Source organism: Streptomyces sp. NPDC053750, from assembly GCF_044544295.1.
Lineage (GTDB): Bacteria > Actinomycetota > Actinomycetes > Streptomycetales > Streptomycetaceae > Streptomyces.
Map to the genome: position 1 here is coordinate 651,579 of NZ_JBITXB010000003.1, position 57,671 is coordinate 709,249.

The 57,671-nt window shown below is 69.7% G+C and carries 45 protein-coding genes (1 of these 45 only partly in view); 15 read left to right on the forward strand and 30 right to left on the reverse strand.

Going from position 1 to position 57,671, the window contains the following annotated elements:
- A protein-coding gene (locus ACIGO6_RS12300) for a Gfo/Idh/MocA family protein (RefSeq protein ID WP_399874756.1) crosses the window boundary here: on the reverse strand, positions 1-551 show its 5' portion. It extends 517 nt beyond the left edge of the window; the window shows 551 of its 1,068 coding nt (coding positions 1-551); it begins with the start codon at positions 549-551; its stop codon lies off the left edge, out of view.
- 136 nt (positions 552-687) lie between these two features.
- Between ACIGO6_RS12300 and ACIGO6_RS12305 the strand changes: the two genes are divergently transcribed.
- The 3 genes from ACIGO6_RS12305 (at position 688) to ACIGO6_RS12315 (ending at position 4,953) form a co-directional block, all read left to right on the forward strand.
- The gene (locus ACIGO6_RS12305) at positions 688-1,959 is read left to right on the forward strand and encodes an ROK family protein (protein WP_399874758.1); all 1,272 of its coding nucleotides are present in this window, start codon (positions 688-690) and stop codon (positions 1,957-1,959) included.
- Between the two features lie 293 nt (positions 1,960-2,252).
- A complete protein-coding gene (locus tag ACIGO6_RS12310) occupies positions 2,253-3,596 on the forward strand; it encodes an MFS transporter (RefSeq protein ID WP_399874760.1) in 1,344 nt (447 codons plus the stop codon).
- A gap of 64 nt (positions 3,597-3,660) precedes the next feature.
- On the forward strand, positions 3,661-4,953 hold the full coding sequence (locus ACIGO6_RS12315; protein WP_399874762.1) for a DUF6379 domain-containing protein: 1,293 nt from the start codon (positions 3,661-3,663) through the stop codon (positions 4,951-4,953).
- Positions 4,954-5,358: 405 nt separating this feature from the next.
- On the opposite strand, the gene ACIGO6_RS12320 is transcribed toward ACIGO6_RS12315, so the two are convergent.
- The 3 genes from ACIGO6_RS12320 to ACIGO6_RS12330 form a co-directional block, all read right to left on the reverse strand.
- Complete coding sequence (locus ACIGO6_RS12320) at positions 5,359-6,585, reverse strand: MFS transporter (protein ID WP_399874764.1); 1,227 nt, start codon at positions 6,583-6,585, stop codon at positions 5,359-5,361.
- Between the two features lie 127 nt (positions 6,586-6,712).
- Positions 6,713-7,309 carry a TetR/AcrR family transcriptional regulator gene (locus ACIGO6_RS12325; RefSeq protein WP_399874766.1) on the reverse strand — a complete coding sequence of 199 codons (597 nt, stop codon included), beginning with the start codon at positions 7,307-7,309 and terminating at the stop codon, positions 6,713-6,715.
- A 124-nt stretch (positions 7,310-7,433) separates the two neighbouring features.
- Positions 7,434-8,324, reverse strand: a complete 891-nt coding sequence (locus tag ACIGO6_RS12330) for an MBL fold metallo-hydrolase (RefSeq protein ID WP_399874767.1) — start codon at positions 8,322-8,324, stop codon at positions 7,434-7,436.
- Between the two features lie 59 nt (positions 8,325-8,383).
- Here ACIGO6_RS12330 and ACIGO6_RS12335 point away from each other — a divergent pair, with 59 nt between their 5' ends.
- Complete coding sequence (locus ACIGO6_RS12335) at positions 8,384-8,902, forward strand: GNAT family N-acetyltransferase (RefSeq protein ID WP_399874906.1); 519 nt, start codon at positions 8,384-8,386, stop codon at positions 8,900-8,902.
- 36 nt (positions 8,903-8,938) lie between these two features.
- Here the strand turns inward: ACIGO6_RS12335 and ACIGO6_RS12340 are convergent, their stop codons facing one another.
- Positions 8,939-9,808, reverse strand: coding sequence for a helix-turn-helix domain-containing protein (locus ACIGO6_RS12340; protein WP_399874769.1), 870 nt, complete (start codon positions 9,806-9,808; stop codon positions 8,939-8,941).
- 226 nt (positions 9,809-10,034) lie between these two features.
- Here ACIGO6_RS12340 and ACIGO6_RS12345 point away from each other — a divergent pair, with 226 nt between their 5' ends.
- The 4 genes from ACIGO6_RS12345 to ACIGO6_RS12360 all read left to right on the forward strand — a co-directional run bounded on the left by ACIGO6_RS12345 (position 10,035) and on the right by ACIGO6_RS12360 (position 14,478).
- On the forward strand, positions 10,035-10,952 hold the full coding sequence (locus ACIGO6_RS12345; RefSeq protein WP_399874771.1) for an alpha/beta hydrolase: 918 nt from the start codon (positions 10,035-10,037) through the stop codon (positions 10,950-10,952).
- Between the two features lie 402 nt (positions 10,953-11,354).
- Complete coding sequence (locus tag ACIGO6_RS12350; RefSeq protein WP_399874773.1) at positions 11,355-11,906, forward strand: PadR family transcriptional regulator; 552 nt, start codon at positions 11,355-11,357, stop codon at positions 11,904-11,906.
- Complete coding sequence (locus ACIGO6_RS12355; RefSeq protein WP_399874775.1) at positions 11,903-12,697, forward strand: ABC transporter ATP-binding protein; 795 nt, start codon at positions 11,903-11,905, stop codon at positions 12,695-12,697. The genes ACIGO6_RS12350 and ACIGO6_RS12355 overlap by 4 nt, the downstream gene beginning before the upstream one ends.
- Before the next feature lie 2 nt (positions 12,698-12,699).
- Positions 12,700-14,478, forward strand: coding sequence for an FtsX-like permease family protein (locus ACIGO6_RS12360; protein WP_399874777.1), 1,779 nt, complete (start codon positions 12,700-12,702; stop codon positions 14,476-14,478).
- Positions 14,479-14,500: 22 nt separating this feature from the next.
- Here ACIGO6_RS12360 and ACIGO6_RS12365 read toward each other — a convergent pair whose 3' ends face one another.
- The 3 genes from ACIGO6_RS12365 to aztA form a co-directional block, all read right to left on the reverse strand.
- Positions 14,501-15,253: a TIGR03943 family putative permease subunit gene (locus ACIGO6_RS12365; RefSeq protein WP_399874778.1), complete on the reverse strand. Its 753-nt coding sequence runs from the start codon at positions 15,251-15,253 to the stop codon at positions 14,501-14,503.
- Entirely contained in the window at positions 15,250-16,275 is a 1,026-nt protein-coding gene (locus ACIGO6_RS12370) for a permease (protein ID WP_399874780.1), read from the reverse strand. Before ACIGO6_RS12370 ends, ACIGO6_RS12365 begins: the two co-directional genes overlap by 4 nt.
- Positions 16,276-16,421: 146 nt before the next feature.
- Complete coding sequence (gene aztA / locus ACIGO6_RS12375) at positions 16,422-17,165, reverse strand: zinc ABC transporter ATP-binding protein AztA (protein WP_399874782.1); 744 nt, start codon at positions 17,163-17,165, stop codon at positions 16,422-16,424.
- Positions 17,166-17,179: 14 nt separating this feature from the next.
- Between aztA and aztB the strand changes: the two genes are divergently transcribed.
- The 4 genes from aztB (at position 17,180) to aztD (ending at position 21,572) form a co-directional block, all read left to right on the forward strand.
- On the forward strand, positions 17,180-18,076 hold the full coding sequence (gene aztB / locus ACIGO6_RS12380; RefSeq protein WP_399874784.1) for a zinc ABC transporter permease AztB: 897 nt from the start codon (positions 17,180-17,182) through the stop codon (positions 18,074-18,076).
- Between the two features lie 10 nt (positions 18,077-18,086).
- Entirely contained in the window at positions 18,087-19,325 is a 1,239-nt protein-coding gene (locus tag ACIGO6_RS12385) for a hypothetical protein (RefSeq protein WP_399874786.1), read from the forward strand.
- Entirely contained in the window at positions 19,322-20,281 is a 960-nt protein-coding gene (gene aztC, locus ACIGO6_RS12390; RefSeq protein WP_399874788.1) for a zinc ABC transporter substrate-binding protein AztC, read from the forward strand. The genes ACIGO6_RS12385 and aztC overlap by 4 nt, the downstream gene beginning before the upstream one ends.
- An 88-nt stretch (positions 20,282-20,369) precedes the next feature.
- Complete coding sequence (gene aztD, locus ACIGO6_RS12395) at positions 20,370-21,572, forward strand: zinc metallochaperone AztD (RefSeq protein ID WP_399874789.1); 1,203 nt, start codon at positions 20,370-20,372, stop codon at positions 21,570-21,572.
- A 418-nt stretch (positions 21,573-21,990) separates the two neighbouring features.
- Here aztD and ACIGO6_RS12400 read toward each other — a convergent pair whose 3' ends face one another.
- From ACIGO6_RS12400 to ACIGO6_RS12415, 4 genes are all read right to left on the reverse strand, one after another.
- Complete coding sequence (locus tag ACIGO6_RS12400) at positions 21,991-23,547, reverse strand: hypothetical protein (protein WP_399874791.1); 1,557 nt, start codon at positions 23,545-23,547, stop codon at positions 21,991-21,993.
- Positions 23,548-24,055: 508 nt separating this feature from the next.
- Positions 24,056-25,420 (reverse strand): NAD(P)/FAD-dependent oxidoreductase, encoded by a 1,365-nt coding sequence (locus tag ACIGO6_RS12405; protein ID WP_399874793.1) that lies wholly within the window; start codon positions 25,418-25,420, stop codon positions 24,056-24,058.
- Between the two features lie 387 nt (positions 25,421-25,807).
- Positions 25,808-27,205: a flavin monoamine oxidase family protein gene (locus ACIGO6_RS12410; protein WP_399874795.1), complete on the reverse strand. Its 1,398-nt coding sequence runs from the start codon at positions 27,203-27,205 to the stop codon at positions 25,808-25,810.
- A gap of 458 nt (positions 27,206-27,663) precedes the next feature.
- Entirely contained in the window at positions 27,664-28,725 is a 1,062-nt protein-coding gene (locus ACIGO6_RS12415; RefSeq protein ID WP_399874797.1) for a zinc-binding dehydrogenase, read from the reverse strand.
- 251 nt (positions 28,726-28,976) lie between these two features.
- On the opposite strand from ACIGO6_RS12415, the gene ACIGO6_RS12420 reads away from it, so the two are divergent.
- Complete coding sequence (locus tag ACIGO6_RS12420) at positions 28,977-32,192, forward strand: bifunctional cytochrome P450/NADPH--P450 reductase (RefSeq protein ID WP_399874798.1); 3,216 nt, start codon at positions 28,977-28,979, stop codon at positions 32,190-32,192.
- A gap of 70 nt (positions 32,193-32,262) precedes the next feature.
- Here the strand turns inward: ACIGO6_RS12420 and ACIGO6_RS12425 are convergent, their stop codons facing one another.
- Positions 32,263-32,889, reverse strand: coding sequence for a TetR/AcrR family transcriptional regulator (locus tag ACIGO6_RS12425; protein WP_399874800.1), 627 nt, complete (start codon positions 32,887-32,889; stop codon positions 32,263-32,265).
- A gap of 86 nt (positions 32,890-32,975) precedes the next feature.
- Entirely contained in the window at positions 32,976-35,189 is a 2,214-nt protein-coding gene (locus ACIGO6_RS12430) for a SpoIIE family protein phosphatase (RefSeq protein ID WP_399874802.1), read from the reverse strand.
- 262 nt (positions 35,190-35,451) lie between these two features.
- Here ACIGO6_RS12430 and ACIGO6_RS12435 point away from each other — a divergent pair, with 262 nt between their 5' ends.
- Positions 35,452-36,777, forward strand: a complete 1,326-nt coding sequence (locus ACIGO6_RS12435) for a diacylglycerol/lipid kinase family protein (RefSeq protein ID WP_399874804.1) — start codon at positions 35,452-35,454, stop codon at positions 36,775-36,777.
- Positions 36,778-36,906: 129 nt separating this feature from the next.
- Here the strand turns inward: ACIGO6_RS12435 and ACIGO6_RS12440 are convergent, their stop codons facing one another.
- The 15 genes from ACIGO6_RS12440 to ACIGO6_RS12510 form a co-directional block, all read right to left on the reverse strand.
- Entirely contained in the window at positions 36,907-37,773 is an 867-nt protein-coding gene (locus tag ACIGO6_RS12440) for a phytanoyl-CoA dioxygenase family protein (protein WP_399874806.1), read from the reverse strand.
- A 177-nt stretch (positions 37,774-37,950) separates the two neighbouring features.
- Complete coding sequence (locus tag ACIGO6_RS12445) at positions 37,951-39,558, reverse strand: transporter (protein WP_399874807.1); 1,608 nt, start codon at positions 39,556-39,558, stop codon at positions 37,951-37,953.
- On the reverse strand, positions 39,555-39,788 hold the full coding sequence (locus ACIGO6_RS12450) for a hypothetical protein (protein WP_399874809.1): 234 nt from the start codon (positions 39,786-39,788) through the stop codon (positions 39,555-39,557). The genes ACIGO6_RS12445 and ACIGO6_RS12450 overlap by 4 nt, the downstream gene beginning before the upstream one ends.
- Before the next feature lie 154 nt (positions 39,789-39,942).
- The gene (locus ACIGO6_RS12455) at positions 39,943-41,043 is read right to left on the reverse strand and encodes a phosphotransferase family protein (protein ID WP_399874811.1); all 1,101 of its coding nucleotides are present in this window, start codon (positions 41,041-41,043) and stop codon (positions 39,943-39,945) included.
- On the reverse strand, positions 41,043-42,281 hold the full coding sequence (locus ACIGO6_RS12460) for an acyl-CoA dehydrogenase family protein (protein ID WP_399874813.1): 1,239 nt from the start codon (positions 42,279-42,281) through the stop codon (positions 41,043-41,045). The genes ACIGO6_RS12455 and ACIGO6_RS12460 overlap by 1 nt, the downstream gene beginning before the upstream one ends.
- A gap of 29 nt (positions 42,282-42,310) precedes the next feature.
- Positions 42,311-43,093, reverse strand: coding sequence for an SDR family oxidoreductase (locus tag ACIGO6_RS12465; RefSeq protein ID WP_399874814.1), 783 nt, complete (start codon positions 43,091-43,093; stop codon positions 42,311-42,313).
- Between the two features lie 3 nt (positions 43,094-43,096).
- Positions 43,097-44,776, reverse strand: a complete 1,680-nt coding sequence (locus ACIGO6_RS12470) for a class I adenylate-forming enzyme family protein (RefSeq protein WP_399874816.1) — start codon at positions 44,774-44,776, stop codon at positions 43,097-43,099.
- A 42-nt stretch (positions 44,777-44,818) separates the two neighbouring features.
- Positions 44,819-46,375, reverse strand: coding sequence for a long-chain fatty acid--CoA ligase (locus ACIGO6_RS12475; RefSeq protein ID WP_399874817.1), 1,557 nt, complete (start codon positions 46,373-46,375; stop codon positions 44,819-44,821).
- Between the two features lie 93 nt (positions 46,376-46,468).
- Complete coding sequence (locus ACIGO6_RS12480; RefSeq protein WP_399874818.1) at positions 46,469-47,725, reverse strand: aspartate aminotransferase family protein; 1,257 nt, start codon at positions 47,723-47,725, stop codon at positions 46,469-46,471.
- 17 nt (positions 47,726-47,742) lie between these two features.
- Positions 47,743-48,858 carry a Zn-dependent alcohol dehydrogenase gene (locus ACIGO6_RS12485; RefSeq protein WP_399874820.1) on the reverse strand — a complete coding sequence of 372 codons (1,116 nt, stop codon included), beginning with the start codon at positions 48,856-48,858 and terminating at the stop codon, positions 47,743-47,745.
- 29 nt (positions 48,859-48,887) lie between these two features.
- Positions 48,888-50,246 carry an NAD-dependent succinate-semialdehyde dehydrogenase gene (locus ACIGO6_RS12490; protein WP_399874821.1) on the reverse strand — a complete coding sequence of 453 codons (1,359 nt, stop codon included), beginning with the start codon at positions 50,244-50,246 and terminating at the stop codon, positions 48,888-48,890.
- A gap of 26 nt (positions 50,247-50,272) precedes the next feature.
- On the reverse strand, positions 50,273-50,977 hold the full coding sequence (locus ACIGO6_RS12495; protein ID WP_399874823.1) for a transporter: 705 nt from the start codon (positions 50,975-50,977) through the stop codon (positions 50,273-50,275).
- On the reverse strand, positions 50,974-52,368 hold the full coding sequence (locus ACIGO6_RS12500; protein ID WP_399874825.1) for a flavin monoamine oxidase family protein: 1,395 nt from the start codon (positions 52,366-52,368) through the stop codon (positions 50,974-50,976). Before ACIGO6_RS12500 ends, ACIGO6_RS12495 begins: the two co-directional genes overlap by 4 nt.
- Positions 52,352-53,287 (reverse strand): alpha/beta fold hydrolase, encoded by a 936-nt coding sequence (locus ACIGO6_RS12505; protein ID WP_399874826.1) that lies wholly within the window; start codon positions 53,285-53,287, stop codon positions 52,352-52,354. The genes ACIGO6_RS12500 and ACIGO6_RS12505 overlap by 17 nt, the downstream gene beginning before the upstream one ends.
- Positions 53,280-54,815 carry a flavin-containing monooxygenase gene (locus ACIGO6_RS12510; RefSeq protein ID WP_399874827.1) on the reverse strand — a complete coding sequence of 512 codons (1,536 nt, stop codon included), beginning with the start codon at positions 54,813-54,815 and terminating at the stop codon, positions 53,280-53,282. The genes ACIGO6_RS12505 and ACIGO6_RS12510 overlap by 8 nt, the downstream gene beginning before the upstream one ends.
- A 610-nt stretch (positions 54,816-55,425) precedes the next feature.
- On the opposite strand from ACIGO6_RS12510, the gene ACIGO6_RS12515 reads away from it, so the two are divergent.
- Entirely contained in the window at positions 55,426-56,874 is a 1,449-nt protein-coding gene (locus tag ACIGO6_RS12515; protein WP_399874829.1) for an APC family permease, read from the forward strand.
- Here the strand turns inward: ACIGO6_RS12515 and ACIGO6_RS12520 are convergent.
- On the reverse strand, positions 56,871-57,476 hold the full coding sequence (locus ACIGO6_RS12520; RefSeq protein ID WP_399874831.1) for a helix-turn-helix domain-containing protein: 606 nt from the start codon (positions 57,474-57,476) through the stop codon (positions 56,871-56,873). The genes ACIGO6_RS12515 and ACIGO6_RS12520 overlap by 4 nt on opposite strands.
- Positions 57,477-57,671: the final 195 nt, after the last annotated feature.

Here is a 57,671-nt window from a genome sequence, read left to right on the forward strand (position 1 = left end):
CACCAGTGGATGCCGATGTCACCGAAGGCCCGGCTGCCGCCGCCGCGCCCTGCGTCCACCCGCCAGTTGTCGGTTTCCGCGTCGGCGAGCCAGTCCTGGAGGTAGGAGCCGTGCAGCAGCCACGGCCCGCGGGCGTCGGCCGCGATCAGCGAGCGTGCCAGCCGTACGGAGGCGTAGAAGCGGTAGACGAAGGGCACGGTGGCCACGCGGCCCGTCCGCGCCGCGAGATGCGCGAGGTCGTCCGCCTCCTTCACCGAGACCGCCAGCGGCTTCTCGCAGACCACGTGCTTGCCGGCCTCCAGTGCCCGCCGGGCCATGTCGTGGTGCAGATGGTTGGGCGTGCAGATGTGGACGACGTCCACGTCCGAGGCCAGTACGTCCTCGAAGGCGGCCGGCGCGGCACCGGGGACGGCTTCGGCCAGCTCCCGGGCGCGGGCGGGCGAGCTGCCGGCGACCAGGCGCGCCCGGCCCCTCGCCGCCGTGACGGCACGGGCGTGGACGGACCCCATGAAGCCCGTGCCCACGATCGCGGCCTGTACCTGCTGCGTCATGGCAGCCTCCGGCTTCTCCTGCGATGAGTATCTGTATGCGTAGTGATGCGCATGGACGGACAGCACTATTGCACGTCGCAAGCAAAAGTCGTCAAGAGTGTGCTCCGTCACGGCAGAAGTGCGGAATGATGTCGGCATGTCACGCCGCCCCCCGACCGCCGTCGACCAGTACGAGGCCCTCGCCACCGTCCTGCGCCTGGTGCGCCGCAACCGGGCCCGGACCCGCCCGGAACTGGGTGCCGCCGCCCTGCTGGGGCGCACCGTCATCTCCCAGCGGGTGGAGGAGGCCATGGAACTGGGCCTCCTGGAGGACGCCGACACCGGCCCGTCGAGCGGCGGCCGGGCGCCCAGGCGACTGCGGTTCCGCTCCGAGGAAGGGCTGGTGCTGTCGGCGGTGCTCGGGGTGGCGGCGCTCGACGTGGCGGTGACCGATCTCGACGCCGGCGTGCTGCAACACCGGCACCTGGAGTGGCCCGTCGCGCGCGGCCCCGAGGAGACGCTCGAATTCCTCGACGGCCAGTTCGCGGGCCTGCTCGAGAAGCGCGACGCGGCCCGCCTGTGGGCCGTGGTGATCGGGATCCCCGGGCCGGTGGAGTTCGCGACGGGGCGTCCCTCCCAGCCGCCGATCATGCCCGGCTGGGACGGCTACGACCTGCGCGGACGCCTCCAGGACCGCTACGGCGTGCCGGCCTGGGTCGACAACGACGCCAACCTGCTGGCCCTCGGCGAGGCCTGGACCACGGGACTCGACGACGACCGGCACATGATCTACGTGAAGGCCGGCACCGGCATCGGCGCGGGCATCGTCGGCGGGGGGCGGATCCACCGAGGCAGCAAGGGCTCCGCCGGCGACATCGGGCACGCGCGCGTACTGGAGGACAGCTCCGTGATGTGCCGGTGCGGGCGGACCGGCTGCCTGGAGGCGCTCGCGGGCGGCTGGGCACTGGCCCGGGACGCGGTCACCGCCGTCCACGAGGGGCGCAGTCGCTTCCTGGCCGACATCCACCGGGCCACCGGGGAGATCACGCCCGCCGACATCGGGCTCGGTGTCGCGGCCGGGGACCCGTGGTGCCTGACCGCGGTGGCGCGGGCCGGTGAGCGCATCGGCAGCCTGATGGCCGCCCTGGTGAACTTCTACAACCCCGACTGCCTGGTCTTCGGCGGCGGCGCGGTCACCGGCGCGGACACCTTCCTGCGCGTCGTCGACCACACGGTGCGCAGCCGGGCCCTGCCCCTGGCCTCGGCGGACCTGAGCATCCGAGCCTCCGCCGCGGGCGACACCGGCGGCGTCATGGGCGGCGCCCAGCTCGCCGTCGAGGCCCTCCTGTCGGCGGACGCGCTCGCGGCCTGGGCGCCGTACGGAAAGCCGTCGGCGGTGGAGCCCGCCCGGCTCGTGGGCGGAGCCTGACGCACACTCGGCCTCCCCCGCCCGGGTCCACGGGCGCCGGGCCACGCGTGCAGGCACACGGAGGCCGGCACACGGATGCCGGTTGACGGATACCGACGGGGTGACGCATCCGTATGCCGATCTCGCGCACAGGCTCCCCCTGAAACCATTGACTTATGTCTGGCGCGTGCATAAGTTCCCACGGCAGTGAGCGGACTCAGGACGACGTCCGCCGCAGTCACCGGCAGCCGCCCTCCCGCTCCGCCTCTCGCGCGTCGCGGCGGCCCGCCCCTGCCTCCCGAAGGGACTCGACGATGAGTGCCGTGCCCTCACCCGCCACCGGCGTGGCCGCCCCGTCCTCCGCCGAGCCGCGTCCACTGACCAGGTCCGCCCAGTTCGGCTACGGGCTCGGCGACCTGGCGTCCAACCTGACCTGGACCACGCTGACGGCGTTCCTGCTGTTCTTCTACACCGATGTCGCCGCCCTGACCGCCGCCACCGCCGGCACCATCCTGCTGATCGGCCGGATCGCGGACGCCGTCATCGACCCGGTCGTCGGCCTGGCCGTCGACCGCACCCGCACCCGCTTCGGCCGCGCCCGCCCCTACCTCATCTTCGCCGCGCCCGTCCTCGGCCTCGCCTTCGCCCTGGCCTTCACCTCGCCCGGCACCGGCACCACGGCGGTGATCTGGGCCGCGGTCACCTTCGTCGTCGTCGGCGTGTGCCACTCGCTCGTCAACGTCCCCTACGGCGCGATGCTGCCCATGCTCACCGACGACACCGACACCCGCCTGAAGATGAGCGGCTACCGGTTCGTCGGCGCCTCGCTCGGCCTGATCACCGTCTCCCTCGCCGTCATGCCGCTCGCCGAAGCCCTCGGCGGCGCCGACCGGGCCCGAGGCTTCACCGGCATGGCGATCGTCCTCGGCGCGGCCGGCACCCTGCTCTACTGGATCGTCGCCCTGCTGTGCCGGGAACGCCCCGCCCCGCCGGCCGCCCGCGAGGCCACCTCCCTGCGCGCCCTCGCCTCCCTGTCCCGCAACCGCCACTGGCTCGGGGTGAGCGCCGCCTCCCTGGCCGCCTTCGTCCGGCTGGGCATCATCACCGCCGGCGCCGTCTACTACGCCCGCGACGTCCTGAACGACACCTGGGCCACGAGCTACATCCTGCTCGCCTTCTCCGCCTCCGCGCTGGCCGGCTCCCTCGTCACGCCCTGGTGTCTGCGCCGTACCGGAAAGCGCCGTGGCATCGTCATCGGCCTCGTCGCGACGGCCGCCCTGTACGTCCTCCTCTTCTTCCTGGACGGACAGCCGGCCGCGTTCATCGCCGTGTTCCTCCTCGCCAACCTGCTCGGCGGCTTCGGCTTCGTCGCCGCGCCGGCGCTCGTCTCGGACACCGTCGACCACCACGAGACCCTCACCGGCCGCCGCGACGAGGGCCTGCTCTACGCCGGCTACAGCTTCGCCACCAAGGTGGGCACCGCGCTCGGCGGCTCCCTCTTCGCCTGGGCGCTCGCCTGGGGCGGCTATCGCGCCGACCACGTCTCCGCCGGTGCGAGCCGCGCCATCGAGTGGGCCTTCGTCGGCCTCCCGGCCGTGCTCTGCCTGGTCCAGGCGGCCTGCATGCGCCTGTACGACCTGGAGCGGCACCCCGCCTGACCGCGGCGCCGACGCCGGGCCACCCCCTCCACGCACTCCCCGCACCGAACAACGAAGGACGACCATGCTCGAACGCCCGATCATCCAGCAGCGAGGCTTCCGCAACACGACCGACGACACCGGCGCCACGGGCTTCCAGCTCCAACTGCGCAACCCCAACTACCGCGGCATCGCCGGCAGCCTCGTCGACGGCGCCGACGTGGTGGTCGACGGCCACTCCTTCCCCCGTCAGGAGCAGCGCTGGACGCTGCAGGGCCGCACCTTCTCCCTCGACGAACTCCGCGCCTCCACGGACGTACGGTGGCAGCTCGACGAGCCCGCCACGCTCTTCGTCCCCCACCCCGGCGGCCTGAGCGCGGGCGTCCATCGCATCGAGGTCGCCGTCCACCTGCGCAGGCCCTACATCCCGGAGATCGCCGGACCGTCGGTGTTCCGCTCCACCGCCGCGGCCACGATCGTGCCCGACGGCACCGCGACCCACGGTCTGCGCCACGGCGTCTCCCTCTACAGCTACTCCGGCGACCTCTACACCTCGATGACCCTCGAGGACGCCATGGCCGACATCGCCGACCTCGGCGCCACCGGCATCGAGATCCTCGGCGAAGGCAACATCCCCGGCTACCCGCACCCCGACCCGGCCTGGATCGACACCTGGCACCGGCTGCTGGACCGGTACGGACTCACCCCGACGAACTACGGCTCCTGGGTCGACACCGCCATGTGGCGCGACCGCGACCTCACCGTCGAGGAAGGCAGGGCCCAGCTCGCACGCGACCTGCGCCTGGCCAAGCTGCTCGGCTTCACGTCGATCCGCCCCAAGTTCGGCGTCGTCACCCCGGAACTCGACCCGCACCCGATCTGGCAGCCCGCCGTCGAACGCGTCCTCGACCTCGCCACCGACCTCGACATCGTCATCTGCCCGGAGATCCACAGCCCCACCCCGATCAAGCACCCGGTCACCCAGGCATACCTCGACTTCATCGACCGGACGGGCAGCGACCACTTCAAGCTCCTCGTCGACACCGGCATCTTCCAGACGGCACCGGTCGACGACGGCCACGAGGGCTTCGAGGGCAAGAAGCGCCCCGCGTTCCTGGAACCCCTGGCCGTTCCCCTGTCCGACCTGGCCGACGTACTGCCGCACGTGCACTTCGTCCAGGCGAAGTTCTTCGAGATCGACGACCGGCTCACGGACCTGCACATCCCCTGGCCGGAGATCATCGCCACGCTGAGCACGGCCGGCTGGCAGGGCTGGCTGTCGAGCGAGTACGAGGGCCGCCGCGAGCCGTACCGGGGCCGCGACCAGGTCCGCCGCCAGCACGCCCTGCTGCGGACCCTGAGCGCGGACCTCGACTGACGGCCGGGTCCTGTACGCCCCTCACGTGAGCGACGTACTGGTTACCGGTGCAGGCTGCCCTGTGCACAGGGCGGTGCGTGTGGCGGGACGGTACGAGTCGCTCTCGGCGGTGCGGATCGGTACCACGCTCGACGAGGACGTCGCGAGCGCGGAACTGATCCGGGAGGTCGCCGGGCTGGTGGGAGGCGCGGCGGCCGTGCTGAGCCTCGGCGAGGCCGACCCGCGGTACGAGTCCGTCGCCGGAAACCCTGCGGTGCTGCCGGCGCACAGGCGCTCCTCCCCACCCCGGCGATGTGATGCCGCGCCGGTGACGAACCCGCCTTCGCTGCCGACGAGTTCATGCTTCTCTCCTCAACCCTGTGTCGCCGCTCGGGTTCGCGTCGCCCACCGCGGGTTGCCCTGGAGTCAGACCTGCTCGGTCTGCTTGGCGGGCGCACCGCCGTCCGGTGCGGCGGCCACCGGGGCGCGGTCCGGCACCGTCGTCGAGCCGGCGGTGGCCGAGCGGCGGCCGAGGTCGGGCAGGACGGTGGCCAGGCCGATGACCGCCATGACCGCGCCGAGCCAGAGCGGTGCGCGCAGGCCCCAGGCGTCGATCACCACGGCGCCGACGGAGGAGCCGAGGATGACGCCGAGGGTGATGAAGGACGAGTGCACCGTGTTGACCAGCGGGCCGGCGTTGCCGGTGCGCTGGACGCGGGTCACCATGGCCGGGTTCATGGTGACGCCGACCAGGCCGATGCCCATCATGCAGATGATCGCCGGCGCGGGCAGGCCGGCCAGGAGGGCGAAGCCGGTCAGGAACACCGCGTTGAGGACGAGGCCGACGGTGAGTACCGGGACGGTGTGCCGGTCGGCGAAGCGGCCGACGACGTTGTTGCCGAGGACGGTGGCGGCGCCGTAGGCGATCAGCAGCAGGGGAACGGTGCCGGTGGAGAAGCCGGTGACGTCGGTGAGGATGGGGTTGAAGTAGCTGAAGGCGGAGAAGGTGGCGCCGATGATGAGCGTGCTGCCGGACAGCACCAGCCACATCTTGGGCTTCTTGAAGACGCCGACCTCCTGGCGGAAGCCGCCGCCGCCCTCCGCGCGGTCGATGCGGGGCACGCCGAACAGGGTGGCGACGGCGGCGATCACGGTGATCAGGGTGATGGTCCAGAACGCCGCGCGCCAGCCGAAGCGCTCGCCGACGAGGGTGGAGACGGGCAGGCCGAGCAGGGTGCCGAGCATGAGGCCGTTCATCGCCACGGCGATCGCGCGCCCGCGGACCTCGGGGCGGGTGATCTGGACGCACAGGGAGATGCCCACGCCGAAGAAGGCCTGGGAGGCGATGCCGGTGATGATCCGCGCGGCCATCATCGTGCCGTAGCCGGTCGCGGTGGCGGCCAGCACGTTGCCGGCCAGGAAGACGGCGAACAGCACCATCAGTGCCGTACGCGGCGGGAACTTCATGAGGGCCATGGTCAGGAACGGGCCGCCGGCCGCCATGGCCACCGCGAACGCGGTGATCAGGTAACCGATCTGAGGGATGGTCGCTTCCAGTCCTTCGGCCATCTGCGGCATCAGCCCGGCGACCACGAACTCACTGGTCACCATGGCGAAGATGCCGAGCGCCAGGACGTATACGGCACGAGGCACGGTTCGGTCTCCTTCGGGGGGCGCGCGGCCCGGCGGTGTCCCGCGGGGCGGCGTCTCGTCAGGTTATGTATAGGTCAGTACAAAACTTGCCCATGCGTGGGCCGGGCCCGGGGGGCGGTGTGCGCCGTCAGTCGGTGAGCGCGTCCATGGTGATCTCGGCGATCGACTCCAGTGCGGCCCGGTCGGCACCGCCCTGGCTGGAGACGCGTATGCCGCCGATCGTCGCGTTGATGAAGCGGGCCAGTGCTCCGGGGTCGCGGGACGAGGTGATGCTGCCGTCCCGCCGGCCCTCCTCGAACACGGTGCGGAGCGCCGCCAGTCGGCGGGTGGTGTCGCGTTCCAGCATGTCGGCCGCACGGGCGTCCCGGGCGACCAGCTCGACCGTGGTGTTCACGGTCAGGCAGCCGCGGCCGCGTCCGTCCGCCCGGTGTTCCGTCTCGCCGTCGATCACCATGGTGAACAGGGTGCGGATGCGGTCGGCGGCGCTGAGCCGCACGTCCTCCAGGACGGCCAGCTGGGGGGTCGTCATGGAGTCGATGTAGCGGGCCAGTGCACGCTCGAAGAGGTCGTGCTTGCTCTTGAAGGTGTTGTAGATGCTGCTGCGCCCCAGTCCGGTGGCGTCGCACAGGTCCTGTGTGGAGGTGGCTTCGTAGCCCTTCTCCCAGAACGTGTGCATCGCCGCGTCCAGGGCCCGTTCCTCGTCGAAGGTCCTCGGTCGGGCCATGACCCGAGCGTAGCAGGTTTTGGATCGACCCATCCAATAGTGGTGTCACTACCCGACCTCGGCGACGGCACGGTGAGGGAGGGATGGACACCCTGCACCCGCGCATCCTCGAAGAGCGGTTCGTCTACATCGCGCGGAACCTCCCCTGTTCGACCTCCGTGACCCGTCCCGTGTCTATCAGCCGTCCCAGGTGCTGCACCGCGGTCCGTCGCTCGACGGGCTCCACGTGCGGGCCCTCGACGTGCGGGCGGTAGACCAGCCGGTGCTCGGCGATCTCCTCGACGGTCCGCGGCTCGTCGAGATACGCCAGGAGGCTCGCGTCCCGTCGTTCCACCACCCCGACGAAGGCGTCGAGCCGCCTGCGGAACTCCCCGGCGCCCTCGATCACACCCTTCTGATGGGCCGTGCCGTACCAGCGGACACCGATCTCCCGGCATCGGCGCATCGAAGCCTCGAAGGCCGTGAGACTGCTGCCGACGTCTCCGTAGTACGGACCGAACGAGGTCAGGTCGATGTCCGCCACGTAGAGGAAGCCGTCCGGCTCGATCAGGAAGCCGCAGTGGCCCGCCGTGTGGCCCGGAAGGTGGACGACGGTCACGGTGCGGCCACCGAGGTCGAACACCGCGCCGTCCTCGAACCCCGTGGCGTCGGGCCGATCCCGCACGTGGAACTGGTCGCGCAGCATCGCGTCGGTACGCTCGGCGGCGTCCGGGGGGAGGCCGTAGCCTTCGACCATGACCTCGCGTGACCGCAGCGCGGCCAGGTCCTTCTCGTGGACGCGGACGGGGACGTTGTATTCGGCGAGACCTGCGACGTGGTCCTCGTGCGCGTGGCTCACGAGGACCAGGTCCGCAGGGGGTGCCGCTCCGACGAGCGACAGCGACGGATCGACGACCAGCGTTTCGGCGGTGCCGCGCACGAGCACGGAGTTGGCGTAGGGGTAGGCGCCCAGGTCGGCGCCGACCAGCACGGTGACTCCGCCGTACTGCTGTTCCGTGAGTTCGGTGGTGGGCAAGGCCGGCTCTCCTTCGTGGTGTTGTGGTCGGGCTGATCATTGCGCTGTGCCCGGTCGGTATGGATGCTGGCAGGTCGGAGGTACTTCCATTGACCAGGATTGCGCTGACACTGTCCGTGCGGGATCTGAGGCACGCCGATCTGGGGTCGTGCACGTGGGCAGGGTCCGACCATCATCTCGTCGGCGTGGCCCGGCAGTTGGAGCGTGCCCGGGCGGGCGACGTCGACTACCTGGCGGTCTGCACTCCCGCAGACATTCCGATCGCGAAGGGCGGTGTCGACTACCGGGCCAAGGAAGGCGCCGGCACCCTGTGGCAACTGGCCGTCCACCCCGCACTGCAATCGTGCGGGATCGGAACGGTCCTGGTCGAAGCGGCAGAACAGCGGATCAGGGCCCGCGGCCTGCGGTGGGCAGAGCTGGGCGTGGAGGAGCGCAACCCACGCGCCCGCGCCCTCTACGAACGGCTGGGCTACCTCGCATACGACCGCCGGCCCGACTCGTGGGACGAGCAAACCCCGGACGGAACGCTGCGCCGTTACGAAACCATGTGCACGTTGATGCGGAAGCACTTGCCGTAGAGGACTCTCGTGGCCGTCCGGCCGCGGCGGCAGCCGCTACTGGTCCGCTTCCGGGCGGTCGGCGGTTGCCGCGGTCGGTGGGGCCAGGAGGCGAAGGCGGTCGTGACTGGGCGTGCCGGGCCCGGCGGTCAGGGTGATGAGCTGCTGGTCGGGATCGTCGGTGGAGACGAGGAAGGACCAGTCGAGGGTGAGCGGGCCGACGACCGGATGGTTCAGCACTTTCGTGCCTGATTTCTGCGCGGCCACCCTGTGGGTTCCCCACCAGCGCCGGAAGCGGGGGTCCTGGAGCGACAATTCGCCCACGAGTTCGGCGAGTCGTGGATCCTTCGGATCGCGGACGGCCTCCATCCGCAGTTGCGCCAGGGTCATCTGTGCCGCCCACTCCCAGTCCGCGTACAGCGCTCTGATGGCCGGCTCGCGGAAGACCAGCCGTACGAAGTTGCGATGCTTCGCCGGGATCTGCGCGAAGTCGGTGAACAGGGAGGCCGCCATGGCGTTCCAGGCGAGGATGTCCGTGCGCCGGCCAAGGACGACGGCGGGCGTGGTGGAGAGGTCGTCCAGCAGGCGCCGCAGTTGCGGCTGGACCTTCTGCGTGGTGCGCCGGCGCGGCCGGGCGGCGTCCCGGCCGGACAGTTCGAACATGTAGGCACGCTCGCCGTCGTCGAGACGCAGGACACGCGCGAGGGTGTCCAGCACCGGTTCGGAGGCCTGGCGGCGGCCCTGTTCCAGGCGCGTGTAGTAGTCGGGGCTGATCGACGCCAGCAACGCCACCTCTTCGCGACGCAGACCTTTGACCCTGCGCCTGCCGGTCGCGTCAGGCAGCCCCGCCTCGACCGGGCTCAGCTCTGCGCGCCGCGCCTTCAGGAAGGCGCCCAGTTCGCTGTCGTGGGCGTTGCTGCTGTTCATGGGTACGAGTGTTACAGCCCGCCGGTCCTGTGACAGTGGGCCTGGCCTGTCCCAGGACAGCGGTGTCCGGGGACAGAAGTAGCCCCTTACCCGTCTGTGTGCCGCATGTGAGTGTCGGGGACGTGACCGGTGGACGGGCCGCCCACGGGGACGAAGGCCCCTCACGGAGGCGCCGTGCCGACCGCAGTGACATCCCCCTTCCCGCCCGCACCAGGAGACACGCACCGTGAAGACCAGCGTTACCTTCCCCAGCAACGGTCTCGCCCTCGCCGGGATTCTCTTCACCCCCGGCCAACGGGTCGACGCCCGGCTGCCGGCCGTCGTCATCTCCCACCCGGGAGGCGGCGTGAAGGAACAGAGCCCGAGTGTCTACGCCGAGCGTCTGGCCCGGGAAGGATTCGCCGCGCTCGTCTTCGACGCCGCCCACCAGGGCGAGAGCGAGGGCGAGCCGCGAGGGCTGGAGAACCCCTTCCAGCGGGCCGAGGACATCAAGTCCGCCGTGACCTACCTGACCACCCGCGCCGACGTCGCCCCGGACCGGATCGGCGCCCTGGGCATCTGCGCGTCCGGAGGCTACGTCCCGTACGCCGCCCAGACCGACCACCGCATCAAGGCCGTCGCCACGGTCAGTGCCGCGGACATGGGCTCCGTGATCCGTGAGGGGCTGGGCCGCACCCAGGACCCGGCGATCCTCACGGCCCTGCTCGACCGGGCCGCGGCAGCGCGCACCGCCGAGGCACGCGGCGCGGCTCCGGAGCTGGTGGCGTGGATCCCCGACAACGCCGAGGAACTCCTGGAGACTGCCACCCGGCAGTTCCGGGAGACGTTCGAGTTCTATCGCACCGCGCGTGGACACCACCCCCGTGCGGTCCAGGGATGGGTGCTGCGCAGCGTCGACCAGCTCGCCCAGTACGACTCGTACGCGATGATCCGGCTCATCGCGCCCCGCCCCCTGCTGATGCTCGTCGGTTCCGAGGCGGAGACCGCCTACTTCAGCCGGGAAGCGATCGAGCAGGCGGCCGAGCCCAAGGAACTGTTCGTCATCGACGGTGCCACGCACATCGACCTGTACGACAGGGACGAACACGTCACACCTGCCGTCACCAAGCTCACCGAGTTCTTCGGCAGGCACCTGGCCGGGTGACCCGCCGTCACCGTTGGTGGCGGAGCTGGAAGGGCGCGTTCGTACCGGTCGTGCCAAGCCGTGAGTGTGAAGAACAGCGCGACGGCGGCCAAGAGCAGTTGGACCGCACCTGCGAACGGATGGGCCGAGTATATGAGCAGCACGATCAGGCTCATGCAGCCACCTGCGAACCCGTCGCCTCGCGAGATCGAGTGCTTCCCGGGGGCGGTCGTCGTTCCCCGGCAAGCGCGGTGCACCAGTACTCCGGTCGAAGGGCATGGTCACACGCTGGAACGTGACGTCGTGCACCGCAGCACGGTTCGCCGGGCCGAGACCGACTCGTGGCCGAGCCGAGTCGGCTTGACGCCGCTTTTGCCTAACCGCTATCTATTGGGGTCTCGCGAAGGAGGGGGAGGGCAGTCCGTGCAGGACGTGGTGCTGGCGCTTCTGGTCAAGGGACCGTCGCACGGGTACGACCTGCGCGGGCGGTTGCTCACCGCGCTCGGACCACTCGGCGAGACGCTCAACGCCGGGCAGGTGTACGTCACGCTCTCCCGGCTCGAGAAGACAGGTCTGGTCGTACGGGAACGCGAGGACGCGTCCGCGCGCGGTCCGCGGCGCAAGGTGTACGCGCTGACCGGAGCCGGACGGGAACGGGTGGCCGGATGGCTGGCCGAGCCCGCCGGGCCCCGGGCGGACGTGGCGGAGTTCCATCTGAAGCTGGTGGCCGCCGCCGAGTCGGGCATGGCGGAGCCGCTCGCGCTCGTCGACGCCCGGCGCCGCGAACTGAGGCACAGCCTCGCCGAGGTCCAGCACGCCGTTCTCACCCATGACGCGGACTCGGAGGCCGGGCTGCTCCTGGAAGGCGTAGCACTCCGACTGCAGGCCGATCTGCGCTGGTTGGAGGCGTGCGAGCGGACCTGGTCCGCCCGCGCCCCGTACGGGAAAGACGGAAAAGGCGGAGGGAACGGATGAGGTCACGAGGCGGTCGGCGCGGCAGGGAGCTGTCCCGGCGCGGCGACCTGGCGGAGGTGGCGGCGGGTCCGGTGCTGCGCGCCGTCGGCCTGTCGCGGGTCTACGTGCAGGGCGACAGCACAGTTCTGGCCGTCGACAGGGTCGACCTCGACGTCCCCTCCGGACAGACGCTGGCCGTGACCGGCCCCAGCGGCTGCGGCAAGTCGACGCTGCTGCACCTGCTGGGCGGCCTCGACCGGCCCGACGAGGGTGAGGTGTGGCTCGGCAAGCAGCGCATCGACCTGCTCGGCGAACGCGCGCTCGCCCGGCTGCGGCGCCGCGCCGTCGGCTTCGTGCACCAGGACTTCCACCTGATGGACGAGCTGACCGCGGCCGAGAACGTCGAGTTGCCCGCGCTGCTCGCCGGGGACCCGCCGCGCACCGCCCGCCGTCGTGCCGCCGCGCTTCTCGACCGGGTCGGGCTCGCGGACCGGGGCCGGCACCTGCCGTCCAAGCTGTCCGGCGGGCAGCGGCAGCGGGTCGCCATCGCCCGCGCCCTGGTCAACGAGCCGCTCGTGGTCCTCGCCGACGAGCCCACCGGGAACCTCGACACCGACGCGACCCATGACGTCCTCCGTCTCTTCGCCGACCTGCGGGCCACCGGACAGACCCTCGTACTCGTCACCCACGACGAACGCGTCGCCGCCACCGCGGACCGGGTCCTCTCCCTCCGTGACGGAGCAACGGCCGGGGACACACCCCTGGCCGCCGGTGGCTCAGGACTCGGCGCGCTCCTCGGCTGGGAGGAGTGACCGTGGGCCGTCTGCTGCTGATCTGGCGGCTCGTCGCACGGGACCTGATGCGCCGCCCCGCCGAGGCCGTCGTGTTCCTGGCCGCCGTCACCGCCGCCACCGCGTCGCTGACCCTGGGGATGGCCACCGACAACGCCGTGGCCGCCGGATACCTGAAGACCCGCGAGGCCACCGCGGGACCCGACATCGTGGCCGTTACCACCGACCCGGACCCCGCCGCGCTGGCCCGGCGCATCGCACGAGCCCCCGGCGCGGACACGGTCGCCGACCCGGTCCCCGGGTTCTCCACCACGGTCCGCGCCCACGGACGGACGGAGAACACCGCGGTCGAGGGACGCGAGCGCACCGCGTCCGCCGTGGACCGGCCGCTCGTGACCTCCGGCACATGGGTACGCGACGGCGGCGCGGTCGTCGAACGCGGCTTCGCCCAGGCACTCGGCGTGCGGGTCGGAGACCGGGTCACCATCGGCGGGCGCGACTACCCGGTCGTCGGTACGGCCATCAGCGCGGCCACCGCCGTCTACCCGTGGGGCAACTGGGCCTCGGGCCCGGGGCCTTCCGACCTCGGCGGCCGCATCTGGCTCACCACCGACGACGCCCGCGCCGCAGCAGGCGACGAGTCACTGCTGTACCTGCTGAACATCAAGCTGTCCGACCCGGACGCGACGCGCACCTGGACGAAAACCGTCCTCACCGACGACATCCGGGGCCAGGCATGGGTCAACACCCATCCCTGGCAGAGCTTCCTCGACGGGGACACCCGGCTGCTGAGGTCCGCCCAGCCCGCCCTGGTCATCGGCGGGGGCCTGCTCGCGGCGGCCGCGCTCGTCACCCTCGCGTCGCTCGCCGCCGTACGCGCCCCGCGGGACCACCGGCGCGCGGGTCTCTTCAAGGCGGTCGGCGCCACGCCCCGTACGGTGGCCGCACTGCTGCTCGCGCAGTACCTGCTCCTCACCGTGGTGGCGGCCGCCGCCGGAGTCACCGTGGGATGCCTGACCGCGCCCGCACTGGCCAACCCCAGTGCCGGGCTGCTCAACACGGTCGGCCCGCCGACCACCGACATCGTCGTGGCCGTCACCCTGCTCGCCGTACTGGTGGCCCTGATCGGCACGCTCGGCCCCGTCGTGCGCACCGTGCGCTCCAGCACCGTCGACGCCCTGGCCGACCCGGCGCACCTGATCGCACGCCGTCCTCGGCTGACCGCCATGACGGCCCATCTGCCGACGGCGCTCCTGATCGGGGTGCGTCTGATCGCCCGTCGCCCCGGTCGCGCGGTCCTGAGCGCCGTGGGCACGGCCGCCACCACGGTCATGGTGACCGCGGCCCTCACCTTCCGGGTGTCGCTCGAAGCGGAAACCGCTCAGGGAACGTCCACGTTCGAGGACATCCGCAACGCCGTGACAGGCCAGGTGATGCTCGGTGTCACGGTCGCCCTCGTGGCGCTGTCCGTGCTCAACACCGTCTTGGTCAGCTGGAGCACCGCGGTGCAGGCACGACGCGCCCTGGCCGTCACCCGCACCCTGGGCGCCACCCCCGGCCAGGTCGTCGCGGCGCTCTGCACGGCGCAACTGCTGCCCGCGGTGGGTGGGATCGCGGTGGGGATTCCGACCGGCCTCGGCTTGTTCGCGCTGTTCAGCGCGGTCGTGGTGATACCCCCGGCTAGCTGGCTCGCGGCCGCGGTCCCGGCCGTACTCCTTGCCGTAGCGGCCCTGGCCGCCCTGCCGGCCTGGCTGCACACCCGCAGCCCCGCCGCGCGCGTCCTCAACGCCGGACCCGCCTGACGGACTGGGCGGCGCTCGGCTCTCAGCGTTCCTCGTAGGGGTCGGACGGCTCGGCGATGGCACGGACCGTCGTGGCCTTCAGCACCGGAGGCCAGGCCGCGGCCGAGCCGAGCGCTCCCCGGGGGATCCAGGTCCCCGTCACCGTCACCCACGTGTCGGCCTCCGGTGCCCCCGCGCCGCGGATCTCCGCCTTGACCGCCGTCGCGTCGGCCGCGCAGCACGCCACTCGCAGCCGGGTGACGTACCAGGTGCCGCCGTCGCCCGACGTGACGAAGCCGGTCAGACGCACCGTGCGGCCCTTCAGCGAGTACCCGCTGTCGTAGGCGGCGCGGGAGCCGAACTCGGCCAGACTCAGCTCCACCGGATCGCCCGTGGGCAGGGCGGGGAACGTGCCGACGTACTCCTCGGCGCGCCGGGCTTCTTCCCGGGCCGCGCTGTACGAACCGAGCGCCGGGGGCGGGAAGCAGAGCAGGGCGAGGGCGGGGAGAGCGAGCAGCCAGGCGACGCGCGGACCGGCCGCGTGGGAGTGACCGTGGTCCGATGCGCCCTGAGCGGGGTGACCGCGCCCGCCGGAGCCGGAAGTGTCCTGGCGCGCCGCTCGTGCGGTCTGTGCGCCCCGCAGCAGACCGAGCAGGCTCAGCACGGCGCCGGAGACGATCAAATAGGGGCGCAGTCCTGCCTGGACGTACCGGAGGTAAAGATCGCTGAACAGCGAGATGCGCAGCACTGCGACGCCGACCAGCAGCAACAGCACGGCGGGACCGTACTTTCTCACAGCAGCCACCACCCCACGAGCACACTGCTCACCACTGCGGTCACCCAGGTGACGGAGGAGAACCGGAGCGCGAACTCCCGCCCGAACGTGCCTGCCTGAAGCGCGAACAGCTTGAGGTCGACCATCGGGCCGACCACCATGAACGCCAGCTGGGCCACTGGTCCGAACCCGCTGAGCGACGCGGCGACGAAGGCGTCCGCCTCGCTGCACACGCACAGAACCACGGCGAGCAGCGCAAGGAGCAGTACCGACACCCAGGGGGATGCGGTGAAGACGTCCAGCAGCGCTCGCGGCACAGCGATGTTGAAGGTCGCTGCCGCGGCCGCCCCCAGCACCAGGAAGCCCCCGGCGTGCAGGAAGTCGTGCTGCAGCCCCGCCACGAAGGCACCCGCGCGTGAGGTGCCGGACGCGGCCGCCGGCCTCGTCGGCAGCCGAAGCCACTCCGTGCGACCGAAGCGCGCCCACAGCCAGCCCATGGCCACGGCGGTGGCGAGCGAGGCGGTGAACCGGGCCACCACCATCATCGGTTGGCCGGGGAACGCGAGTGACGTGGCGATGAGCACGACGGGATTGATGGCGGGCGCGGAGAGCAGGAACGCGAGCGCGGCCGCCGGGGCCACCCCGCGCCGCATCAGACTGCCGGCCACCGGCACGGACGCGCACTCGCACCCCGGCAGCACCACGCCGGCCGCGCCCGCCACCGGTACCGCGAGAGCCGGACTGCGCGGCAGCAGGCGGGTGAAGGCCCGCTCGGGCACGAGCGCGCCGACGGTCGCGGAGACCAACGCACCGAGCAGGAGGAACGGCACCCCCTGGACGACCACGGCGGTGAACACGGTCCACCAGGCCGCGACGGGCGGTGTGTAGAGGTCGAGCGCGAGCATCGGCCCGAGCACCCCGGCGACCGTGACGATCGTGAGGAGCGCGAAACCGCCCAGCAGGACCTGCACACCGGTCCGCACGGTCAGGCTCACGGCGTCAGCGAGTCTGCCCTGCCTCCCCGTGTACTTCTGATCGCTCACGTCACTCGTTTCACCGTTTGTATCCACTGTTCCTGGTCAGCCCGTGGCCGTCGGCGCGGTCTTCACACGGTGCCGGGCCCGCCCAGCTTAATGAGGCAGCTTGTGCCCCCCCTTGGGCGGAGCTGGCGAGTTCCTGTGAATCCCGCCTACGCCGGCTGCCAGATCCGGGACAGGGCCGTCGGGGTGAGTACGTGCTCGGGAGGGCCCTGCCCGACCAGCCGTCCGTCGCCGAGGAGCAGGCAGGCGTCGGCCGAGCGGGCGGCCGCCAGGTCGTGGGTGGCCTGGACGACGGTCGTGCCGTCGGCGACCAGCTCCGTCAACAGCGCCGTGATCCGTTCCCGGGCTTCGGGGTCGAGCCCGGTGGTCGGCTCGTCCAGGAGCAGCAGGTCGGACTGCTGGGCGAGGCCCTGGGCGATCAGGACGCGCTGACGTTGCCCACCGGACAACTCGCCGAGCTGGCGGTCGGCGAGGTCGGCGACGCCCAGTCGTTCCATGGCGGAGTCGACCGCGGTCCGGTCCTGCCGGGTCGGTCGCCGCCACAGCCCCCGCTCTCCCCAGCGACCCATCTCCACGGTCTGCCGTGCCGTGAGGGGGAGTGCGTCGCCGACGGCGCCGCGCTGCGGGACGAAGGCCGGCGGGCGCCCCTCCGCGTACCAGAGCTGTCCGGACGTGGCGTCGATCACGCCGGCGAGGACGCCGAGCAGGGTGGACTTCCCGCTGCCGTTCGGACCGACGAGCGCCGTCTTCGCCAAGGCCGGTATGTGGGCGCTGAGTTGACGGAGTACTGGGCGGCCGGGGTAGCCCGCGTCCAGGTCGCTGAACCGGATGCGCTCATTCCTTGGCTCGTCGCCGGGCGGCGTTGCTGAGGGTTTATTGAACATGATTGTCATTGTAGGGTCTTCGTATGGAGTGGTTGACGGCCCCTTTCGAGGTGGCCTTTGTGCAGCGGGCCCTGTGGGCCGGGATCCTGGTGTCGGCGATATGTGCCCTCGCGGGGACGTGGGTGGTGCTGAGGGGAATGGCCTTCCTCGGTGACGCCATGTCCCACGGCCTCCTGCCCGGCGTCGCGGTCGCCGCGCTGCTCGGGGGGAACCTGCTGGTGGGTGCGGTGGTGAGTGCGGCCGTCATGGCGGCCGGTGTCACCGCCCTCGGCCGTACTCCGAGGCTGTCCCAGGACACCGGTATCGGCCTGCTCTTCGTCGGCATGCTGTCGCTGGGCGTCATCATCGTGTCGCGCTCGCAGTCGTTCGCCGTGGACCTCACCGGGTTCCTCTTCGGTGACGTCCTCGCCGTACGAGAGAGCGACCTGGTCCTCCTCGGGGCGGCGCTGCTGCTGGCGCTGGCCGTCTCCGTGCTCGGTCACCGTGCCTTCCTGGCCCTCGCGTTCGACGAGCGCAAGGCCCGGACGCTCGGTCTGCGCCCCCGACTGGCGCACGCCGTGCTGCTCGGTCTGCTGGCGCTGGCCATCGTCGCCTCCTTCCACATCGTGGGCACGCTGCTCGTCCTCGGCCTGCTCATCGCCCCGCCGGCGGCGGCCCTGCCCTGGGCGCGCAGCGTCCGCGGCGTCATGCTCCTCGCCGCGGCCCTCGGCGCGACCGCCACCTTCGGCGGCCTGCTGCTCTCCTGGCACCTGAGCACCGCGGCCGGCGCGACCGTCTCGGCCCTCGCGGTCAGCCTCTTCTTCCTGTCCCACCTGGCGTCCGGGTGCCGGCACCGGCGTCGTGCACGCCGCGCCGGTCTCCCCGCCCGTGCCGCCCCGTTCACCGTGAACGCCCCCACGACCCGACCGAACGAAACCTGAGGCGATCTCCTTGTTCGTCCGAAGAAACGTCACATCCCTGGTGCCGGCGCTCCTGTCCGTGGCCCTGCTGACCGCGGGTTGCGCGGGCCGGGACGACGCCAAGTCCAGCCCGAAGAGCCCTTCTTCCTCCGCCACCCCCCATGGCTACGTCGAGGGAGCCACCGAGGCCGCCGAGCAGCAGTCCCGGCTCCTTCTCAGCGACCCCGGCACCGGCGACACCCGCGTGCTGGACCTGATCACCGGCAGACTCCACGACACCGCGCGCAAGGCCGGCGTCACCGAACTCACCACCGACGGCCGTTTCGGCTACTTCCACGGCGCGGAGGGCACCCCCGTGCTCGACAGCGGCGCCTGGACGGTCGACCACGGAGACCACGTGCACTACTACAGCGCGAAGATCAAGGAGGTGGGCGAACTCCCGGGCGGCTCCGGCACGAGCATCCGCAGCGACGCGGGCGTAACGGTGGTCACGGCAGCGGACGGCAAGGCGGGCGTCTACTCCCGTGCCGATCTGGAGAAGGGTGCCCTCGGTGCCCCCGATCAGCTCCCGGGCACCTACGCCGGGCCCGTCGTGCCGTACGCGGAACACCTGATCACCCTCACGCGCGACGGTGACGCCCACGCGAAGGTCGCCGTGCTCGACCGGTCCGGCAAGCGCGTCGCCACTCCGGAGTCCGCGTGCGAGGACCCGAGGGGCGACGCGGTCACCCGGCGAGGGGTCGTCCTCGGCTGCGCCGACGGCGCCCTGCTCGTCCACGAGGACGGCGGCACCTTCACCGCCGAGAAGATCCCGTTCGGCGAGGACGTGCCGAAGGCGGCGCGGGCCACGGAATTCCGGCACCGTCCGGGCAGCACCACGCTCACCGCACCCGCGGGGAAGGACGCCGTCTGGGTCCTGGACGTCACCGAGCGCGCCTGGAAACGGGTGGAGACCGGCCCCGTGGTCGCCGCCAACACCGCCGGTGAAGGCTCCCCGCTCGTTGTCCTGGAGACCGACGGAGCCCTGCACGGCTACGACGTGTCGACCGGCAAGGAGACCACGGTCACCGAACGTCTGCTCAAGGACGTCCCCAGGGCCGCCACCGGCGAAGCCGCGGCACCGGTGATCGAGGTCGACCGGAGCCGCGCCTACCTCAACGACCCCGCGGGCAAGCGCGTGTACGAGATCGACTACAACGACGACCTCCGTGTCGCCCGCACCTTCGACCTCGACATCCGGCCGTCCCTGATGGTGGAGACGGGCCGATGAGCGTACGTGTGGGGGCCGCGCGGGTGCGCGCCCTGCTGCTGACCCTGGTCACCTTCTTCTTCGTCGCAGGTACGGCGACCGGCTGCGCGGGCGGCGACGAGCGGCCCCGGGTCGTCGTGACGACCAACATCCTCGGCGACATCACCCGGGAGATCGTCGGCGACGAGGCGGACGTCAGCGTCCTGATGAAGCCCAACGCCGACCCGCACTCCTTCGGCCTGTCGGCCGTACAGGCCGCCGAGCTGGAGAACGCGGACCTGGTCGTCTACAACGGCCTGGGCCTGGAGGAGAACGTCCTGCGGCACGTGGAGGCGGCCCGCACATCGGGAGTGGCCACCTTCGCGGCCGGCGAGGCGGCCGATCCCCTCACCTTCCACGCCGGTGAGGAGGGCGGTCCCGACGGCGAGGCCGGCGAGCCCGACCCGCACTTCTGGACCGACCCCGACCGCGTGCGCAAGGCGGCCGGCCTGATCACCGACCAGGTCGTGGAACACGTCGACGGCGTGAACGAGAAGGCCGTCCGCGACAACGCCGCCCACTACGACGGACAACTCGCCGAACTGACCACGTGGATGGAGAAGTCCTTCGCGACCATCCCCGAGGACCGCCGTGCCCTGGTGACCAACCACCACGTCTTCGGCTACCTCGCCGACCGCTTCGGCTTCCGCGTGATCGGCGCGGTCGTCCCCAGCGGCACGACACTCGCCTCGCCCAGCTCCTCGGACCTGCGCTCCCTCACCCGGGCCATGGAGAAGGCCGGGGTGCGCACCGTCTTCGCCGACTCCTCCCAGCCCACCCGGCTCGCCGAGGTCCTGCGCCGGGAGATGGGCGGTGACGTGGACGTCGTCTCGCTGTACTCCGAGTCGCTGACCGAGAAGGGCAAGGGCGCCGGCACCTACCTGGACATGATGCGCGCCAACACCTCGGCCATGGCCGAGGGACTCACCGGTGACTGACCGGCTTCCCCCGAGGGCCGGCGCACCGGCCGCCGGCCCCTCCACCCCACAACCCCGTGCCCTCAGGGCCGGAAAGGACATCCACACCATGAACAGGTCGACACGCGCCAGAATGCTCACGGGCACGGCCCTCGCCCTGACGGCGTCCATGACACTGACCGCCTGCGGCGGCAGCGACGGCGCCTCGTCCGACGCCGAGCCGAAGAAGCAGACGAAGAGCAGTGAGGCCACCGCGCTGCAGAACCCGCTGGTCGCCTCGTACGACGGGGGACTGTACGTCCTCGACGGAGAGACCCTGAAGCCGGCGAAGACCGTCGAGCTGCCCGGTTTCAACCGGGTCAACCCGGCGGGCGACGAGGACCACGTCATCGTCTCCACCGACAGCGGCTTCCGCGTGTTCGACGCGGCCCAAGGGACCTTCACGGGCGCCGAGTTCAAGGGTGCCAAGCCCGGCCACGTCGTGCGGCACGGCGGCAGGACGATCCTGTTCACCGACGGCACGGGTGAGGTGAACGTCTTCGACCCCGCGGACCTGGCCGGCGGGAAGCAGCCGGAGGGCCGCAGCTACACCTCCGCCGAGCCCCACCACGGCGTCGCCATCGAACTGGCCGACGGCGAACTCGTCACCACCCTGGGCACCGAGGAGAAGCGCACCGGCGCCCTCGTCCTCGACAAGGACAACAAGGAGATCGCCCGCGCCGAGAACTGCCCGGGCGTGCACGGCGAGGCCGCCGCCCAGGGCGACGTCGTCGGTCTCGGCTGCGAGGACGGCGTCCTGCTCTACAAGGACGGCAAGTTCACCAAGGTCGACGCTCCCGACGACTACGCCCGCACCGGCAACCAGGCCGGCAGCGACGTCTCCCCGATCCTCCTGGGCGACTACAAGACCGACCCCGAGGCGGAACTGGAACGGCCCACCCGCATATCGCTGATCGACACCCGCACGGCGAAGATGAAGCTGGTCGACCTCGGCACCAGCTACTCCTTCCGCTCGCTCGCCCGTGGCCCGCACGGCGAAGCACTCGTGCTCGGCACCAACGGTGTCCTCCACGTCATCGACCCGGAGACCGGCAAGGTGGAGAAGAAGATCCAAGCGGTCGGCGACTGGACGGAGCCCCTGGACTGGCAGCAGCCCAGGCCCACCCTCTTCGTCCGCGACCACACGGCGTACGTCTCCGAACCGGGCAAGCGCCAACTGCACGCCTTCGACCTGGAATCGGGCGAGAAGCTGACGTCCGTGACGCTGCCCGAGGCCACCAACGAACTGTCCGGAACGGTAGCCGGTCACTGACCGGTCCCGCTCCCGGCACTCCCTGAGCAGCGCCCGCCGCCCCTGGGCCGGCGGGCGCTCCGGCGGCGTGGTCCGCCCGGCGTTCGACCACGCCGGCCCCGACCTCCGTGCGGAGGCCGCAGGCGAGGGGAGTCGGGTGAGCAGCGCGTGGTCCTCGCCGTCGTCGGCGTCCTAGCTCTCGACAAGGCGAGGACGGGGGCGTACTCCAGTTGCCTGGCGCAGGGTGTCGCCGACCGTGTGCTGGTCGCCGGCTAACGCATCTCAGGCTTCTTCTGAACCCTGCTCTCAACGCCGACGCAGGGACAGGCCGGGGAACAGGACGGCTGCGCGCGGAGCGGATCAGCAGTCGGGAGCGCTTCCCCAGTGTGGCAAGGTGACGGCCCTCAGGAGGATCCGAGGGCCGTCGGCCAACCGGGCGTCAGAACAAGGTGACGTCGCTCCAGGCCGGGGAATTCAGCGCCTCAGGGGATCCCAGGCTGCCGTCCGGCGCTGCCGGATGCAGTGCGAGTTCCCCTGCCCCGTCGCCGGTCACCACGTCACCGGTTCCGTCGGCGTTCACGTCACCGACGACGGCCAGCTGGGGACGGTGTGCTGCTGCCCAGCCGGCCGCGGCGACCGTCGTCGGTGTGCCCAGGTCCCACATCTGGCTGGTGCCGTAGTCGAGGGGGAAGAGCTGCAATGTCCCCTGCTCCGCGTCTCGGGCCCAGAAGGAGGGCGCACCTGATTCCGAGGGCGTGTCCGAGAAGTGCACCGACGTCGAACTCCAGCCGCTCGTGCCCAGGACGGACGGCTCACCGACCCATAGCCCTTCCTGCAACTGCAGTTCGAAAAGCAGAAGTCGGTCGGATTCCACGGCCAGCAGCATGGGACTGGAGTCTTCAGTCCGGTTCAACGCGATCCTGGTGACGTGGGACCAGTCGTAGCCAGTGATCTCCGCTGGCGCGCCGAACCCACCGAGACCGTCACCGGGGTAGGCGAACAGCTTGCCGTCCTGGAGGGCCACGATGTCGTTGCGGACATCATTGGCCTCTTGGGGACCGTACCGGTTCAGGAGCCAGCCGGCCCTTGCCACCGTGGCGTGCGACCAGTCTCTTCCGTCAGCCACCTGGGAGGCAGCGAAACCCCCACCCTCGACGCCCGGTGACAGGACGAGCTTGCCGTCTTCGCCGACACCGAGCAGGTCCGGGTGGCCGTCGCTGTTGTAGTCGCCGAACCGCTCGATGAAGGGGTACTGGACCCAGTACTCGGCATAGACGCGATCGGAGATGTTGCCTGCTCTGTCCGCCGTCCGGGCCGAGATGCTCGCCGGGCCCGTTCGCTCGGGAGTGATGAACGTGGCCGTGACGGTTCCCTCCGGTCCGATCGGGATGCCCTGGCCTTCCGGGCAACCGTTGAGCTCACGTTCCGGGTCGAAGCATATGCGGGTGGCCTCGGTCCCCTCCGGAAGGGTGAAACGTACCGTGCGCGGCGTGCCGGGCGGCGCGCCCTGGGGATAGGTGGCTGCGTCGAGGAAGGAGACGGCAGGTTCAGCCGGTCTCGTCCTGTCCATGTTGAACCCGCATGCGGTGGTCCACGGTGAGGCACCGCCGGTGCCCTCCAACCGTGCTTGCCACCAGTAGTTCTCCTTTTCGGGAAGTAGGTCTTGGGGCACGCGCAGGGTGGCGGAGCTGCCGACGCCCGCTGGGATCGAGACGTCGAGTACGGGCTCACTGCTGTCCTGCTGTCGCAGGACGAACCGGGCTTGTGGGTGGCCTTCGGTGTTGCTTTGTCCGTCGACGCCCACCGACAGACGCACGTCCGTGTTCCCAATCCAGGGCAGTGCTCCGGCGGTTACGCAGTTCCCCCCGGGGTGCGTCTGCGGGTTGCTCGGCGTGTACGGGTACTCCGCAGCGAGCGCCGGGCTGCCGCCCAGCAATCCGGTGGCACACACCAGAGCCAGCACACCGGCTCTGAGTGACATGCTGGCTATCCCCATGTCCCCCTCCTCCAACGGCACTTGACGACTGGGGAAAACTTACCGGGCGGCAGTGACAGCGACCCAGCCGTGGACAAGGCAGTGACACCCGTTGATCCGCACGCCTGCTCGTCGCTTCCTCGACCAGCCTCTGCGGCAGCAGCGCCGCGCTGTCGGCTTCCACCGGCGGCGCCTGAGCGCCGACCGCCAAGCGCTGCTCACACTCGTCCATCTGCGGATGGACTCCCCTACCTGCCGACGCCGTCCACACCGCGTCGACGAAGCCGTTCGTTCTCCTGGGCGGACGATACTGCGCGCCGACCCGTCACCCAACCTGCATCAGACCCGAACGTCCACTGCGGCTCGGCGTCAACACCAGCGCGACAGCAGACTAGGTTCTGTCGTCAAATGTCAGGCCCACACCCGGAGTGATGCGAGGGCGACGGCTGCTTCGTAGGACTCGGCGGTCTTGTCATAGCGGGTGACGATCCCGCACCACGCCGTCACAGTTCAGGCGCCACCCAGACCTTCAGGAGTTCCCGGGCCTGCGACGACGGAGCGTCCGTCGTGCCAGCGTCTTGCTGCCATTGAGGAAGTCGTTGAACCGGTCCAGCCTCCAGACGGCTCGGAGGACGAGCGGCTGCATCAGCATCGCCATCGACGGCGGGTACTTCGAGGCGTCCGACCAGATGCCGGCGAGGTCCTGCGACATCTCGCCGTCGACAATGTAGTCGGCGATCTGATGGGCCACGTACGGCACCTGACAGAGGCCGTGGCCGTTGCAGGCCATCGCGTAGAAGACGTTGTCGCCCACCTGTCCGGCGATCGACAGCCAGTCCGGGCTGATGCCGATCCAACCGCCCCACGCCCGCTCGATGGCCACGTCGGCCAGCGACGGGAACCGGTTGGCCAGGTCCTTCCCCATGTCCTTCACGACTTCGGGGTCCGGGACCCGGTCCGGGAGCGGGAAGGCCTGGCCCCGCTGCGGTTGGCGGACCCCGCAGACGATGGTGTTGCGCTCGGTGAGCCGGTAGTGCGTCATCAACTGGTGCTGGGTGATGATGCCGGACCGACTGGTCCAGTCCAGCGCGGCGAGCCGCTCCGGCGCGATGGGCTCCGACTCGATCTCGATGACGTACAGCGGCGTCGCGAGATTCTTGGGCGTGATGTCCCACTCGCCGGCGTAGACGCTGGTTGCGAGCACCACCTTGTTGGCCCGTACGGTGCCGTGCGGTGTCGTGAGCTCGACGATGCCGCCGGTCCGCCGGACATCGCTCACCCGCGTCTCCTCGAAGACCTTGGCCGAGGAGGCGAGCAGCGCGCGACGCACACCACGAGCGAGCTTGCCCGGGTTCAGCATCCCGCCGATGGACTCCCGCATGCCGCCCACGAAGCCGGTGGGGAGGCCGAGTTCCTCCCTGTTGCCGACAGTCCCGCTTCCACCGAAGGCGCGCAGGATCGCCGCCTGGGTGCGCACCCTGAGCATCATGATGGGCGAGACCGCACCCCACACCAGACCGTTCGCGACATAGTCGCAGTCGATCTCGTGCTTCTTCATGAGGTCTTCCACGTAGTGACCCGCATGCTCCGCCAGCCTGGCCATGACCGGCATCTTCTTCGGGGACTGGATGCTGAGCATCCGCAGGTCGCCCCCCGGCGCCCCGGCGATCTGACCGCCGTTGCGCGAGGCTGAGCCGTAGCCGCAGAACTTCGCCTCCAGCAGGACCACGTCCTGGTCACGCTCCGCGAGGCGCAGTGCAGCCGCCATGCCACCCATGCCGCCGCCGATGACGGCGATGTCACAGGTGAGGTCGCCGTCCAGCGCGGGCTGCACGTCGTCGGGCCGGTCGATCCAGCCGGTGAAGTTGCTGTATTTCGTGTCCTCGGTCCTCACGCTGTCCTGATCTCCTTTAAATGGGTGTCTGCCCTACTGCATGCTTCGCGTCAAGATTTGCTCAGCACGCGCCGCACTCCGACGATCTCCACGTCCGCGTTGCAGCAAGGAAGAAGCGACGGCCCGGCCAGTGGCACCGAGTCACACAATGACAGGCTGATTACTCAAAGTAGCTTTCCTGGGTGTCCCAGTCGGCAAGCCCACGACAAGGATGTTCAGGACTACCGAACTTCGCCTGTGGCGGTTTACCTCGTACCTCACTGTTGCCAGCCACGGCCGCGGAGGGAACGACACTGAGCACCTGCTTCCCCTGGGTATGGTGCACGGTGCATGGGCTGGTCGCGCCCTCCCGTCCGGCCTGCCGAAATCGGCTCCCCGCAGCGCTGCCTACTGGGCACCCTTGTCGGCGCGCCCTCCAAGCCGCTGTGCGACCCGCTCGGCGGTCTGCTGACCCGTCAGCACGGCGCCGTTCATGGTTCCGGCCCACTCGCCAGCGGTTTCCACCCCGGCCCAGTGGATGCGCCCGTGAGGCTCCGTGAGGGCGCTGCCGTAACTGACGGATGCATAGGGGGCTACAGCAGGGTTCGGCCCTCCCGGGGCGAACGGTTCGGACGCCGGGCCCCAGCAGTGGTCCACGTAGTCGATGGGGGTGCTCGCCTGAGCGCCGTACAGCTCGACGAGCTGGTCGATCACCCGGCGACGTCGATCCGCCGAGTTGAAACCGTCGAATACGCGGGGGTCGCAGAAGGCCATCAGGACGCCTGGTCCGTTGTCATCGGGCGAAACGTCGAAGGTGATGAAAACGGTCCCGGTGTCGGTCAGTGCCTCACCCGAAAGCCCGCTGCTCCGCCAGAAGGGCTTCTCATAGGCGACGAACGCCTTGCTCAGCGTGCCCAGACGCCACGTCTTCGCGAGCCCTTCTGCCTTGTCGGGCAGGGCAGGCTCGAAATCGATGTCGGCGCGGTGCGAGGGGGCGGCAGTGACGATGGCGTACTTGGCGTTGATCACTTCCGAGTCGGTGCTGACCGTGACGCCGCCGTCGTCCTGGGTGATGCGTCGAACAGGGGCACCGACGACAACCCTGTCGCCGAGTCGCTCGGCGAGCCTCACGGCGATCTCTTGAGTCGTTTCGGTGATGCGCTCCTCTTGCTGACCGTCCTCGACGCTGAGCATGTGCTCCACGCCCCCGGCAGCGCGAATGTAGCGCAAAGCGTGCAGCAGAGAGACGTCCCCCGGGCTGCAGCCCCACTGCACCTTGGTGAGGATCGTCATCAGCGCCCGGGTGCTCGTCGTCGCCTGCTGCTGGTCGAGCCATTCTCCGAACGAGATCGCGTCGAGCTGCCCGGCGTCCGGGGATTCCCAGGCTGCATCGACGTTGATGGTCGAAGTCAGTTCCGCCACCGCCATCTGGATACGGGCCAGGTCTTCCAAGGCTTCAGGTGAGACCTCGGGGAAGGTGCCGGTGTAGGTGCTGCGCTGTCCGTCCATCCACAGGACGTTGTGGCCCTCGTCGAACTGACTGGTCGTCGTGCACCCCAACCGGCTCGCAAGGTCCCGGATCGCAGTGTGCCGCCGTGCGACCCACGTCGCCCCGAGGTCGACCTTGACCCCGGCCACTTCGCCCGAGAACGCTCGGCCTCCGACGCGGTCGCGACCTTCCACCACCAAGACCGACACGCCCATGTTCACCAGCCGTTCTGCGGCGGTCAGGCCGGCGAAGCCGGCACCGACGATCACGACGTCGACTGCCGTGTCCTCGATTCCAACCTTAAGAGAGTTCGACATGTTTTCCTCCTTCACTCACGCGGTCTGCGTATTGTGAGATGTATTGAGTGATCAGGTCGGTAAGGGATTCGGGAATGCTATGTGTCGTACCAGGTATGGTGACGTACCACGCCCGAATCCGCGGTTCGTATGCCTGTTTCCGACTTTTCGTTGGTCGCGGCTCCGACGTTTCCACCGTCCCAACTGTGGACTCCGACTGCAACGAAAAAGTGCACCTGTCTCGATCGGAGCGAGTGCACGATGCACCGACTCCTGAGTTCGGGGCATCAGCGATTGACAAGCGATGTGACACGCCATGCCCGACCACGCCCGAGGGGTGTGACTTCATTCGAACAATTCGGCGATCGTAAACGTGCTTGCCGTCCGGTCTCGTAATCGAGCACCGGCTTCGGCTGCTGTCTGTTCCCTCGAAAGAAATCAAAACAGAGAAGGGTGATCCGGACTCCACTCCACTTTGCTCAGGGGGTGAGTACGAGGCGGATCGGGTCTCCGATCTTCTTCTCCAGCCGGGCGACGGCGTCCGCGGCTTCGGCCAGGGGGACGTGGGCGCTGACGGAGGGGCCGAGGTCGATCCGTCCGGCGGCGGCCAGCCGGACGAGCTGTTCCACGTGCTCCGGTTCGGAGCCGTAGTGTCCGCGGATCTGCCGGACGTTGAAGCAGAAGTCGATGCTGTCGGCGACGCTGACCGGCTCCGGGGTGAGGCCGGCGAGGACCAGGACGCCGTTCGGGCCGAGCACGGTGCCGGCCTGGGCGCGGGCCGCTCCTACGCCGGCGAAGTCGAAGGCGACGTCGATGCCCCGCCCTGCCGTGGCCTTGCGTATCGCCTCGGTGAAGTCTCCGGCCGTGGGGTCCAGTGCCTCGTCGGCTCCGAAGAGGAGGGCGCGCTCTCGGGCCGAGGGCAGCGGGTCGACGGCGATGACCGGGGCGGCGCCGGCCAGGCGGGCGAGTCGGATGCCGTGGGCGCCGAGACCTCCGGCTCCCCAGATGCCGACTGCCTGCGCGGGGCGGACCGCGCCGGTGTCCACGATCGCGGCGTACGGGGTGGAGACGGCGTCGGGGATGATCGCGGCCTGGTCGAACGGCAGGTTGTCCGGGATGGGGAGCAGCGTGTCCTCCCGGGCGAGGGCGTACTGCGCCCAGCCCCCGTCGTAGTCCACTCCTCGGGTCAGGGGCTGGCGGCAGGTCATGTGGCGCAGGCAGTCGGCGCAGTCGCCGCACGCCTGACCGGCCTGTAGTACGACACGCAGGCCGGGAGTCCAGTTGCCCTTGACGTCGGGGCCGACGGTGTGGACGACACCGGCCACCTCGTGGCCGGGGGTGAGGGCACCGGAGTCTTTGACGGTGTCCACGGGGTAGAAGGGGCTCAGGCTGCCGTCGATCAGATGGATGTCGGACAGGCAGACGCCGGCGGCCCGCACTTCGACGAGGACTTCGCCCGGGCCGGGAACCGGGATCGGAACCTCTTCGACGGCGAAGGTACGGGTGTCCAGGCGAAGCCGCCCGGCCAGCATGGTGTTCATGCGCAAACCTCGATGTGCTCGGGAAGAAGCGCACGCCTATAGCTAGACGCACGACATGGTCACACGACCATGTCGGTTAACCGTGTCCCTTGACGAGGTTGCCTGTCAAGCTGCCGCCGCCGGACGTTCGTCAGGGATTCCGGGTTCCCCTCGCCGACTGTGTCCTTCGATACAGTCATCCGACATGTTCGAGTGACAAAGTCACGTGTAAGTTGATTGGTGACCGCTGAAGAGAAACGAAAGGCACGCTCATGACTCAGGTGTCCGTAGGTGCGGCGCGGGCGATCCCCGAGCGCCCCCCGCTGCCCCTCGTGGGCCACGCGTTCAACCTTCCCGCCGGTGCGGACTTCCTGGCCTACCTGCAGAAGGAGTTCAGGGAGTTCGGGCCTGTGTACCGGCTGCGGGTCTTCGGGAGGGACACCGTCATGATCGGCGGCCTGGACCTCGTGACCGAACTGTCGGACGAGACCCGTTTCCGCAAGCACGTTCACGCCGACCTGGTCGAGGTTCGGGCCCTGGCCGGGGATGGTCTGTTCACCGCCTACAACCACGAACCGAACTGGCGCAAGGCCCACGACATCCTGATGCCCGCGTTCTCGCTCGGCGCGATGCGCAGCTACCACGCCCCCATGCTGAAGGTCGCCCGTTCACTGATCAGCAAGTGGGACCGGCTGGCCGGGGTGCAGTCGGTGGACGTTCCCGACGAGATGACCCGGCTGACCTTCGACACGATCGGTCTGTGTGGCTTCGGCTACGACTTCCAGTCATTCCGGCGCAACGACCTGCATCCGTTCGTCGACGCGATGGCCCGGGCTCTCGTCTTCGCCCAGGAGAAGGGCGAGTCCGTGCCGGGCTCCGAGCTGTTCAAGAGGAAGAAGGTCGAGCAGTTCCGCAAGGACATCGACCTGATGACGGACCTCGTCGACGAGGTGATCAAGGAGCGTCGCGCCTCCGGCGACACCAGCACGGACGACCTGATGGGGCTGATGCTGCACACCGAGGACCCCGCCACCGGCGAGTTGCTGGACGACGTCAACATCCGCCACCAGGTGATCACCTTCCTGATCGCCGGCCACGAGACCACCAGCAGCGCGCTCTCCTTCGCCCTCTACTACCTGACCAAGCATCCGGAGGTGCTCGCCCGGGCCCAGGCCGAGGTGGACGCCTTGTGGGGTGACACCGACGCCCCGGATCCCGGGTACGGCGACATCGGCAAGCTCACCTACATCCGCCAGGTGCTCAACGAGAGCCTGCGGCTGTGGCCGACGGCTCCCGCGTTCGCCGTCGAGCCGATCGAGGACACCGTCATCGGCGGCAAGTACCCCGTACGCAAGGGCGAGTCGCTGATGGTGATCACCTCGGCCCTCCACCGTGACGCGGCCTGGGGGGAGAACGTCGAGCTGTTCGATCCCGAGCGCTTCACCCCCGAGCGGGAGGCGGCCCGCTCGGTCCACGCCTTCAAGCCGTTCGGCAACGGCGAGCGGGCCTGCATCGGCCGCCAGTTCGCGTTGCACGAGGCCACCCTGCTGCTGGGTCTGCTGGTGCACCGTTACCGTCTGATCGACCACACCGACTACCAGTTGAAGATCAAGTCGACGTTGACCATCAAGCCCGACGGGTTCAGCCTCCGGCTCGCCCGCCGCACCAGCGACGAACGGCGCCTGCCCGCCGTGACGGCGGCGGATCCCGTCCCGGGCCGGACCGCCACCGTGACGCGCCGTGCGAGCGGCACCGCGCTGACCCTGCTGCACGGATCCAACCTGGGCACCTGCGCCGGCATCGCCCGCGACCTCGGCGGTGACGGCGAGGAGCACGGCTTCACCCCGTCCGTCGCCTCCCTCAACGAGTACACGGAAAGGCTGGCCGGAACCGAGGGGCCCGTCGTCATCGTCGCCGCTTCCTACAACGGTCGCCCCACCGACGACGCAGCCGAGTTCGTCGCCGCTCTGGAGAACCTCGCCCCCGGCTCGCTCGCCGGCCTGCGGTACGCCGTCCTCGGTGTCGGCGACCGCAACTGGGCGGCGACCTACCAGCGCATCCCCACCCTGATCGACGAGCGTCTGGCCGCCGCCGGCGCCGTCCCGCTTCTGGAGCGCGGCGCCGCCGACGCCTCCGGTGACTTCGGCGGAGTGGTCGACCAGTGGACGGCGGACCTGTGGACGGTCCTGCTGGACGAGTACGGCGAAGCGACCGCCGGCGAGACGGCGGGCCCCGCACCCGAGGCGGAAGCAGAAGGGCTGTACGAGCTGGAGGACACCTCGGAGTCGGTCCTCGGCGGTCTCGCCGAGCGCCACGGCGTCCAGCCGATGGAGGTCCTCGAAGCGTACGAACTCGTCGACACCGACCACGAACTCGGACGCTCCAAGCGGTTCCTGCGGCTCCGTCTGCCTGAGGGCGTCAGCTACCGCACCGCTGATCACCTGGCTGTCCTGCCCAGCAATCCCGAGGCCCTCGTCCAGCGTGTCGCCGACCGCTTCGGCCTCGACCTGGACCGCACGGTCCGGCTGCGCGCCCGCCGCCGGAGCCGGGGCGCGCTGCCCGTCGACCGGCCGCTGACCCTGCGCCGCCTGCTCACCGACTTCGTCGAGCTGCAGGACCCGGCCACCCAGGAGCAGGTCGCCGTGCTCGCCGAGCACACTTCCTGCCCGCCCGAGAAGCAGCCGCTCACCGTCTTCGCCACCGCCGATGCCGAGACCTTCCGGGAGCAGGTGACCGTCGCGGGGCTCAGCGTCCTGGACCTCCTGGAGCGCTACCGTGCGTGCGAACTGCCCTTCGAGCGCTTCCTGGAGCTGCTGCCGGTGCTGCGCCCCCGGCACTACTCGATCTCGTCGTCCGCCGCGGCCCGGCCGGGCGAGGCGGACCTGATGGTGTCGCTGCTCGCGGCGCCCCACCGGTCGGGGGAGGGCACCTTCCGGGGCATCGCCTCGCACTTCCTGCAGACGGTGAACGCGGGCGATGTGATCCAGGCCCGGGTCCTGCCGTGCAGCGAGTCCTTCCGCCTCCCCGAGGACACCTCCGTACCGGTGATCCTGATCAGCGCGGGTACCGGCCTCGCGCCCTTCCGCGGCGCGGTCCTCGATCGCCATCACGCCGGTTCGACCGGCACCCTGCTCTGCTACTTCGGCTGCGACCATCCCGACGTGGACTTCCTCCACCGGGAGGAGTTCGAGGCAGCCGAGGCGGCCGGCGCCGTCAGCATGCGCCCCACCTTCATGCACGCGCCCGAGAACGGCGCCCGCTTCGTCCAGGAGCGCCTCGCCCGCGAGAGCGAGGAGGTGTGGTCGGTCCTGGAGTCCGACGGGCGCGTCTACATCTGCGGCGACGGCCGCCGTATGGCACCGGCCGTACGGGAAGCGTTCATGGCGATCTACCGTGAACGGACCGGTTCGAGCGATGAGCAGGCCGTGGCGTGGCTCGCGGCGCTCGTTGAGTCCGGGCGCTACGTCGAGGACGTCTGGGCCGGCTGAGTCTCACGAGTGGGCAGAGACGGTTGGGGGCGCACCTTCCAGGTGCGCCCCCAACCGTCTTCACGTCGTGTCAGGGCGTCGGCACGTCCGGGAGGTCGAGGCTCCCCTTGGCCAGCGCCACGGTCGCGGCGACGAGTGCCCTGAGGCCCGTCCGCTCCGTGGCCTCGTCCGGCACACTCAGCAGGACCTGCATGGTGAGTCCGTCGAAGCCGGAGAGGAAGAACCGAGCCACTGTTTCCGGGGACTCGGCCAGTTTCTGTCCCGTCCTGTCCGCGGTTTCGGCGATCACCTGTGCGGTCACCTCGATGACCCGCTGGTAATGGCTCTGCCGGGCCTCGTTGAGCCCGGGCACACGCAGGGCGAACATCGTCAGTTCAGTGAGCAGCTGCTGGTGCGACGTGGGCTCGCGCACGGTGCCCCACAAGGCCCCCGCCAAGGCGCTGAAGGTCTTCTCGAAGCCCGCGTCCTCCGGCGCCGCCCGCTGCACCTGCGCGACCAGCTCGTCGGTGATCTGGTCCATCACCGCCCGGTAGAGATCCTCCTTCGTGCCGAAGGTGTAGTGGACGGTGGCCTGTGCGACGCCGAGCTCCGCGGCGATGGCACGGGTGCTTCCCGCGGCGACGCCCTCCCGGGTCATGAGGTCGATGGCCGCCTTGATCAACTGGGGGCGGCGCTCCGCCGCGGAAACATGAGCCATACAGTCCAGTATATCGACTTAGTCAATCGATCAAGTCGGTCGAGGTCTCTGTCACCGGCCAGGCGAACGCCCTGGTCGCACGCGCCTCACTCTTGAGGCCCGAGCGGTGTTTCGTTCGCTCGGTGGTCGGACCCGCTGTCCGCGGGGAGAGCCTGCTCGGCCCAGATGACTTTTCCCTCACGACTGTGTCGTGCGCCCCAGCGATCGGTGAGCTGGGCCACCAGCAGCAGGCCCCGGCCGCCTTCGTCGGAGATCCGGGCGCGGCGCAGATGCGGGGCCGTGCTGCTGGCGTCGGAGACCTCGCAGGTGAGCGTCGACTGGAGGATCAGTCGCAGCTGGATGGGGCTCTTGCCGTAGCGGATCGCGTTCGTCACCAGTTCGCTGACGGCCAGCTCGGTGGTGAAGGACATCTCCTCCAGCCCCCAGGCTGCCAGTACGTCGGAAGCGAAGCGGCGGGCTCCGGATACGGCTGCTGGATCGGACGGCAGGTTGATCGCTGCGACATGGTCGGGATCGAGGGCTCGGGTCCGGGCCACCAGCAGAGCGACGTCATCGGCGGGTCGGCTGGGCAGCAGTGCGGCCAGCAGCTGGTCGCAGGTCTCCTCCAGCGACTCCGGCGCCGAGGTGAGGACATCGTGCAGTGTGGTGAGTGCGACATCCACGTCACGCGTGCGGTCGGAGATCAGCCCATCGGTGTGCAGGGCCAGCAGGCTGCCCTCCCGCAGTTCGAACCCCGTCGTCTCGAAAGGGAGTCCGCCCAGGCCGAGGGGCGGACCGACCGACACCTCGGGCAGGTCGACCACGCTGGAGGTCCGGGTGTCCTCGCCGGTGGTCGAGGGGGTCACCACGGTCGGCGGGACATGGCCGGCACTGGCGACGGAGCACAGGCGGGAGACGGGGTCGTAGATCGCGTACAGGCAGGTGGCGCTGATCTCACCCTCGTCCCGTGACTCCTCGCGCTGCATCCGGATGACCACGTCGTCCAGATGCGTGAGCAGCTCATCGGGCATGAGGTCGATATCGGCGAAGGCACGGACGGCTGTGCGGAGTCGGCCCATGGTGGCGGCGGCGTGCAGGCCGCGTCCGACCACGTCGCCGACGACGAGCGCGACGCGGGCCCCGGACAGCGGAATCACGTCGTACCAGTCGCCGCCCACACCCGCGCGGGACCCGGCGGGCAGGTAACGCGAGGCCGCTTCGACGGCCGACTGTTTCACCGTGTGTCGCGGCAGCAGGGTTCGCTGGAGAGCGAGCGCGGTGGAACGCTCACGGGTGTACCGGCGGGCGTTGTCGATGGACACCGCTGCCCTGGAGACGATCTCCTGCGCCAGCAGGAGGTCGTCGTCGTCGAAGGGGACCGAGGTGCGATGGCGCGAGAACTGCACCAGGCCCAGGGTCTCCCCACGGGCGTGCAACGGCACGAGGAGAACCGAGTGGAGGCCGAGGGTGCGCAACGCGTGTCTGTGGGACTCGGAGGGGGCCATCCACACGGGCATCTCGGTCCCCCTGATGCGGTGCAGGACGGATCGCCCGGTGACCAGTGTGCGCGCCGGTTCCGAGTCGTCGGGGTAGGAGTGGGCCTCGCCAATGCGGAGCAGGGACTCCGGACAGCCGACGAGGACGGAGCGCTGGGCGACTCTGCGCTGCGTCAGAACCTCCGGTGAACCCGTGCCCGTTTCGTCGAGGGCGGAGTCGAAGAGGTCGACGGTGACGAGATCGGCGAATTCCTCGGTGCACACCTCCGTCAACTCCTGTGCGGTGCGGGTGACATCGAGCGTGGTCCCGATCCGCTTGCTCGCCCTGTTGGTGAGGGCGAGTCGCTGCTGAAGGAGATGGTCGCGCTCCTCCTGGTAGGCGGCGACGACCTCTTCCGAGGACCGGTCCACGTAGTCGAAGCCGATCGTGACCAGCCGCATCGAGGCCAGGTGGATCATGTGCCAGTCACTGGTGAGGCGGGGCGCTTCGGCTTGCAACAGTTCGAGCAAGCTGAGGTGGCCGACCCGGTAGCCCCGGAGGAGTCTGCTCACCGAGACCCCTCGCCGGGCGTAGAGGCGACCTACCTCCAAGGCGACCGCAGGAGCGTTCGGCGAGCTCGCACCAGGGCGGGTCTCCAGGAAATCCAGAAAAGCGCTTACGTGCTGGCCTGTCTCCTCCAAGGTCAGAGCCGCGATCTCCCTCTCCTCCGACAGCTCGGGGAGTTCGTCGTTCAGGCGCTGGAGCACCAGGCCGACCAGCTTCGCCACCTGTGGCCTGAGGTGGCGGGCCAGCTGACCAAGGAACGCATCGACATCGGTTCCCATAGTGCGAATGTACGGGAAGCCCTTGGCGTACGCCCCTCGTGCGGCTGGGGCCAGCCCCCCAGCTGTCTCGCGCCGGGGATCGACGCGCTCGACCGACCGGCTCACCCGTACAGGCGTCCGGGACGCACGCGGCCAGGGGTGCTGAGTCAGGCTGGTGAGGCAGAACAGCTCAGCACCCCTTCAGGAGAAGGCCATAGACAGGACACGAAAGGCACGGTCGCGGGCCGGGCCGGCAGCCCGGCTGCTCGCGCGGTGCGCCGTGGTGGCGGCAGCCGCCGCCGTGGGGGTGCTGCTGCTTGCGCTGGGCGGGGGCGGACTGCTCGTGGTCATGGCCGGGATCCTCGGGCTCGTGGTCTGCGCCGCAGGCATGTGGTGGCTCGTGGCCCGGCGCGGTCTCGTGCGGCTGCTCGGCGCGTTCGTGGCCGTCGCGGCGCCGGCCGGAGTGCTCGTGTTCTACGCGCGGAGCGGTCTGTGGCTGATCGCGATGATCTCCAGCCTGTGCTGGGCGACGGCGGTGACCTGCGGCCGCACGGCGCTGCACCGAGCGCGGCCGCCCCGGTCGCAGCGGCCCGTACGCGCACGTCCGCCGAGGCGGGCGGTGCTGATCATGAATCCGAAGGCGGGCGGTGGCAAGGTCGCCCGCTTCGACCTCGTGAAGCGGGCGGAGCGACTGGGCGCGCGGGTGATCCTGCTGGACCCGTCCGCCCCGGTCGACGTGGGCGGACTGGCCCGAGAGGCCGTAGAAGACGGTGCCGACCTGCTCGGTGTCGCCGGTGGCGACGGTACTCAGGCACTGGTCGCGGCCGTCGCCGCCGAACACGGACTGCCGTTCCTTGTGATCTCCGCGGGCACCCGCAACCACTTCGCCATGGATCTCGGCCTCGACCGCGCCGACCCGGCCCGCTGCCTGGATGCCTTGACCGACGGCGAGGAGATCCGGGTCGATCTCGGCGACGTGTCCGGCCGTCCCTTCGTCAACACGGTGTCCTTCGGCGTGTACGCGGACATCGTGCAGAGCCCCGAGTACCGCGACGACAAGACGGGCACCGCCCTGAAGCTGATGCCGGACCTTCTGGCCAGGGAGGGCGCGCGACGACTCGACGCGCGTGTGGACGGTACCCGGCTCGCGGACCAGCAGGCGCTGTTGATCAGTAACAACCCGTACGTCTCGCCCGACGAACTGAGCGGCGGCGGGCGCCGGCCCGTGCTCGACGACGGTGAGCTGGGTGTGATCGGGATCAGGGTGCAGAACGCGGCACAGGCGGCACAGCTGGCCCTGTGGGGCTCACAGGCGCCGGGACTCACCGTGACGACCGCGCGGCGGGTCGAGGTGACGGCCGGCGGGGGCCCGCAGCCCCCGGAGACGGGGGGCGGCGAGGAGGCGCAGATTCCGGTGGCGGTCGACGGGGAGGCGCTGTGGCTGCGCACACCGGTCGTGTGCTCGGTACGGCCCCGCGCGCTACGGGTGCTGCTGCCACGCGACCGCCCCGGCGCACCGCCACCAGCGCCCCCGGTCGACTGGCGGAAACTGCTCGCCCTCGCGTGCGGTCCCGTCGAGCACACAGCATCAGGCGAGAGCCGCACCTGACCACAGCACGGTCCCTGCCGTCCTCGGTGAGACCCGTGCCTCGCTGCGACGCAGTGCAAGCCCCTCGGGCCCGTCCGTCCCACCGGCAGAGGGCGCCGGCCATGGCGCGTGAGTTGATCGGGTCGGCTCTCAGAGACCGAGGTAGTCGCCCAGGTCGGCGTAGTCGACCTGCCACAGGCCAGGAGAGCCCTTCGGGTACTGGGACCGGAACCCGAGTATGCGCTGGACACGCGGCGAGAGCGTCTTCGCGACCTCCATGTCGACCAGGAAGGGGTACGCCTCCTCGCCGGTGAGGAAGCCCGGATTGAGGGCGAAGGCCACGGCCCGCCGGTACGCGTCGCTGGTCTGGTTCGCGCCGCCACCGTGCGCGGTCTTGCCGCTGAACAAAAGGGCGTCTCCGGCGTTCATGATCGCGGGAACTGTCTGCTCAGGAGTCCCGCGGTCCTCGAAGTCGTTCCAGTGGTTGCTCCCCGGAATGACTCGGGTGGCGCCGTTCTCCTCCGTGAAGTCGGTCAGGGCGATCAGGAAGTTGAGGGTGACCTCCGGGCCGTTGGGCCCCATCCCGATGAAAGGGAACCAGTTCTCCAGGTCCCGGTGCAGCATCTGCGCCTGGCTGCGGGGGCCGATCTCGATCACCTGCGCGGTGGTCATCCAGTACGTGCCCGACTCCGGGAGGAAGGTCCGGTCGCAGACCTCGTGGACCAGGGAGTGTTCGAGGATCTCGTTGCGGAACGTGGCGCTGTGCGTGACCAGGTTGGTGAGTCGCTTGGTGTTGCTGCCGTGGAACGCGGCCACCATGTCATTCTCGTGGGTCGAGCCCGGGCGAAGTGCCCGCATCGGCGGCTCGATCTCGGCGTTGAAGCGGTTCATCTGCTCCTTCGTCAGGATGTCCTTGACGATGACGCCTCCGTCGCGGGTCAGGAGCTTGAGTATCTCGTCCGTCGGCGTGTCAGTCCCCACCGACGTAAGGGTCTGGGGCTGCTTCGGTGTCGTCATGTGCGTTCTCTCCCTCAAGGTCCTCGCTGTTCCTGTGGCTGGTGGCGTTACTCTCGCCAGCCACGGCCGCCGACGAGAACGACAGCGAGCACCTGCCTTGCTCGGGCCCGGTGCACGATGCACACGCCGGTCGCACCGCCGCTCTCCTACGGTTGTCGAGTCAAAAGTCAGGACGTGTCACTGACTTCGTCCCTCCCTCAACGCCGTGCGCCGGGTTCGTGGGGTCCCCTCCCACGGGCGCGTCGCGCTGCCGAGCCATCCGAGGAGGAAGGCTGCCGGGACGGAGATCAGCCCGGGGGTGTGAAGCGGGATCAGGTTGAAGTCCTGGTCCGGCAACAGCGCGTACTTCGTCCCGGACACCGCGGGGGAGGCGAGGGTCAGGAGTGCGCAGAGGGACAGCCCTCCGTAGACGAGCCACAGCAGCCCTCGGCGGTCGAAGCCGGTCCACAGGAAGGAGTAGACGAGCGCGGGGAAGACACAGGTGGCCGCGAGGCTCAGCGAGAAGGCGAGGAGGAATTCGATGGGGTAGCGGTACAGGGCGGTGGCGAGGAGAAGACTGACTGCGCAGAGCGTGACAACGGACAGTCGCATGACGGCCGGCTCTCCGATGCCGATCCTGGTACGGCCCTTCTGCCCGAACAGGTCGCGGGCCACGGAGACGGCGGCGGCGAAGGTCACGCTCGCCACGGCTGTGAGGACGGCGAGGAAGGCGACACAGGCCACGAGGACGATGACCACGATCCGGCCCGTGGAGTGGTGGGGGAGGACCTCCGATGCCAGGAGGATCGGGGCTCCCTGTCCCTTCACGTCGACGACCCCGATCTGTCCGCTGCCCACCACCGCGGCAGCGGCGACACCGGCCGTGATCAGGAGCAGGTAGAAGAGGCCGGTCAGTCCTACGGCGACGCTCAATGATCGTCGCGCGGCGGACGCGTCCCGACTGGCGCTGACGCGCAGGAGCAGGTGGGGCATCATCGCGGTGCCGAGGATGACGACGATGTGGTCGCTGATGGTGCCGAGCGGACCGAAGTCGGCGGTGTGCGCCCACAACCCGGGGCTGAGGTAGTCGTCCGGCGACATGCTCTTGTCCATGGCGGCCGACAACAGCGATTCAGGACTCCAGTCGAACAGGCGGAGCGCCAGCAGGGTCAATGCGGCGAGCGTCGCCAGGGCTATGGGCACCTTGGCGACCTGTATGAAACTGGTGCCGCGCAGATCGGCCACTCCTGCGAAGCATGTGATGAGGAATCCCATCAGTACCGTGCACACCACCTGGGCCGTCTCGGTCGGCATGCCGATCAGAAGAGCGGCGGTGATGCCGCCGGCACGCAGTTGGACCATGAGCAGGGGTACGGCGATGCACAGCGTCACCACCGCACCGGCGATCCGCGTTCCCGGTCCCTCGGCACGCAGGGCGAACAGCTCACCGAGGGTGTAGCGGCGGGTCGCGCGAATCCTGGAGGCGAGGAGCAGGAAGACACCGAGTGCGAGGGCACTGTCGACGGCGGTCGAGACACCGTCGTAGCCGAAGAGGGCGATCGCTCCCGGCAACGAGACCAGGATGACGACCGTGATCTGTTCCCCCGCCATCGCGACGCCGTTGAAGACGGGCGGGAGAGACCGGCCGGCGACGTAGAGGCGTTCCGGATCGTCGTCCTGAGTGGCGAGGGTGAAGACCCACAGGAGGCAGAGGCCGATGAAGACGAAGAAGGCGGTGATGACCGCGCCCCTCGCGGCGGAGCCGATGAGGTCGGGCGAGCCGACGCTCAGGAGGTACGTCGTCACCAGGTGCCCCCGACCGAACGAGAGGCAGCGGTCGTCGCCGGGGCCGGCTCGCACGAGGACGCGGCCCGGCTCTCGTACCACCACGTCCCGCCGACGAGGACGACGAGCTGCGTGAGCGCCCACGCCATGCCGAGGGTGAGACGTCCGTACACGGAGGTCTCTCCAAGGGTCGTGGAGCAGGAGAGCAGGACACCGACGGCGAGCGGCAGCGCGTTGACAGTGACCAGCACTCGTGTGTCACGGGGGGAAGGCCGGGAGGAAGCGGAGGGCACGAGATCTCTCTCTGAAGAAAAGGGAAGACGGACACGGCGCGAGGGGTCGTGGAGACGGTCGCAGCCGTTGAGGACGAGCGTTGGAGTCGGGCGGCCGTACCGGGACGCGTTGTCAGCGGCGAGTGGTCGCCGTCAGGCCGGCGTATCGCCCCGCCTGCTCCAGCAGTCGGGGGACACCCGTTTCGAGCGACGGCCCGAAGGTCTTGTCGTGGGGACGCTCCCCACGCTGCCAGCGGATGTAGATGGCCTCGCAGAAGATCGCTGCCTTCCACAGTGCGAGGGTCTGGTACCAGGGCAGCGGGGACAGATCGAGGCCCGTGCGGGACTGGTAGCGCTCTGCCAGTTGACGCCGGGTGAGGTAGCCGGGCGACCGGGTCACCCGGGTGAGTTCGAGCGGGGTGGCAGGGCTGCCGGCCTCGGAGTAGGTGGCGGTGAGGTACCCCAGGTCCGCGAGCGGGTCGCCGAGCGTGGCCATCTCCCAGTCCAGGATCGCGAGGACCCTGGCCGGCGCCTGGGGTGCGAACATGAGGTTGCCCATGCGGTAGTCGCCGTGCACCACCGAGGCCGCCTGGCTCGTCGGGAGGTTACGGCCGAGCCAGTCCCCGATGCGCTCCACCGCGGGCAGGCTGCGTGTGGTGTTGACCTCCCACAACCCGTGGAACCTGTCGACCTGGCGCCGGAGATACCCCTCGGGGAAGCCCAGGGAGGCGAGTTCCGCTCCGGTCACGTCGATGCTGTGCAGGGCGACGAGGGTGTCGACGACCGCCTCGCTGGTGGCCCGGCGCTGTTCGGCGGGGGAGAGGTGGGGTGGGATCGTGTCGGTGATGACGATCCCGTCGAGCCGGGACATGAGGTAGAACGGCACGCCCAGCAGGGACGCGTCCTCGCAGACGGCGACGATCTCCGGCACCGGCACCCCGTGGCCGCCGAGGATCTTCTGGATGCGGGCCTCGCGCACCATGTCGTGCGTCGACTTGGGCAGAGGCGGGCGCGGGCCACGGCGCAGGACGACACAATCGCCACCGCGCTGGATCAGGTAGGTGATGTTGGAGTGGCCTTCGCCGATGCGCTGCCACGCGAGCGGGCCGCTGCCGATGCCGTGTGCGTCGAGGAAGCCGGTGACCGCGTCGAGCACCAGGAGCGGAGGGCTGTCGAGGTGACGGGAACTCTCCCAGCTCGCGACGACCTCCACGCCGTCGGGGACGGTGTGCATCACGAGCCTCCGTTCCGGCCCACGACAGCGTCGCCCCGGTACCGCTCACCGGCTCGGACCGCAGCGCTCCGGCCGGCCGAGGCACGGCGGGCGATGGCCCACCGGTGGGTCTCGTTGGAGCCGTCGTAAATGCGGAACGGGCGGACCTCGTTGAGGTACTGCGCCAGTGGAAGCCCGTCGGAGACCCCGTCGCCGCCGCAGATCTGGATGGCACGGTCGACCACCCGGAAGACCGCCTCCGAACAGTGCACCTTCGCCACCGACGACATCGCCGAACCCGCCTTCGGGTCACTGTGCAGCAGAGCCGCGGTCTTGGCGATGATCGCGTCGGAGGTCTCGATGTCGATCACCGACTCGGCGATGAGGTGCTGTGCCAGGCCGAGCGAGTCGATCGGGCCGCCGAACAGCTCACGCCGGGCGGCCCGGTCCAGCGCGATGTCGTGCGCCCGCCGCGCCAGCCCCAGCCACCGCATGCAGTGTGTGAGACGTGCAGGCCCGAGCCGTACCTGTGCGTACCGGAATCCCAGCCCCACCTCGCCGAGCACCGCGTCGTCGGCGATGAAGCAGTCCTCTAGGTGGAGGTGCGGGTGACCGCCGTCGATGGAGCGGTCGACGGTGTGGATCGCCTCGCCGACCCGGATTCCGGGGTTCGTCATGTCGACGAGGAACATGGTGGCCCCTTCGGGGGAGCCGTCGACAGCCGGCGTCCGCGCCATCACGATGCAGAACCCGGCACCGACAGCCCCGCTGGTGAACCGCTTGTGGCCGTCGATGATCCAACCGCCGTCGGCGCGCACGGCCGTGGTCCGCAGCGCCGCCGGGTCGGACCCCGCTCCGGGATGGGGCTCGGTCATGCCGAAGCACGACCGGACGTCCCCCGCCGCCAGAGGCGCGAGATAGCGCTTCTTCTGCTCCTCGGTCGCGATCAGGTTGAGCATGTGCATGTTCCCCTCGTCGGGTGCCATGCAGTTGAGCGCCACAGGACCGATCGGCGAGTAGCCGGCCTCCTGCAGGATCGGTGACCAGTGCGGGAGGGGCAGGCCCCGCCCGCCGTACTCCGTCGGCACTAGTGGCGCGAAGACACCGGCCTCCTTCGCCGCGGCCTGCAGCCGGGCACGGGTGGCCTGGTCGAGCCGTCCGCCCGGTGCGGGCTCGGCGTCGATGACGACCTCGCGAATGAACCGGCGAGTACGCTCACGCAGCTCCGCGATCTCCGGCGAAAGGTGAGGGGAAGTCATGGTTGTCCTTTGTCGGATGGGCGCGGTCGTCACGCGGTACCGCCGGCGACCGTGAGGCCGCCGTCGACGGTGAGGATGTGGCCGGTGACCCAGGAGGAGTCCTCCGAGGCCAGGTACGCCACGGCGGAGGCGATGTCGGAGGGCACGCCCAGACGCCGCAGGGGGTAGTCGGCGGCCACCTCGGCTTCCTTGCCCTCGTACAGGGCTTCGGCGAACCGGGTCTTCACCACTGCGGGTGCCACCGCGTTGACACGGATCTCCGGGCCGAGCTCGACTGCCAGGGTCCTGGTCAGGTGGGACACCGCCGCCTTGCTCACGCCGTACAGGCCGATGCCGGGTGCGGGGGTCTCTCCGGTCACCGAGGAGAGGTTCACGACGGTGCCTCGGCGTTCGGTGAATCCGAGCTTCGGGTGGGCCACGGCGTCCTGCACCCAGGCGAGGGTGGCGAGGACGTTGACCTCCAGCACCTTGCGGGCGGCATCGAGGTCCAGGCCGACGACGGGACCGTACGCCGGATTGATGCCCGCGTTGTTCACCAGGATGTCCAGTGCGCCGAACTCGCGCGCGACGGTGTCGAAGACCTCGCGGCGGTGCTCGAGGTCGTCCGCCTTGCCGGCGACGGTGATGACGCTGCTCCGGGGAAGATCAGCGGCGGCCTCTTCGAGCGGTCCGCCCTTGCGCGCGGTGATGCACACGCGCGCCCCTTCGGCTACGAGCCGCTCGGCGACGGCGAGACCGATACCCCGGCTCGCTCCGGTCACGATGGCGATGCGGCCCGAGAAACGGCCCTGGTCGGTGTGGTTCGCGCTCAACGATCAGTCCTTGGAGGGTGGTATCGGCCCGGCGACGTCGATGCGGCGCAGTTCGGCACGCCGGATCTTGCCGCTCTGCGTCTTGGGCAGGTCGGTGAGGAAATGGATCTCACGCGGGCACTTGTACGCGGCCAGCCGCTCACGGGAGAAGGCGATCAGCTCCTCTGCCGTGGCGTGCAGACCCGCCTTGAGCGAGACGTAGGCGACGACGGTCTCGCCGCGGTACGCGTCCGGCTGCCCGACGACGGCTGCCTCCAGCACCGACGGGTGCTCGTACAGAGCGTCCTCGACCTCACGCGGCCAGACCTTGTACCCGGACACGTTGATCTGGTCCTTGAGCCGGTCCACCAAGTAGACCCAGCCCTGCTCGTCGATGACGGCGACGTCACCGGTACGGAGCCGGCCCTCCGGCATCGTCTGGCGGGTGGCCTCGGGCTTGCCCCAGTACCCGGGCACCACCTGCGGCCCGCTCAACTCCAGTTCGCCCTGGTCCCCGCTCGGCACCGGATCGCCGTGCGGGTCCACGACGCGCGCGGTGAGGTGCGGCAGGGGCTTGCCGATGGAGAGCGTGCCGCTCGGCAGATGCACGGGGGCCCTGTCCCCCGGAGGCACGGCGATGACGGCGGACGTCGTCTCGGTCATCCCGTAGCCGTTGTGGAGGTAGACGCCGAATCGCTCCTGGAACCGCTCGACCGTGGCCGGGGGGATCGGCGCGCCGCCGGAGTACAGGGCCTTCACCGACGCGAAGTGCTCCGGTCCGGCCTGCGGCAGCTCGTAGAGCGCGTTGTACGCGGTGATGGAGCCGATGGTGTAGGTCACCCCGTGCTCGGCGAAGGCGTCCAGGGCGACTGCGGGGTGGAACCGGCCCGTGAGGACAAGCGTGGTGTCGGTGAGCAGGGAGAGCGTCGCGTTGACCACCGCGCCCGTGATGTGGAACAGCGGGGCCACGGCGAGCACGACGTCCCCGTCGCCCACACCCATCCACGACGCGCACGTCGCCACCACGCTCAGGACGTTGCCGTGGGTGTTCATGGCACCCTTCGGCGGCCCCGTCGTTCCCGAGGTGTACGTCAGGAACGCGACGTCGTCGCGGGTCAGCTCCACGGGTGAGGGGCTGCGGCCCTCGAACTCGCCGATCAGGGCCACCAGGTCGCCGTCCGGTGCCGGAGCGTGGCGCTCCGTCGTCATGAAGACCCGCGGATCGTTCCTCGACTGGTAGTCCAGTGCCGACGTGCTGACCAGCCATCGGACCGTGCTCCCCGCCAGCGTGCCGAGCGTCTCGTGGACGTCCGAGTCCGCACAGACGACCCCGACCGCCCCGGAGTCGTCGATGATCCGGCGCAGCTCCTGACGCCGGTACATCGGATTGAGCCCCAGTGCCGTGGCCCCCAGCTTCCACAGGGCCAGCAGCACCAGCGCGTACTGCGGAAGGTTCTGCAGGTACACGCCGACCCGATCACCCCGACCGGTTCCGCGGGCCTGGAACGCTGCGGCCAGGGCGTCCGACGCCGCGTCCACCTCCCGCGCGGACAGAGCACCGTCGAAGAATCGGAGCGCTGTGCCGTCCGGGTTCCTCGCCACGCGTGCCTTCCAGGCGGCCACGAGCGAGTCGGGGGCCGCGCCCGTCCCCGTACCGAACCCGTCGGGGAACGTGCCCCGCCACCGGCCCTCATCCACTGTCATCTGCCGTCCTTCCCACCCATGTCCATGCGCTTGGCGTGCCGGTCACGTGAGTTCGCGCTTGAGGATCTTTCCGGTGGACGTCATCGGCAGGGTCTGCACGATCTCCACGATGCGCGGGTACTTGTGGCCGGCCATCTGCTTTTTGCCCCAGGCGATCAGCTCGTCGGAGCAGGCTTCAGCACCGCGGTCGAGGATGACGAACGCCTTGATCTCCTCGCCGTGGCTCTCGTGCGGCACGCCGACGACCGCGGCCAGGCTGATCGCGGGGTGCGTCATCAGGACCTCCTCGATCTCGCGCGGGTACACGTTGAAGCCACCGCGGATGATCAGGTCCTTTGCCCGGTCGACGATGTAGTAGAAGCCGTCCTTGTCCCTGCGGGCCAGGTCGCCGGTGCGGAACCAGCCGTCCTTGACGGCTTCGGCGGTGGCCTCGGGCCGGCCGTGGTAACCCTTCATGACGTTGTGGCCCCTGACCGCGATCTCCCCGATGGCGCTGCCCGTGCCGTCGTCCTCGACCTCGGACCAGTCGGTGTTGACGAGTTTGACCTCCACGCCCCAGATCGGCACGCCGATGGAGCCGGGCCGGGGCTCTCGCGCCGGATCGCTGAAGGTCACCACCGGCGAGGTCTCGGAGAGGCCGTAGCCCTCCAGGACCTGGACGCCCAGTCGCTCCCTGACCTGCTTGATGAGATCGGCGGGGAGCGAGGCACCGCCGGAGACACCGACGCGCAGGTTCCTGGCGATCCGCTCGACGTCGACGTCGTCGGTGAGCGCCTGCAGCAGGCCCCACCACATGGTGGGGACGCCCGCGAAGAAGGTGATGTCCTCCTGCCGCATCAGGGACACCGCCTGCTGGGCGTCGAACCGCGGCAGCAGCACCAGTGTGCTCGCCGTCGAGAAGCCGGCGTTCATCTGCACGGTCGCGCCGAAGGAGTGGAACAACGGCAGCACCACCAGATGGGTGTCCAAGGCCGGCCGGTTTCCCAACAGCCGGTTACACGCCAGGGCGTTGAGCACCAGGTTGGCGTGACTGAGTTCGGCGCCCTTCGCCTGTCCGGTCGTACCACTCGTGTAGAGCAGCACGGCCGGGTCGTCCCCCGACGTCCCGACGCTGTCGAACGTCGCCGCGGTGCCCCGCAGCGCGGCACCCAGGGTCTCGGCGCCATCGATCGGGCTCTCCGCCGCGGGATCGGCGGTGATGAGGAAGAAGTGCTCGCAGCCCGGGGACTCGGTGAACCCGGCGTGTCCCTCCGCTCCCATCGGCAGGCCCTCACCGCCCTCGAAGCAGAAGTACGCCTTCGCCTCCGAGTCGGCGAGGTGGTAGGCGACCTCACGGCCCTTGAGCAGGATGTTGAGTGGTACGACGACGGCGCCGGCCTTGAGGATCCCGTAGTAGACGATCGGGAAGTAGGGCACGTTCGGGCAACTGATCGCGACCTTGTCGCCGGGCCAGATGCCCCGGTCGACCAGGAGGTTGGCGACCCGGTTGGCGGCTGCCTCGACCTGGGCGTAGGTGAGTCGTGTCGTGCCGAGGACGACGGCGTCCCGGTCCGGGTGCGTGCGGGCGGAGTCCTCGAGCAGGACCGAGAGGTTCAGCATGGTGTCTTCCGGGAAGGTGGGCCGGGCCGCGGGGAAGGGAACACGCGGCCTGGCTCGGAGCGGTGGGGGATTACGCGCGGCTGGACGCGGACGTCACAGCCGCCGCAGCAGCCGGTCGAGGGCCTCGGCCGTCGCCTCGATGTCGGCGGTGGTGTGTGCCGTGCTGATGAAGACCTTGCCGGACGGCATGAACAGGAAGCCTTGACGCAGCATCTCTTCGAGGATCACGGTCCAGAGCCCGCGGGTCCCGTGGAGCCCGGTGGCTCCACCGGCGGGGACGTACTGGAGGAGCGAGCCGACCCGGTTGAAGCGGCCGAAGTCGGCAGATGAACCGAGAGCGCCGCCGACGAGAGCTTCGAACTCGGACGAGGTCCGTTCGAGCAGCTCGTACACCGAGGGATCGGCCAGGACGCGCATCGTCGCCGCGACGGCCGCCAGTGCGACCGGGTTGGCGTTGAAGGTTCCGGCGTGCACGACGCCGGCCGTCACCTGATCGACCAGTTCGGCCCGGCCGACGACGGCGCTCTGGGTGAAGCCGCCGGCCATCGCCTTCCCGAAGACGGACAGGTCGGGCAGCACACCGTACTTCTCGGCCGCCCCGCCCCGGGCGATCCGGAACCCGGCGATCACCTCGTCGAAGACGAGGACGACGCCGTGCCGGTCGCAGAGGGTTCGCAGCGTCGACAGGAACTGCGGTGAGGGTGCTTCGACGCCCGCGTTGCTCATCACCGGGTCGACCAGCACGGCCGCGATGTCGCGCTCGGCGGACTCGCTCAGCAGGCGCTCGGCCAGCTGTACGTCGTTGAAGCGCGCCACGACCAGGTCGTCCAGCACGCTGGCCGACTGCCCCGGTCCGCCGGGGGTGGCGGGGCGGTCGCAGTCGTTCTCGGACATCCCGGCGTACACGGTGTCGTGCCAGCCGTGGTAGCTCTTGGCGAACTTGAGGACGCGGCGCCGCCCGGTGGCGGCCCGCGCGAGGCGCAGCGCCACCTGCACCGCTTCGGTCCCCGTGTTGCTCCACAGCAGTCGCTCGCCGTGCGGCACGGCCTCGAGAACCGCTTCCGCCGCGAGGTACTCGAGCGGGTGGCCGGTGCCGACGACCTGCATCTTCGCCGCGACCTCGGACACCGCGGACACCACGCGCGGGTCGCCGTGACCGAGGACGAGCGGGCCCCAGGCCATCACGTAGTCGACGTACCGGTCGCCGTCCAGGTCCCAGACGTACGCGCCCCGCGCCTCCCGCACGAAGAGCGGATGGGGAGGCATCGCGGCGCGCAGGCCCGAGCCCACACCCCCGCCGACGCTGCGGCGGGCTCGCTCGAAAGCCGAGCGTGATGATTCCAGGGCCATGAGATCGCCCCTGCCTTTCAGTACGTGATCACCGAGCGGATGCCGATGCCGCGCTTCATCTGGTCGAACGCCTCGTTGATGTCCTGGAGACCGATCACGCTCGTCACGAGGGAGTCCAGGTCGATGCGGTTGTTCATGTAGTGGTCGATCAGCATGGGGAAGTCGAAATCCGGCTTGCTGGAGCCGTAGTTCGAGCCGATGAGCGACAGTTCCTGATCGGACATGACGAAGGGGTCGATGGAGATCCTCATGCCGTCCGCCACTTGCCCGGCGACTACCGCCGTGCCGCCTCGGGCCAGGACCTCGTAGGCCGACTCGATGGTGCGGGGCAGCCCGATGGCCTCGATGGAGATCTCCACGCCGCGTCCGTCGGTGAGTTGCTGCACCCTGTCGGCGAAATGTTCGCGGGCGTTGTTGATCAGGTCGGTCGCACCGAAGACGCGTGCCTGCTCGAGCTTCTCGTCGGAGATGTCCGCGGCGATGATCCTCCGGGCGCCGGCGAGCCGGGCCCCCTGGATCGCGTTCAGCCCGACGCCTCCGCAGCCGATGACCAGCACGGTGTCGCTGGGCCGCACGCCGGCGGTGTTGACGGCCGCACCGACGCCGGTCGTGACGGCGCATCCGACCAAGGCCGACTGCGGGAACGGGGCGTCGTCCCGGATGGCGATCGCGGCCGATTCGGGTACGAGGGTGTACTGGCCGAACGTTCCGAGGCCCGCGAAGCTGTAGACGTCGCCCTCGTCCACGGACGTGATCCGGGTACGGCCGTCGAACGAAAGGTGGTTCGCCGAGTGCCGGCTGACCATGTCACACAGGACGGGTCTGCCGCTGATGCAGTAGCGGCAGCGGCGACATGAAGGCGTCCAGGACAGCACGACGTGGTCGCCCTTCTTCAGCGTCGTGACACCTTCGCCGACGCTCTCGACGATCCCGGAACCTTCATGGCCGAGAATCATCGGCGAAGGAACTTCCCATTCGCCCAGGAGCACGTGAAGGTCGCTGTGGCACACTCCGCTCGCCTTGAGCCGCACGAGTACCTCGCCGGGCGGAGGCGTCGAGGGAAGGGTCACTCGTTCGACGGTCAGTGGTTCGTTCGGCGTCCTGAAGACAGCGGCGTCGAATTCGATGGTCATGGTGGGGTTCCTTCTGCGCGGTGCGGCGATCACGTCCGGGCGGTGCGGATGAGCTTCTTGTTGGCGAACTCGTCGATTCCGGCCCGGCCCAGTTCGCGGCCGAAGCCGGACCGCTTGACCCCGCCGAAGGGCAGTTCCGCGCCTTCGAGGCCGACGCCGTTGATGAAGACCATGCCGGCGTCGATCCTGTCGGCGACGCGCAGCGCCTGCTCGGTGTCCGTCGTGAACACGTAGGAGCCCAGTCCGTACGGGGTTGTGTTCGCCAGCTCGACGGCCTCGTCCTCGGATCCGACGCGGTAGACGGTCGCGACGGGGCCGAAGAGTTCCTCGGCGGCCGACGGCGACGTCGGCGAGACGCCCGTCAGAACGCCAGGCGGGAAGTACGCCCCTTCGCGCCGGCGTGCGGAGACGAAGGTCGCCCCGTCATCGACGGCTCGCTCGACCTGTTCTTCGACGTACTCGGCGGCGGCGACCGAGGAGAGCGGCGCCAGGCCGTCGGTCAGGGCGAGCACCTTCTCGGTGAACTTGTCGAGGAAGGCGTCGTAGATGTCCTCGGCGACGATGAAGCGCTTCCCGGCGTTGCACACCTGCCCGCTGTTCTCGAATCGCGTCTCGACCGCCGCCTGTACCGTGGCGTCGAGGTCGTGGGTCGACAGCACGATGAACGGGTCCGAACCGCCCAGTTCGAGCACCACCTTCTTGAGGCTGCGCCCGGCCGTCTCGGCGATCTCCGCGCCGGCCCGCTCCGAACCGGTGAAGGAGACGCCTTGCACCCTGGGGTCCGCGATGGCGCGAGCGATCTGCTCGCCGGTGGCGTGGACATTGACGTAGCAGCCCGGGGGGAAGCCCGCGTCTATGAACAGCTGCTGGAGCGCCTCGGACGACTCCGGACACTGCGACGCGTGCTTGAGCACGATGGTGTTGCCCAGCACGAGATTGGGCGCGGCGAATCGGGCCACCTGGTAGTACGGGTAGTTCCAGGGCATGATCCCCAGCAACACGCCGACCGGCTGGCGACGGATGAAAGCGGTGCCCTCTCCCTCGAGAAGCTCGATCGGTTCGTCGGTGAGGAACTTCTGCGCGTTCTCGGCGTAGTACCGGTAGATCGAGGCGCTGAATTCGACCTCCGCGACGGCCTCGTCCACCGGCTTGCCCATCTCCCGGTGGATGATCTCGGCGAGCTGCCCGCTGCGCTCGACGTGCAGGGTGGCGACGGCGTGCAGCGACCGGACGCGCTCTTCCACGGAGATCTGCCGCGACCACCGTGCATAGGCGTCCGCCGCCGCGTCGAGCGCAGCGTCGACGACCTCGTCCGTCGCGGTGGGGTACTCCTTGACCAGCTTGCCGATGGCCGGATCCACCACCGCGTACACGTGCCTCTTCGCCATGCTGACTCCTTATTCGTTTTCGGGGTTCATGCGAGGGTGCTGCTTGTGCGGGCCGGGGTCGCATCCAAGGCCGCGTTGCGGTCGTGCAGCGTGCGGTAGGCACGGAAGTAGACGAACCCCTGGGTGCCCCACGTCGCCAGCGCGGCGGTGTAGAAGATCGTGCGGTTCGCGTCGTCGAACGGCAGCGGGAAGAAGTCGTAGACCAACGCGATGGTGGACCCGGCGGCACTGACCAGGCCCGTCCAGATCGCGATCCGCTTCGCGCCCGCGTTCCAGAGCCGCTTGACGAAGTACCCGAGGAAGACCGCCGTGAGGAGATTGACGACGACGTAGAACACGGCGACCCAGAACGCGAGGCCGCCGGTGTGGAGCTCCGCGCCGTGGAACGGCCGGAGGAACAGACCGGCCACGATCGCGACTCCGAACACGGCGACGTCGACGCTGCGGCTCGGCTTGTAGCGGTGGGTGACCTTCATCAGGCCCATGATCAGGATGAGCGTGATGCCGACCGACCGGGAGAACGCGTCGAAGAAGTACGCCACGTCGTACAGGACGCTGTCGCTCTTGGCGCCGAGCAGCGACCAGAGCAGGAAGTTGCTGCCCGACGTCGCGACGACCATCAATTCGAGACCGAGGAGGTAGTTGCCGTACCGGCGGACGAGCTTCCAGCCGTAGAAGTAGCCGACGAAGATCATCCATAGGTCGGCCAGCAGGAACAGCACCTCCCTCATCGAGACGCCCCCTCTCGGACGGCGCGTGGCAGGAGGGTGAGGACGCGCTCGGCGGTGCGCTGGCCGGCCAGGACCGCGCCGTTCATGGTGCCGGCCCATTCGCCGGCGGTTTCGGTGCCGGCCCAGTGGACGCGCCCGTGGGGCTCGGTCAGCGCCTTGCCGTAGCTCGTGGTCGCGTGGGGGCCGGCGGCAGGGTGGGGGCCGCCCGGGGCGAACGGTTCCGATCCCCAGCAGTGGTCCAGGTAGTCGATCGGGGTGCGGGCCTGCGGACCGTAGAGGTCGACGAGCTGCCGGACGACCATGTCGCGTCGGGTCTCGGGGTCGAAGCCGTCGAAGACGCGGGGGTCGCAGAAGGTCATCAGGACGCCCGGTCCGCCGGGGGCGGGGGACACGTCGAAGGTGATGAACACGGTTCCGGTGTCGGTCACTGCCTCGCCGGAGAGTCCCTCGACCCGCCAGAACGGCTTCTCGTAGGCCACGAAGGCCTTGCTCAGCACGCCCATGGGCCAGGTTCGCGCGAGCCCTTCGGCCTGCTCGGGCAGAGCGGGCTCGAAGGCGATGGCGGCGCGGTGCTCCGGCGCGGCCGTGACGATCGCGTACCCGGCGCGGATCTCGCCGGAGTCGGTGCTGACGGTGACGCCGTCGTCGTCCTGCGTGACGCGGCGCACCGGCGTGTCCAGGCGCACACGGTCGCCGAGCCGCTCCGCCACCCGCTTGGCGATCTCCTGGGTGGTCTCGACGAACCGGTCCTGGTTCGCTCCGCCCTCGACGTCCAGCATGTGGTCGAGCCCGCCCGCCGCACGGATGTAGCGCAGTACGTGCAACAGGGAGACGTCTCCCGGGGTGCAGCCCCACTGCACCTTGCTGACGATGGTCATCAGCGCACGGGTGCTGGGCAGCGCGTTCTTCCGGTCGAGCCATTCGCCGAACGAGATGGCGTCGAGCCTGCCGGCCCCGGGCGTCTCCCATGGGGTGTTCAGGTCGATGGTCGCGACCAGCTTGTTCACCGCCGTCTGCATGCGGGCCATGTCCACCAGAGTCGCGGGGGAGACCTTGGGAATGGTGCCGTTGTAGGTGCGGCGCCGACCGGCCAGCCACAGCACGTTGCGACCCTGGTCGAACTGGCGGGTCGTGGTACACCCCACCCGGCTCGCGAGGTCCCGGATGGCGGTGTGGCGTCGTGCCACCCACGTCGCTCCGAGGTCGACCTTCACGCCGGCCACCTCGCCGGAGCGCGATCGGCCTCCGACCCGGTCGCGGCCTTCCACGACCAGGACGGACCGTCCCGTGCTCACCAGCCGTTCGGCGGCGCTCAGGCCGGCGAAACCGGCGCCGACGATCACGACGTCGACCGTGGTGTCGCTGGAGTCGGACTTACGAGATCCGGACATGGTTTCCTCCTTCACCCACGCGGTCCGCGTGCTGCGAGATGTAGCTCGTGATGGGATCGACGAGGGTCTCGGGAATGTGATGGCCCATGCCGGGAATGACCACGTGTTGTGCCGAGCGGATCGCCTGGACGGTCGCGGCGCCGCCGCTCGGGTTGACCAGCAGGTCTCGGTCGCCGTTGATGACCAAGGTCGGGGTCGTGATCTTGCTCAACTGGGCTGTCCGGTCTCCGGAGCGCTGGATGGCCTGGATCTGGCGCGCGGTGCCGGCCGCCGGGTCACCGGCGCTGCGGTCCCATCCGCGAGCCGCGATGGCGGCCTCGGCCGCGTCGTCGATGGGATGTTCCGTTCCTGCGACGTGCTGGGTGAGCCGCAGGTGGGCACGGACCGCCGCGGTTCTGGTCCTCGCCGGCGGGGCGGCAAGGAGTCGGATCGTCGACAGAGCCGGCTGGCCCACCTTCTTCGCCCCGGTGGTCGAGTAGAGGGAGGTCAGTGACAGCACGCGCTCGGGCGTCGTGGCCGCGATCGTTTGCGCGATCATCCCGCCCATTGACCGCCCCACCAGGTGCACTCGCGAGATCCTGAGATGGTCGAGTACGCCGACGCCGTCCTGGGCCATGTCGGCCAGCGCGTACGCGTCGTCGCGTGGACGCCCGGCGATCTGACGCCAGAGTCCGGGAGGGGGAGTGGCGACGAACGTCGACTGGCCGGCGTCGCGGTTGTCGATCGCGACGACCCGGAAGCCGCGGGTGACGAGTGAGCCGACGAACGAGTCGGTCCAGAAGGTGAGGTCCTCGCCCAGTCCCGCGACGAGCAGCATCGCGGGGTCGGCCTTGTCGCCGTAGTCCCGGAAGCAGATCCTGATCCCGGACGGCAAGGTCGCGTACTGGTCGACGCCCTCGGCGCCGCTCGTCTCAGGCATGGGTGGCTCGCCTCCCACCGGGCGACTGTGCGGCCGCCCGACGGGCGCCGAACTCGAGGTGCTCGTCGGCCACCGGGCCGCGGAGGGCCTTGGCGTCCTCGGGGTAGGACATCGCCATCCGCCAGGGCTTCTCGAGGCCCTGCTTGGGCATGCGCTTCTCGGCGCGCTTGGCGTACCCGGCCTGAAGGTCCATGACGGGCTTGCGCTCCGTCCCCGCCGGTGCGACCGGAACCACCGTGTCGTATCCGCGGGTGTCCATGTGCCTGACCAGGTCGATGAAGTAGCGACACATCAGGCTCACCTTGAGCGTCCAGGACGAGGTGGTGTAGCCGATCGCCATCGCCCAGTTCGGGATCCCGCTCAGCAGCATTCCGCGGTAACAGAGCGCGTCCGCGATGTCGACCTGACGCCCGTCGACCACGATGGGCATGCCGCCGAAGAGCTGCAGGTTCAGCCCCGTCGCGGTGACGATGACGTCGGCTTCCAGCTCCTCGCCCGACGCCAGGACGATTCCGCGCTTGCTGAACCTCGCCACGGCGTCGGTGACGACGGAGGCCCTGCCCTCCTTGATCGCGTCGAAGAAGTCGCCGTCCGGTGCCAGACACAGCCGCTGGTCCCACGGGTCGTACGGCGGGTTGAAGTGCTTGTCGACGTCGAATCCCTTGGGAAGACGCTTGATGTTCTCGCGCCGGATCAGCGCCCGTCCGGCCTTGGGGAAGGTCCGCAGACCCTTGACGACGGCACGGTCGGCCCAGATGTTCTTGAACCGCGTCACGGCGTACCCGCGCTCTTCTCCGAGGAGCTTCGTGAGCGCCAGGGCGACCCTGTCGACACGGGGAAGCGCCATGACGTAGGTGGGGGTGCGCTGCAGCATCGTCACGTGCCGGGCGGCGCCCGCCCCGGTGGTCATGGCCGGCACCAGCGTGATCGCGGTCGCGCCGCTCCCGATGATGACGACCTTCTTCCCGCTGTAGTCGAGGCCCTCGGGCCAGTGCTGCGGGTGAACGATCTGGCCCTCGAAGTCGTCCCGCCCAGGGAACTCCGGGGAGAATCCCTCGTCGTACCGGTAGTAGCCGGTGGCGGCAAAGACCCATCCCGCGCGGATGGTCTTGACCTGGGTCGCTCCTGTGGCGGGGTCCGACGTCTGGACGGTGAGGGTCCATTTCGAGTCCGCTGAGGACCATTCGGAGCGGACGACCCGGTGGCGGAGCCTGAGGACGCGCTCCAGGCCGTTCTCCTCGACTGCTTCTTGGAGGTACTCCCTGATGAGGGGCGCGTCGGCGATCGCGGCTTCGTGGCGCCACGGTTTGAACTCGTAACCGAATGTGTGGAGGTCGGAGTCCGAGCGGATGCCGGGATAGCGGAACAGGTCCCAAGTGCCCCCGATGTCGTCGCGCGCTTCCAACACGACGAGCGACTTGTCGGGGAGCTCTCGGCTGAAATAGGTGGCCGCGCCGATCCCGGAGATCCCTGCTCCGACGATCACCACGTCGAACTCCTCGACGGCGTCCAACACCTCAGCTGTCATGGCGTTTCCTCGCTGTTCCTGTGGCGGTCGCTTCACTGTCCCCAGCCGCGACCGCGGTGAGAACGACAGTGAGCACCTGCTTCGCCCGGGCCCGGTGCAGGATGCACAGGCAGGTGCAGCGCTGCGCTCATACGGTGGTGGACGTCCGAGCAGTGACCTCGGGCGAGGTCGTGTTCGGCTCTTCGAGGAGCAGGACGCCTGGCGGCGCCTCCGCAGGGGCCGGCCTCGCCGCAGCCGTTGCGGTGCCGTCACCGGCGTGATAGACGTTTGCCGCGTTTAGTAGCGCTAAACACCTCGTCGCGGTCGCGCGGAGAGGTCGGCCTCGCTGTCGTCACGCCTTCGCCGCGCTTCGGGCACCACATGCGTATCGAGCCGAGGCGGATCGCGGCTGTCACTCATGCTGTCGCGGCCAAGAGGAAGCGACGAGCAGCCCAGGCCTCGCTCGGGGTCACGACTTCTCAGAACTGAGCCGGAGCAGCAGAAGTCGGGTCCCCTCGTCCTGCTGCGGAGGTGCCGCGCCGGTCCGCTTCGTCTGGCCGTACTACCTCACGCACTCATTCATCCACCCATGACGAGCCGGTACCGGCCCGTGAGCTGAAAGGTGGTCGACATGACCGACCGCTCCAAAACAGGGCGCGTCGAAGCACCTGGCGGTGAAGCAGGATCGGGCAACCCGCTCAACCGCGGGCTTGGCGTATCGCAGATCGTGTTCATGGTCGTCGCCGCAGCGGCGCCGCTCGGACTGGTGGCCGGCGGGGTGCCGCTCGCCTTCGCCGTGAGTGGCAGTCCGGGGATGCCGCTGTACTTCGCATTGTCCACCGTGATGCTGCTGATCTTCGCCGTCGGCTTCACGCAGATGGCCGGACGGGTACGCAACGCGGGCGCCTTCTACGCCTACGTCCAAGCGGGGCTGGGCCGCATACCCGGCCTCTCGGCCGCGACCCTCGCGCTCTTCTCCTACACTCTGCTTCTCGTCGGGGTGAACGCCTATGTCGGCGTCGCGACGAGCAATGTCATCGAGCGGTACGCCGACGTCGGCTCTCCGTGGTGGTTGTGGGCATTCGTCTCGCTGGGCATCATCGCCTTCCTCGGCTATCGCGACATCGAGCTGAGTGCCAAGGTGCTCGGTGCCGTGCTGATGCTGGAATCCCTGCTGCTCCTGGTCATGGACTTCGGAATCCTGGGCCATGGTGGCGCCCACGGCCTGACAGCCGAGCCGTTGTCACCTTCCATCGTGGGGAACGGCTCCCTTGGCCTCGGCGTCATGTTCGCCATCTTCGGGTTCATCGGCTTCGAGGCGACGGCCGTGTTCCGCAACGAGGCCAAGGACCCCGACGTCACGGTCCCGCGGGCGACGTACATCGCGATCCTGGTGATCGGGGTCTTCTACTCGTTCACCGTGTGGGCTGTCGTAGTAGGTGTCGGAGTCGAATCGGTGACCGGCGCCGCGAAGGCCGACCCCGAGGGCCTGGTCCTCGCGCTGGCGCGGAGCTACGTCGGGTCCGTCTGGGCCGACGTGATGCAGGTTCTCCTGATCACCAGTCAGTTCGCGTGCGTGCTGGCCTTCCACAACGTCGTGACGCGCTACCAGTTCGCGCTGTCCCGGGCCGGCGCCCTTCCTGCGCCGCTGGGCGTCGTTCACCCCCGGCACCGCGCGCCGTCATCATCCTCGGCTGTCGCCTCGGGGATCGCGTCCATCACCACACTTGTCGTCGTCGCGTTCGACCTCGACCCGATCGGGGACCTCTACGCGTGGTTCTCCGGCGCCGCCACCCTCGGCATCGTTCTGCTGATGGCGGCCACCAGTCTCGCGGTGATCGGCTACTTCCGGCGCGCCGGTGAGAAACAGTCGGTGTGGCGCACGGTCGTGGCCCCGGCTGTGGCCTTCCTTGGCCTGGCCTGTGTGGTCTACCTGATGGTCGCCAACTTCCCGCTCCTGGTCGGCACCACCGAGGGCGCCTGGGTCATCGGTGGGTTCGTCGCCCTCTCGGCCGTGGTCGGCGCGGTGCAGGCCCTCATCCTGCGAACGAGCCGACCGACCGTCTACGAGCGGATCTAGGCCGGTCCTCGCGCGACGCGCAGCAACGGAGGCGACAGGACCCACAGGACCTCGCTCACCGACGTACCCGGGTTGTCGAACTGGTGAAGCGTCTGACCGGAGAACGAGGTGGACACGCCGGCGGACAGCATCCGTGTCTCGCCTCCGACGATCAGACGCGTCGAGCCACTCAGCCCCATCGCGAAGATCGTGGTGTCGAGCCGATAGGAGCCACCAGTGCCTCCGCCTGGTTCGATCACGGATCGGAAGACCTGGAAGGCCGTGGTGTCGGCGGGCGTGAGCAGGTACTCGGTTACGCCTTCACCGCCCATGTCGATCAGGCTTCCGCCCTCCACGACCTGCTCGTAGGGGTACGAGAACAGCTCGCCGACCCCGATCTGCAGCACATCGCAGACGCGCAGCAACGTCGGGACGGACACGCTGGTGAGCCCACGCTCCAACTGACTCAGGAAGCCCTTGGTGACCTCTGCCCGGTGTGCGACCTCCGTCAACGACAACCCGCGGCTGAGCCTGATCTTCCTCAGCTGCGCGCCTGTGGATGCTTCGGAGGCAGCGGAGCCCTTGGCCGCTCCGCCTGCTCTCCCGCTGTCATCCATGGACATCGCCGCTCACCGCCCGTCCCGAGGCCGAGGTCGTGTGCCCGTCGGGTGACAGGCCGACCCAGACGAGCCCCCTCCGTGGCACGAGGCTAAGGCATGCGCGTCACGGGCAGCTGGTGTGCCCCTCCGCGAACAACGGCGCAGAGTCCCTTGCGGCGCCATCGACGACCTGATAGACCTGCCGTCGTTTAGTAACGC

Bases quoted from the DNA above. Each gene is read 5' to 3' on its own strand.
- ACIGO6_RS12400 (WP_399874791.1), bottom strand. From the start codon at position 23,547: ATGGGGATAGCCAGCATGTCACTCAGAGCCGGTGTGCTGGCTCTGGTG.
- ACIGO6_RS12425 (WP_399874800.1), bottom strand. From the start codon at position 32,889: ATGGCTCATGTTTCCGCGGCGGAGCGCCGCCCCCAGTTGATCAAGGCG.
- aztB (WP_399874784.1), top strand. From the start codon at position 17,180: ATGGAGTGGTTGACGGCCCCTTTCGAGGTGGCCTTTGTGCAGCGGGCC.
- ACIGO6_RS12415 (WP_399874797.1), bottom strand. From the start codon at position 28,725: ATGAACACCATGCTGGCCGGGCGGCTTCGCCTGGACACCCGTACCTTC.
- ACIGO6_RS12500 (WP_399874825.1), bottom strand. From the start codon at position 52,368: ATGTCCGGATCTCGTAAGTCCGACTCCAGCGACACCACGGTCGACGTC.
- aztC (WP_399874788.1), top strand. From the start codon at position 19,322: ATGAGCGTACGTGTGGGGGCCGCGCGGGTGCGCGCCCTGCTGCTGACC.
- ACIGO6_RS12335 (WP_399874906.1), top strand. From the start codon at position 8,384: ATGGATGCTGGCAGGTCGGAGGTACTTCCATTGACCAGGATTGCGCTG.
- ACIGO6_RS12485 (WP_399874820.1), bottom strand. From the start codon at position 48,858: ATGACCATCGAATTCGACGCCGCTGTCTTCAGGACGCCGAACGAACCA.
- ACIGO6_RS12515 (WP_399874829.1), top strand. From the start codon at position 55,426: ATGACCGACCGCTCCAAAACAGGGCGCGTCGAAGCACCTGGCGGTGAA.
- ACIGO6_RS12325 (WP_399874766.1), bottom strand. From the start codon at position 7,309: ATGGCCCGACCGAGGACCTTCGACGAGGAACGGGCCCTGGACGCGGCG.
- ACIGO6_RS12490 (WP_399874821.1), bottom strand. From the start codon at position 50,246: ATGGCGAAGAGGCACGTGTACGCGGTGGTGGATCCGGCCATCGGCAAG.
- ACIGO6_RS12460 (WP_399874813.1), bottom strand. From the start codon at position 42,281: ATGACTTCCCCTCACCTTTCGCCGGAGATCGCGGAGCTGCGTGAGCGT.
- ACIGO6_RS12355 (WP_399874775.1), top strand. From the start codon at position 11,903: ATGAGGTCACGAGGCGGTCGGCGCGGCAGGGAGCTGTCCCGGCGCGGC.
- aztD (WP_399874789.1), top strand. From the start codon at position 20,370: ATGAACAGGTCGACACGCGCCAGAATGCTCACGGGCACGGCCCTCGCC.
- ACIGO6_RS12495 (WP_399874823.1), bottom strand. From the start codon at position 50,977: ATGAGGGAGGTGCTGTTCCTGCTGGCCGACCTATGGATGATCTTCGTC.
- ACIGO6_RS12455 (WP_399874811.1), bottom strand. From the start codon at position 41,043: ATGCACACCGTCCCCGACGGCGTGGAGGTCGTCGCGAGCTGGGAGAGT.
- ACIGO6_RS12430 (WP_399874802.1), bottom strand. From the start codon at position 35,189: ATGGGAACCGATGTCGATGCGTTCCTTGGTCAGCTGGCCCGCCACCTC.
- ACIGO6_RS12310 (WP_399874760.1), top strand. From the start codon at position 2,253: ATGAGTGCCGTGCCCTCACCCGCCACCGGCGTGGCCGCCCCGTCCTCC.
- ACIGO6_RS12315 (WP_399874762.1), top strand. From the start codon at position 3,661: ATGCTCGAACGCCCGATCATCCAGCAGCGAGGCTTCCGCAACACGACC.
- ACIGO6_RS12475 (WP_399874817.1), bottom strand. From the start codon at position 46,375: ATGCTGAACCTCTCGGTCCTGCTCGAGGACTCCGCCCGCACGCACCCG.
- ACIGO6_RS12520 (WP_399874831.1), bottom strand. From the start codon at position 57,476: ATGTCCATGGATGACAGCGGGAGAGCAGGCGGAGCGGCCAAGGGCTCC.
- ACIGO6_RS12410 (WP_399874795.1), bottom strand. From the start codon at position 27,205: ATGTCGAACTCTCTTAAGGTTGGAATCGAGGACACGGCAGTCGACGTC.
- ACIGO6_RS12505 (WP_399874826.1), bottom strand. From the start codon at position 53,287: ATGCCTGAGACGAGCGGCGCCGAGGGCGTCGACCAGTACGCGACCTTG.
- ACIGO6_RS12305 (WP_399874758.1), top strand. From the start codon at position 688: ATGTCACGCCGCCCCCCGACCGCCGTCGACCAGTACGAGGCCCTCGCC.
- ACIGO6_RS12440 (WP_399874806.1), bottom strand. From the start codon at position 37,773: ATGACGACACCGAAGCAGCCCCAGACCCTTACGTCGGTGGGGACTGAC.
- ACIGO6_RS12420 (WP_399874798.1), top strand. From the start codon at position 28,977: ATGACTCAGGTGTCCGTAGGTGCGGCGCGGGCGATCCCCGAGCGCCCC.
- ACIGO6_RS12510 (WP_399874827.1), bottom strand. From the start codon at position 54,815: ATGACAGCTGAGGTGTTGGACGCCGTCGAGGAGTTCGACGTGGTGATC.
- ACIGO6_RS12340 (WP_399874769.1), bottom strand. From the start codon at position 9,808: ATGAACAGCAGCAACGCCCACGACAGCGAACTGGGCGCCTTCCTGAAG.
- aztA (WP_399874782.1), bottom strand. From the start codon at position 17,165: ATGACAATCATGTTCAATAAACCCTCAGCAACGCCGCCCGGCGACGAG.
- ACIGO6_RS12480 (WP_399874818.1), bottom strand. From the start codon at position 47,725: ATGGCCCTGGAATCATCACGCTCGGCTTTCGAGCGAGCCCGCCGCAGC.
- ACIGO6_RS12470 (WP_399874816.1), bottom strand. From the start codon at position 44,776: ATGACAGTGGATGAGGGCCGGTGGCGGGGCACGTTCCCCGACGGGTTC.